Genomic DNA, 56702 nt, shown 5'->3' on the forward strand with positions numbered 1-56702 from the left:
GTTTTAGATGGATTTATATTTCTCTTTATTTTCACTATCGCTACTCCTATTTTCGTTGTAATTTCCGCAATCCTATTTTAAACGCGGATTGATTTAAATTTATCTCATATCTTACCACATGCTAACTAGAATTATGCGAATAATTTTACTTTAACTGCATATGATTATATCAATCATTTGGGTATTGACAATAACTTCAAATATCATATATTATACATGACAGATTGATTTACGAAGAAAAAGGCAGCGACTTACAAGTTCCCTATAACTACTCTTTAAAGGTGGCTAACATGAGACAAACAAACAACCGATATACCGTAAATGCTGTTGGTACAGAAGGACAAATTTACCTAACGAACTGCAAGGATAAACATGAATTAAAACAATGGTTAGCCAAACATGAACACCATATCATTAAAGAAGAATTACAAATTATTGATAAAAAGAGATTACAATTATTTAAAATGTTCTCTTTTAAAAAATAAGACAGCTACCATTCCTATTAATATAAAAAGACGATTTTTTTGCCTCCATGATCACAAAAAAATCGTCTTTTCACTTTTTACATATAAATCTCTGTTGCATGCGTTACCATATTGCGCCCTTTCTCTTTTGATGCGTAAAGCGCTTCATCTGCACGCGCTTGAATTGATTGCTCAGTAACGTCCATTGTCGCCGTCGCTACTCCTATACTGATCGTGACGGTAGGAATCGTCCATAATGAACCAGCCACATATTCGCGTAGACCCTCTGCTACCTCTAAAGCCTCTCTCTGATTGGCCTCTCCCAAAATTACAGCAAATTCCTCTCCGCCGATTCTAGCCGCAACATCTTCGCCGCCTATCTTCTCTTGAATCATTTGGGAAATTGTTTTTAACACCTGGTCACCTATCGGATGGCCAAATGTATCATTCACTTTCTTGAAATGATCAATATCGATAATTAATAGAGAAAAAGGGTTGCCTGTTTTGTTAAATTGGCTGATACATTCTACCATCTTCTCTGAATAACCCCTTCGGTTATGCAAACCTGTAAGCTCGTCTGTCATCGCCAGCTCTTGAAGCATGGTGTTCATACCGATTAACTCCTGTTGCTTATTCTCCAGTTCCTTGCGTAATCCGTTTAGTTCCTGGATAGCCTTTTTCTTAGCGATATTTCTTTCCTCAGCTTCCTTCTTAGCTGCTAATAGCACTTTTTCGTATTCACGCCTTTTTTTTATTGCTATCATGGCACACGAAATTGTTATTCCCCCATCATTTAACTGCTTTATTGCATTCATAATAACAGGGACTTCTCTGCCTGTTTTTGACTTTAAAGATATGTACACTTCTTCTACGCTTTCTTCCATTTCGACGATTGGCAATACAAATAATTGATAGAATGTTTGGCTTGGAACCGTCAAAAGGGACTGAATGGACTTTCCTTTGAGTTCAGACATTTCAAATTCAAGCAATTGAAGTAGCATAAAATTAGCATCCAAAATTCGCCCATTTTCTGCAAGCAGTAAATAACTACAAGGGGCATAATTTAATTGTTCATTCATACTTAATCATCTACCTCTTAAATATTCGCTAGACATGTGAAAATTAACTGCGTTGTTTCTTCCGGCTGACTTACATGTGGACAATGTCCAGTTGCCTCCATAAAAAAGATAGCGCTTTCTTTTATATGTTCATTCATATAAATACCTACCTCTTTCGGTGCTATTGAATCGTCTTCACACTGTAAAATACACGTTGAAACAGTTACTTGTTGAAGCACATGGCGATAATCAGATAAAAAAGTAGCCCTTGCAAACTCTTTTGCACACAGTGGATCTGTGGAACAAAAGCTTCCCTCCAATTCAGCAGCAAGCTCTGGTCTGTCCAAATTTTTCATGACTACTTTAGAAAGATAGTTAGCCCAGCCAATGTAGTTTAGCTCCATCATTTCAAAAAGCCCATCTAAATCCTCTCGTTCAAATCCACCTTTATAGGAAGGTAAATCATTTATATAGCAAGGGGATGGCCCAAGCATGATTAGCTGCTTAAAAAGCGCCGGGTCTTGTAGTGATGCAAGCATACCTATCGTAGCGCCGACAGAATGTCCAACAAAAATAACTTCCTTCAGATTTAGCTCCTTGCACATTTCCACTACATCCTGCGCATAGCCTTCTAAGGTTTTATATTTTTCAGATTGATATGCAGAGTAATCAGATTTTCCCGCTCCTACATAATCAAATAAAATGACGCGGTATTCTTTTTCAAATTGCGGTGCAACATAGCGCCACATAGTTTGATCACAGCCAAAACCCGCGGCAAAAATGATAGCTTGTTCTCCTTCACCATTTATTTTTACATTATTCTTTTTTATAAAATCTAGCATACTGTCATCACCTTTTATTTCACCATTAATATAGTACTTATTGATTTTATTTTTAATAAATTATACCATAACGTAATTCCTATTACACTCTTATGGCAAATAAATAATGTAGTATTATATACCCATTATATCTTTTAGCGCTTCTTCTGCCGTTGGGTATTTATAATTAAACCCTGAATCTAACAACGCTTGAGGGAGCACGTTTTGGCCTTCAAGTACTATTGTACTTTTTTCGCCCAGCAATAGCTTCATCATAAAGCTTGGAACAGGAAGAAAATGAGGCCGCCTTAAAACTTCACCAATTGCACGACCAAAATCTTTCATTCTAAGGGGGTTGGGTGCTGTAACATTAATTGGCCCATTTAAAGATGAAGTGATAATTGCATATAAGATAGCACGAGCAACATCGTCTACATGAACCCAGGAAACCCATTGTCTTCCGCTTCCTACAGTACCGCCTACAAATAACTTATAAGGCAATGTCATAAGCGGTAATGCGCCCTCATCCCCAAGAATCACGCCAAATCTGGCTAGGACTGTCCTTACGCCTGCCTCTTCTGCCCTATTCGCCATACCTTCCCATTTTTGAACTGTTTCACCTAAAAAATCTGTTGCCTTTTCTGTAGATGTTTCGGTATAACTAGCTGTCGTAGAAGCTGGATAGATGCCAATCGCACTTGCGTTAACAAGTACAGTCGGTTTATATGAGACTGCTTTGATAATGCGGATCAATTCCTCCGTGGCTAACATACGGCTATCTACTACTTCTTTTTTATGCGTTTCTGACCAACGTCCATCATTAATCGATTTTCCGGCCAAGTTAACCCATGCATCGATTGAATCTAATTCCTTTTCAGGAGCATCATCTTCACCAAGCCACTTCACATAGGTCATTCCATTTTCTTTTTTTGCATGCCCTCTTGTTAAGATATAGACTTCATGGCCATTTTCCAGTAGCAGCTCTGCTAGCTTTTTCCCTACAAATCCGGACCCGCCCGTTATGCCCACTTTCATATAGTTATAACCCCCAAATTCTTATCATAGCTCTTTCTCAAACATCACCATGTCCAGCGCTCTAATCCCGTTTTCATAAATAGGGGTAGGATAAGCAGCAAAAAAGCCTTTTTTCACCCCAGATAAACGAAAGCCACATTTTTGGTAAAAAGCAATGTTATCAATACTAGAATTAGCCGTTCCCACAATCATTTTTTTAAAACCAGCTTTTGTGAACAGCAACGTACATTCAGCTATAATTTCTTTACCTACCCCTTTCCCTCTCCAAGCCTTTTCTAATGCCAAATTTTTTAATTCAATCGTATGCTCATCTATTTCTATAAATAATGCCACTCCAATAGTCTCCTCATTGCTACATATGGCATAAAGTACACCTTTATTTAAATAAGTACGTACTATTGCTTCCTCATCGGCTAGCATCAAATAGGATACATACTTAGCGCGCTCATTCTCTTGTATTCTTTGAAAATCCAGCTTATTGGACTGATGATTCTTCATATGTTTCTCCCTCTTTAACCTCTAACTTCATCCGGACCGTTTGTAATTGATGCCCGTCGAAATCTTCTTCAAATTCCTCTATTACTTTAAATCCTTTTGCCTTATAAAAGTTCATACCGATTGTATTATCTTTTTCTACATTTATGCATACATACGCTGGCTTCAAATCTTCAATGCCTTTTTGTAAAAGAGCAGTCCCTATCCCCTGCTTCTGATATTCAGGATGAAGATAGATGGCAGCCAATTCAACCCATTGGCCAGACTGTATATTCGAGTAATTGGCAAAGCCTACGATTACACCCTCTTGTTCTGCCACATAAAAAGGTGACCCTGAATATCTTTTTTCTAACATGTCTGGGTTGTATGCTTGCGCAAGAAAGCGATTCTGCACATCGCTTGGAATGATTCCATCATATGTTGAATGCCAACTCGTCTGCGCGATTTCTTGTACCTCTTGAATATCTGGATAACTCATTTTCCGAATTACTAACTTCATGTTTTTGAACTCCCTTCTATATATAATTCTTTCTAGTTAACTTCTATCCACCACATACTATTTCCTGCATCTGTTGTTAAATCTAACTTATACGTTTCACTTTTAAAGAAAAAGGAAATACTATTGTTTAGGGAGTGAAGTCAATTGAACAATAATATGAAGAAGTATCTACCAAAAGCATCACTATTTCTGGCAGCAGGGGTTATCTTAGCAGGGTGCGGCAATGATACCAAAAACACAAGCCCTCAAAAAGACAGTTCTCAGCCTAAACAAACTGAGAACAGTAATACAAGTACAAGCCCTAATGAAAGTGCCGAATTAAAAACTCTAAAGAACCTTTCAAAGGATCCAGATAAAAATGATTCATCAGAAGGTGACTTTGATCTAGTAGGCAAATATGTGAAAGAAAATGACGATGAGATCACCCTAGAGATTCACGGAAAACAAGTAGCCATTCAAAAGAATTCATCCTTTGAAAGCGACAAAAAAGGTATGAAAGGTGATTTGCAAGATAAACAAGTCGTTGTGGAAGTATCCACGGATAAAGCCGTTGCAGAAAGTGTTAAGCCAACAGACAAAACCCTCGCAGATCAGGATGGTGTATATGATAGAGATGGTGTTGAAAAAGAGATCATTGGTAAACTCATTAAGAATGATTCAAATGAAATAACTCTTCAAACGCCAAATGGCAATAATACATTCCAGAAAACGCATGACTTTGAATTGGATGATGAAGCGAGATCTCAAACCAAATTGGAAGGCAAAATGGTTCGGATTGAAACAGACGATCAAGGGAAAGCAGAGGAACTAAGCTATAGCTGGATTGATCAAGAGGAAACGAAATAATATACAATCTAAAAAAGCTGCATGAAGTTGTCATTAAGACAGTTCATGCAGCTTTTATTATGCTTCAAAAATAGATTGAAAAGATCTTACCACAGGCCTGCAATCTTCGCTTTGACATATCGCTGAAATGATTGCGACACCGTTCGCTCCGCTCTTTTTTAACGGCTGTGCATTATGAGCGGTAATACCACCAATAGCCACAATAGGGAGGTTTGGATACAACATTCTAGCCTGTTGTAAAAATGTTACTCCTGCAGGCTTTTTGGCATCTTGTTTGGACTTCGTTTCATAAATAGGTCCTATTCCAACATAATCTGCACCTTGTTTCACAGCCTGCACCAATTCTTCTTTTGTGTGTACGGAAACGCCAATTACCTTCCCTTTAAATTTCGTCCGTACTTTTTCTAGAGCCATATCATCCTGTCCTATGTGTACACCATCCGCTTCTATCTTCAAAGCCAAATCGATATGATCATTCACAATAAATGGGACCTCATATTGTTTACATAGCTTCTGGCACTCACTCGCGAACATTTCAAGTTCTTTGCCAGTTAATGCCCCTTCACCCTTTTCACGCAACTGAAACATTGTGATACCAGCCTGTAATGCTTGTTCGAGCACTTCGAGGGGTGGTTCAATGCAGTTTTGCGTGCCCATAATTAGATAAACTGCTAAATTCTCTTTCCTCACTAATTGTCACCTCACAGTTGCCGCTTAATTTTTTATACGCAAAATGGTTTGTAGGGCCATGTCCATTCCCTATATTTAATGGATGTTGAATAGCTAAATGGACAAATTTTTTCGCTTCTATTATGGCACTTTTTAAAGAGAAGCCCTGTGCCAAAAAAGCGGTTAGCGCTGCTGAGAATGTACATCCTGTACCGTGTGTTTGAACAGTGGAAATTCGCTTCGTTTGCATTGAAAAGAACGAATCATCTTGAAAATATACAGTATCTACTGCATCCTTACCTTCTAAATGACCGCCTTTTATAATGACGCATGAAACACCCATTGCAAGCATTGCGTTTGCAGCCTTTTCTAAGTCTTTTGGGCTTTTTATCTCGATTCCGCTTATTACCTCTGCTTCTGGTATGTTTGGTGTAAGAACAGTTGCACGCGGCAATAGGGTTTTTTTCAGCGCAGTCACTGCCTCATGTTGCAACAAAGATGCTCCACCTTTCGCAATCATCACTGGGTCTACTACCAATTGTGTCTCTTTATCTCGCAAACTATGTGTTACAGCTTCAATAATCTCGGCAGAAAACAACATGCCCGTTTTCACCGCTTTTACCGGCATATCCTTCATCACTACTTCGATTTGCTGCTGAACAAATGAGGGATCGGCAGAGAATATGCCCTCAACACCTAGCGTATTTTGCGCAGTCAATGCTGTAATAGCCGATGTGCCAAAAACGCCAAGCTCCTGGAAAGTCTTTAGATCTGCTTGAATACCTGCTCCTCCACCGCTGTCAGAACCGGCAATAGTCATGGCAATATTCATTATGCTCGCCCTCCTGCAATCTGGTGCAATTGATTGAGCACCTCTTGTTGAACAGTGCCTAACCATTCCTTCTGGCGAGCCTTCTCCGCAACCTTTTTATAGTCTTTCAGAACGTCGACTAAGATAGAAAGATCATTTCTTTCTACTGCTAAGGCTGCTGTACAGATGGCGCTAAGCAAACAACCTGTTCCTGTTATCTTTGTCATGAGCTCATGGCCGCCTGCTATATAATCAATACTTTCACCGTTTGTGGCAATATCCACCTCGCCCGTGACAATGACAAAGCAGTTGTACTGTTTCGCTATAGCCTTTGCTGTCTGCTCGATATCCATCTCTCCTACACCGCTGTCTACTCCCTTTGAGTCCCAATTGACACCTGCGATAGCTGCAAGTTCTCCAGTATTGCAGCGAATAAGATCAAATTTGATTTCTCTCAATAGATTCTTCACCGTCTCGCGGCGAAAGGCAGTGGCACCTACACCTACCGGATCAAGGACCACAGGAATTCCCACTTCATTCGCTTTGCGCCCAGCTACAATCATTGCTTCTTTTGTTCGGCCATTAATGGTACCAATATTAACAAGTAAACCACTTGCAACAGAAACCATATCTCCAACCTCTGCAATTTCATCTGCCATAACTGGCGATGCCCCAATCGCGAGCAGTCCGTTTGCTGTAAAATTTGCTACTACATAATTTGTTATACAGTGGATTAAAGGATTTTCCTGATTTATTTTAAGCAAGCTCATAAGGTGAAAGGTCCTTCCAATTTTCTAAAGACCAGGCCATATCCCAAAACTTGCATTCATAATAGGCACTCATTTGGAAAAATGCTTTCATCTTTTGATGGTCAGCTGGGTTTTCTTTCGCATACTTATTGAGCATCTGCTTTTGGATACCCAGTTGATCTTTAAACTCTTTACCGCTATACAATTCAATCCAATCTCTGTATAACTTCTGTGTCGGTTTTTCATCTTTATACTCTTCACCAATACTTTGGTATAACCAAGGACATGGCAGCAACGCGGCAAATGCAACTGGCAGGCTTTCGTTTAGAACGGCGTTATACATATGGTTAATATAATTATTGTTGGCTGGCGCAGGAATAAGCTCCGCTTGTTCCTGTTCTCCAATATGAAGTTCTTTGAAAACAGTCCGGTGGAGCTCAAGTTCTGCTTCATTTATACTTCTAGCTGATTCAAGATAATAGGCCATTTCCTGGTTCGTCTCTGATTTGGATGCTGCTATTGCCAATATTTTTGAGTAATGCTTTAAATAAATGGCATCCTGCATCATATAAAATTTAAAGTTCTCCATTGGCAGTGTGCCCTGTACTAACCCTTTCACGAATGGGTGTACCATGCTATCATCCCAATATGCATCTGCTTCTTCTCTAACAACTTCATCAAATCTCACTGTTCGTCCTCCTTTAAAGTGGACGTAGACGCAAAAAATCCCTATGAGTAGACATAGAGATTTCATACCTTCATCTGCTCCCTACGTCAGTATTAACTGTCAGGTTCTAAGGGTCAGGTTTTAACCTTCTCAACACTTTCGTGTCCCCCCGCACTAAAATATTTGGTTGGGTACAAAAAAACTCTCCCATAAACGGAGAGCTGCTGTACAAAACGATCATATGTACTTTGCTCCCTACGCCAGTATTAACTGACAGGTTCTAAGGGTCAGGCTTAAACCTTCTCAACACTTTCGTGTCCCCCTGCAAATATTTAAGTTATATTCATCGTACCATTCAACTGGATGCCATTCAAGGATAAAACAAGCATAGCTTTTTACAACATATTAGAATTCTTTCTTAAACACATAGCTTACCTTGTCGTACCCCATCTTTTCTTCATAAAAACGGTGTGCCTTCGTACGTTGCAACCCAGAAGATAAGGCCACACACTCATACTTATATTCTTTAGCCCATTCTTCTACAAATACAAGCAACTCTTCTCCATAACCGAACGAGCGCTTAGATGCATCTGTCACTAAATCACATACCCATATATATCTTCCATAATAAAGTGTAATCATTGGCTGGAATCCGACCACCGCAACTATTTCATCAGAGTCAACGAGTGCATAGAGCTTATACTGTTCCTTTTCCATCGCTTCCATCACTAATTCTACATATGTGTTTATATCTAAATGTGTTCTGAGTTGGCTCATGACCGGAAAGGCATCCATAATTTCATCTTTTGAGTTTAAATTTTTTATCATTTTCATAAAAACACCTCCTAGATTATCGATACTCATTCATAAAGATCACGACTTCCCTTTTCAAAACGTTCTGGAAAGCGTAAAATGATATCCCCGGTTGAAAAGCTTTCTCCATTATTAGTAAAATCAATCGGCTCTTTTACACCAGGCTTGGCATTCGGTCTCCATCCAAAATTAAGCGAATCTCCATCCTCCTCATTTGAGAAGAGCCAATCCATTTGAACAGGTCTAGCATAATCGATGATCGTAGCCCAATCTTCTGGAATAGGGAAAACCCCATATGTCTTATTATGCAATCGCACGTTCTCCGTCATTTGAACTGGTGGAATATAAAGGCCTTTCCTATCCCAGGTGATATAATCCCGCTGTCTCGTTAGATAAAATGTAAATGAATCAACCTTATTTTTATGAAAAATATTCCACACATATACATACTTTGGCCGTTTTCCCTCTTCTATCTTCCATATCATCGGTTCTTCGCGATTATCCACTTCAGCGACTCGCCATTTATTCTTCTTCCAAATCCAATAGCTAAGTCCATAGTCTTTATTCAAAGAAATAAAAGGAACCACTTTATGGCGTTCATCAACATGGATTATGTCTTGTATTATTTTTACGCTAGCCTCAGGGAAGGTCTGATTTATATCCTTTTTCAGCGCTTCCTCTGTTGGAAAAGGCGCTGGTTTTGAATAAGAATAATAGAAGAATAGACCTATAATACCAATAACCACCACTAAAAGAGCAAACATTCCTTTTCTTTTCTTCATACTAATGCTCCTCCCTTAGCACTGAATCATTTAAACGGTAGTAAAGCTGATGCTGAGACGTAGTTATCAGAATTCCTTTTCCGCCTTTTTCTATGTACAGAACCGGTGAGGGAAGCCCACTTCCCCATTTCGGCTTTACTCCTACAAGTTGATAAGGAAAATGTTCTTCTTTTTTGTTAATTTCTGAGGGACTCATCTCATAAAGGCTTGAAAACCACTTATCACTATAGATTTCCCGCTGTTTCAAGTGTGTGAATTTCCCTGCTAGCTTCTTTCTATCTAACACTATATTCTTTTTTGCTGAAGGATGAATAGTGATTAATTTTGCATTTTCTAAATTTGCCATAAAGGTAGTTGGATTTTTGTCTGGAAAAATCCAATGTTGAAAGGGTATTGTTACAAGTGAAGCTACTAGAAAAATAAAATTGAAGCCAAATCCCATCCAAGCAAAAGAGCGATACGATTGCCAACGATTTTTGCCTTTCAACACAAAATATAAAATCCATACCCCTAAAGGCAAAATGGATAGTTTTAGCGCTGTGTTCCAGATGTTCAAGTTGATAGAAAAAGAAAAAAGGCCAATAAATAGGACAAGTGCAGCCTTCCAAATTTTAATGACGCCTCCATGTTTTTTATAGTTACGGTAGAAAAGGTAACCACAGATACACCATGCTAAAATTAGAGTTATGACAGGTATAATAGCAATAGATGAATAATCAATTGTAACCACACTCTCTCCCCTTTCTGCTTGTCATTTTTGGATGATGTCCCTGCTTCCTATATACATCATTATGTCATAAGGAATTCAACCAATATAGCATAATTTTACCTTTTTGGTAAATGTATTTAACAAACCAATAAGCTTTTATTATATGATAGACAGTATATTAAGAGAGCTAAAGAGGTGACCTATGTCAAAATTTAAGCGATTCATGCGTTTAGAGTGGCAAAATTTTAAAGAAGAATTTAAAGAGGACATTCACTATGAATGGGAAACAGACTATAAGGGACATATAATTAAAGTCGTTATGGATATTCATGCAAAACAATTATTTGTAGATCAAACATTAGTGAAACAAGTTCAATATCCAAGCTTTGTTTCCCACTTCTATACATTCAAGAAACTAAAAGAGAAAGTTGAAATAGATGGTGAAACTTATATCATTGACGCGGACATCGGAGGCATTAAATCCTATGTTTGTACTATAAAAGTGGATGGCACAACTATTTTTAAAGAAAAAGAAGTATTAGACTTCAATCCATCAGAATATCGACAAGCTATCCTCCCCTTTATCATTGATCAGATGAAAGTAAACGGTAAAGTTGTGAATGAAACATTGCCGGATGAATCTTATTATTTTTTAGAAGACGATGATATTCGTTTTGCTCCTGGCGCAGCCGATCAGCTGATAGATGATACATACGGCTTTTCCTCTGACGCAAAATCATTATTGAAATTACTGTTAAAACAATTAAATACACCTAACCATAAAACCCGCAGAGCTATTTATGAAAAAGTAAGAGATAAGGAATTTGCTGAATATGTTGGAATCTTTCGGGAGTTATTAAAACAAGAAGAAGGGATAGATCGAGAAGCATTGCACAATGAAGCACTTTGGTTTATTCACCACTCGTCACATCGGTATGCCATGCAATTTGGTATTATGATTCTTGGTTTTTCAAATTGTGAAGAAGATTTGACACTTTTACACACAATAGGATTGCATGAAGAGTTTACATTATATGTAGCAGATGCTTTTTTGCAGGGTACAAAGAATCCACATGAAAATTTATATTTGCTAGCAAAAGAAGTAAATGGTTGGGGCAAGATTGCTTGTGTGGAGCGTTTGGAGCCTGTAACAGACGAAATAAAAGAATGGCTTTTAACAAAGGGCTGTGAAAATTCAATTATGAATCACTATCTAGCCTATAGCTGCGCTATGAAAGGCGAGCTAGATATGGCATTGGCACAGCCTACGATATCCGAATCCTTGTACAACGGAGCAGGCCAAATAATAGAAGGTCTTATAGAAGAAGGGCCATCCTATACAATTGAAGAATATCCTCATGCTAGGGATGTTCTAAATTCTTATGTTCAGCATGCAAAAAAACATGCCACTACCCTTAAAAAACTGTACCCCGTTGCCGTCATCCAATGCTTTATCACGGGTGTGGTAGAGGGGGATTACGTAGAATATAACGGAACACTGGCAGAAAAACTTTCACTTGAAAATGAGATTAAATCCATCCTTGAAAATTCTAAATGGAAACCACTTATAGTACAGTCTTTAGATGTAGAGCCTGACCTTTATATTCCTATACGCGTTGCACAGGCAATACAATTTGATTTATCTCATATTTTTTTGGAGAAGATCATGCATGGGAACTATGATAAATCGCTCTACATATACATCATGCAATCTCATAATCGGCAGGTAGTAGAAAAGCTTATCCAATTTATTCAGCAAGCAATTGATTTACAACACATGACGCCTGAACAAGAAGAATGCATTGATATAGCGATTTCTTATATAAGTGATTATGAAGGAATAGGCCTTTCTTTTATAGAAAAATGTATGCAATTAAATAATAGAAGATTTGAATACATGGCTTTAAACGCCTTTTGTGAATGGGATACAGATTACTGGAATACTCCTACAATTCTTTCCCACATCAAACGAGTGGCTAAAGAATCTAAAGATAGAGAAAATCGCAAAATAGCTAAAAGTCTTCTAAAATAAATACTAAAAAAGCGAAAGCAACTGCTTTCGCTTTATTTCATTTTTAATTATCCCTTTTCCCAATTCCTCCATTTAAGATCGATTGCAAATTATAAAGTTAAAAGTTAATTTTATTAATAAAGTAATTGATATTAGTTAAATTTTTATCTATAAAAATTAAAATTATAACTTTAAACATTCTAATCCTTGTTATATAATCAAATCAATCAAAGAAAGGAATTTCATTATGGCCTATAAAGTAATCACAAATTGCCCTGTTTGCAACAATACAATGAAAATCACAAAATTACATTGCTCTCACTGCCAAACGACGATTGAAAATGAGTTTGAATTATCAAAGCTGGCATCGTTATCTAAAGAGCAGCTAGAATTTGTAGAAGTTTTTTTGACATGCCGAGGAAATATTAAAGAAGTTGAAAAAGAACTGGGCATTTCGTATCCGACAGTTCGAGGCAAGCTATCGGACATCATCGCATCCCTTGGATATGAACAGAAGAAGAAAAATGAAGTAGACGAAAAGAAAATTGTTACCATGTTAGAAAACGGTGAAATTACACCAGAAGAAGCCATTAAGCTTTTAAAAGAGTAGAGAGGAGCATTCCACATGAAAGAAGAAATTGCTAGAGTCATCACGATGATTCAAGAAGGAAAGATTGATGCTGATAAAGGAGCCGAATTGATCCACATCTTAAAAGAGAAAGAAGAACCAAATAATCAGGTTACTGAAAAACCAACAACCTATTTAGATAAAACGTTAAAGGTTCGTGTGGTATCAACTGAAAGTGATAATGTGACAGTCAATGTGCCGATTAAGCTTGTCAAAGTTGTATTGATGGCTGGATATAGCATCGCAGCAAGTATTCCTCAATCAGAGAAATACATGAAGGATATAGACATAAACCTGATTATTGAAGCAATCGAAAATGAACTAGATGGCCAAATTGTTGATATCAAATCAGCAAACGGTGATACCGTTTCGGTCATCATTGATTAGTAATTTCTTATGATATACGTAAAAATAAAAACAAAAGGCTTCCGATTTATCATCCCAGTTCCTTATGTATTTTTAAATATTGCTATTACCGTTGTTTCATCTAATCTTTTTCATAAGAATCTAAATAAATGGACAAAAAATCATTTTGAACGAAAAGAAATAGACTTTATCTTTCCTCTTATCGATAAAAAAACCTTGAAGCCAATCCTCAAAGAACTGAAGAATTATAAGGGGATTCAACTAGTAGAGGTGAAAGCAAAAGATGGTACAGAGGTGAAGGTGAAACTTTAAGAACCCTGATCGATGATTAGGGTTCTTTTTTTAAAAGGCTATATATTAGAAACTGACAGACTCTATGTGTTTTAGCTTTATTGTATGCACCTCTGATTCAAGCTCACCAAACGTTAAATTTGTCACAACGATGATTTCCATACTTATATGGACCATAAGACTAGCATTTTCTATAACTTTTCCATTTTTCATATAAATGGTGAAATTCTGCTCTTCCTCTAGATCTTTAATAAAAGGATATTTTTTATTGAATTTCTCTTCTTTTCGTTCATCCTTTAATGGGCTCAACTTCTCGTTTATATAAAAACATCCTATTGCAAATAAAGCCGTATATAAAGCAGCATATAACCACCCCTTATGCCGCCATGCATCAAACCATTCGCGAAACATTATAAACCATCCGGCTTCTATCACTAGAAAAATACCAATCTTCCAATTCCTTACTCTACTTTGATACTTTCTCTCTTTTCTTCCACTCACTTATAAATTCTCATCCTCATTGGTACATAATCATTTTTCGCAATCTATTATACTCTATTTTCTCAAAAAAATAGGCTGAATCCAATAAGGATCCAGCCTATTAAACAGTTTAATCTTTTGTATTTGGTTTAGCTCTTTTAATAAAGAAAGCTAAAACTAAAGCAACTGCCGCAATGCCTGTCGCAATAATAAAGGCATCGTTGATTCCGCTGACTGTCGCGTGTTTGACAGCTTGCCCGTAAATTGAACTTGTCGCCAACACTTGGCCTCCTTGTGCAGGAAGTCCAGCCATCGCTGAGAATGTACTACCTAAACTGTGCAACTGATTTGTTAAATATGGATTGTCGCTTGAGATGACATTTCCGTAATTTGCTGTATGGAAATTACTTCTCGTTGTCATGACTGTGATTAAAAAGGCGGTACCGATACTTCCCGCAACGGTTCTAGCTGTATTGGAAGCAGATGTCCCGTGGCCCACCAAATGTTGAGGTAGCTGGTTCATCCCTTCTGTTGATACAGTCATGGACAAGAACGACATACCAAACATACGCATTACATAAAGTAGCATGATATAGCTATAGGAAGTAGTCATTGATAGTTTAGAGAATTGATAAGTAGTGACTACTGTTATAACCAATCCAATGACTGCCAACCATCTTGCTCCCATTTTATCGAATAGTTTCCCTGAGATTGGTAGCATAATCGCCATGACAATCGCGCCAGGCAGCATGAGCAAGCCAGAATCCAGCGCTGAGAAACCGCGAATATTTTGCAAATAAATAGGTAGCAAGAGCATGGCTGCGAACATTGCCATATTTATAATCATACTAATAATTGTAGTTAGCGTGAAAATATCATATTTAAATACTCGTAAATCTAGCATTGGCTGTTCTACTGTTAATTCACGCCAAGCAAAAGCAATTAAACCGATGATACCAATGGCTAATGAAATCAATACAACTTTACTGTCCCAGCCATTGTTACCTGCTTCACTAAAGCCATAAAGCAGGAAGCCAAAACCGATAGTTGAAAAGATAAAACCGAATGTATCAAATTTTGGTTTGGTGATTTCTACAACATCAACCATCCATTTAAGTGCCATTAGAATTGCAACTATACCGACTGGAATAACGATATCAAATAGTACGCGCCAAGAATAATGGCCAATTAACCAACCGGATAATGTTGGCCCAATTGCTGGTGCGAATAGAATTGCAACACCGAATAGTCCCATCGCCGCTCCACGTTTTTCAGGCGGGAAGATGGTAAGGAATACGGTCATAAGCAAAGGCATGATAACGCCGGCGCCCGCCGCTTGCACAACCCTTCCGAGCATTAATAGTGAAAATGTGGTGGAAAGCGAGCAAATAATCGAGCCGATTGTAAATGACGTAATGGCCGATATAAATAGTTTTCTGGTCCCGAGCCTTGTGATTAGGAACGCAGTAATCGGAATGAAAACTCCATTCGTCAGCATGTAGCCTGTTGATAACCATTGCACAGTACTTGCAGATACACTTAAATCATTCATAATGTGCGGGATAGCTACATTCAATAATGTTTGGTTCAATATGGCAACGAATGCACCAATCATCATCGTAACGAGTAATTTACCCTTATTGTCTATGACTTTAGCAGGCGGTGTTTTAGCCTCTTCTTTTACAGGTGGCACTTCCTCCGTAGCCTCTTCTTTTTTAGGTTCTTGTATTTCTTCTGCATGCTCTTCCTCCTGTACTGGCTGAGGAGCAGCATTGTTAAACTCTTCTACTTCTACTGGCTTTTTAGAATCCATCTCTTGATTCTTGTTAGCCATTGTTCCTTGCGTCACTTTTTCATCTTTTGTGTTACTATTCTTTTGTCTTCTTACCATAAAGTTCACAACAATCAGCAGAATGACGGATATGAGAATATAACCAATGATATAAATTGACATGCTATCACCTACTTATGAATTCGCACGGTTACATTCATTCCAGGAACTAATTTTACTCCGTAACTATCGATTGAGATTTTCACAGGAATTACTTGTGTTTCTTTTGTGTAATTGCCTGATGAATTGTTTGAAGGCAGCAATGAGAATGTGCCGGCTGTTGCTAAACCGATTTTTTGTACTTTACCGCTTAATGTTGTGTTAGGGAATGCGTCGACTGTAATGTCTACATCTTGGCCTTTTTTAATATTATCTAAATCTGTTTCTTCAATGTTTGCAGTAACCCATAAATGATCTAAATCATAGCTGATAGCAAGAGGTGTGCCAGCAGCAACCATTGCATTTTCTACAGCATTGCTTTGCACGACTGTGCCATCTTGTGGTGCTTTGATTGGCATGTTAACAGATTTCCCATCAGTACCCTGCATATCAACTGTACCGATTGTATCGTTTTTGCTAAATGTATCTCCAACCTTGCCATCCCATCTTACCAATTTGCCATTGCCTGGTGCTCCGATATTTACTTGTTGACCTGCGATTTGTGCATTATCTGTAGAGATATAGTTCATAGATTGATTGAAATAATAATAGCCTATAAACCCACCTCCAACTAAGACTATAAGCAAAATCACATTTAATAAAATCATGCGTTTGGCCTTCATAAAAAAACTTCCTCCTTCATTAATCCTTTAAAATACTTAATATCTTTTGGTGAATTTCTAACAAACGTTTTATATCCTCCGCGGGCAAATCGTTAATTCTTTGAAGCTTTTGAACCGTCTCCGATTTACTCTCCTGAAATTCTCTCAATTTTTCCTCACCCTTTAAAGTAAGGCAAATGGTTATAGCCCGGCGGTCGTTCTCGGATGTTTTCCGTTCTACAAGCTCCTTATCCACTAACCGATCAATCACACTACTAATCGTACTATTCGTCGATTTCATTCGCTCGGCAAGTTCTGCCAATCGCACATTCGGACGAACGGATATTTTATAAAGAGCTCTCAACTGGACAACAGTCAGACCCACTCTCTCTGCGTCACTTTGCAGAATTTTTCTTTCCTGCATGTAGATACTATAGAAAGAATTGATGATCTCATTATTAAAGACGTTCTTCATTTCTTCCCCCTTGCTTACATTTAATTCGCTTCCGTATATTTCGTATACGAAATAAGACTATACATTTATAACACCGTACATAAATTATGTCAACAATAAATCTTTATCATAAAAGTAAAAAACCGCTTCCAACGTCTTCCCTTTAAAACCAAATAAAAAACACGGTATGCTGCAAATTCTCCAGCCATACACGTGTTTTACTTATTTTATTTTTGACGTGCTGTTTGTAAAAAGATTTTATCTTCTTTGTTGCCCACTTCATTCATTAGCTCGCTTGCATCTTTGAAGCCAAGACTTTTTACCGTACGGGCCTGTTTATAGTAATCAGAATCTGTCATAATGCCAGACAATGTCATAATGGAATTTGCAACAGGCGTCGGAACACCAAGCTCTCTACCAAGCGAATAAAGTAAGCCAAGACCCATTGGTACATCCTCCGTAATATACCGGTTTTCAACTTTATCCGTATGCAAATCGCTTACGCTGTCTGCATAGATTGAGAACGCTTCTTTTTCAGAGTATTTATCTGGATCTGTAAAAGTACGCACTTTAAATTCATCGATATAAGAAAGAGGAGATGAACCGATTTTTCTCAAAACCGCCATTTTTTCGCGATCCAATTCATTAGCCACTTTCCAAATAGATGGGGTAAAACCTTCTGTATACATAGAGAAAGTTCCATTTGAATTTTCAATATATGCAGCATTCATTGCAATCCCTACAGTATGCATGATGAGATTCGGATTGTGGAGAGCGACTTCTACTATATGGTCGCGTGGTATAGGGTTGTCCAGTACTGGTTCTAATATTCTGCATGCCTCTTCGATACGGTTCGCTGGCAATGCTGCTATTGGGTGTCCATAGTTCTTAGAATATATAGTGACTGCACCCGGGGATGTAATACGGCAGCTATACGGAAGTGTTTCACCTTCTACAAATAGTGGGGCTTCTTGAATTCGTCCGATTCGTTCCATTTCTTTCTTAAAGAGTAAACTGCCCAAATACCCTGGGCAAATATAAACCGTTTGCTTAGCTTGGAGATAGGGGGCAAGCGCCTTAGCTAAATTTTCGTGGTAATTCGAAACGTAATAAATTAAAATGATATCCGCTTCTGGAATAGCGGCTACAGGGTTATTTGTTACATTCGCTAGCTGATATGTACCATTGCCTTCGATGCCTTCCAACTTGATTTCTTTTGTTTCTTTTAGCTTTTCAAAATGCTGATCTGGTCGGTTGCTTAGCTTTAGCATGCTGACCTCATGTCCTTCCTGTGCCATCGCTGCTGCTGCAGCAGATCCTCCATGCCCAGAACCAACGATTGTAATTTTCATAAATACCAGTCTCCCTTTCTATGATAGCGTTTTCATGTTTTTTCTATTTAAAATTGTTCATGATATTTTTTCATCTTCATAATTCTATTCCCGTACTTCCCTCACATTAAACATCCTGATTTTTTCCAATAAAATAAGAGGCTTAGCTAAAATGCTAAGCCTCTTACCATTTACAATTGCTTATTCTTCAATCAAACTATTTAAATTAGCCATTTCAATCGCAGAAACAGCTGCATCATATCCTTTATTTCCTGATTTAGTGCCAGAACGTTCGATTGCTTGTTCGATGTTTTCCGTTGTAACAATACCAAAGATAACCGGCACTCCAGTAGTTAATCCAACATTTGCAATTCCTTTAGCCGCTTCATTGCAAACATAATCATAATGAGATGTGGAGCCACGAATCACCGTACCTAGACCAATGATGGCGTCATATTTCTTCGTATCTGCCAATTTCTTTGCAATAAATGGCACCTCGAATGCTCCCGGCACCCAAGCTACATCTATATCATCTTCAGATACGCCATGGCGTTTTAAACCATCCATTGCTCCGCCTAGCAATTTGGCATTTATAAATTCATTAAATCTACCTACAACAATCCCTATTTTTAAATCTGTTCCTATTAATTGTGCTTCTAATACTTGTCCCATGTGTTTTAACACTCCCTATGCAAGAATATGATTCATTTTTATTTTTTTCGTTTGTAAATAATATTGATTTTCAGCAACAGCCTCAGTTTCAAGCGCTATTCGTTCTACTATCTCAATTCCATACTTCCTTAGCCCTTCCACTTTCTCTGGGTTGTTCGTCATTAATCGAACCCTAGTTACACCCAAGTCGCGGAGCATTTGGGCACAAAGACCATAATCACGCATCTCAGCTGGAAAGCCCAATTGTTCATTTGCTTCCACTGTATCCAAGCCCTGTTCTTGAAGCTCATAGGCTTTAAGTTTATTTAACAGCCCAATCCCTCTGCCTTCTTGATGCATGTAAAGAATGACACCTGTACCAGCAGCTTCAATCTTTTCTATCGCCTTCTCCAATTGCGGTCCGCAATCGCACCGTTTTGAATGAAATACGTCTCCCGTCAAGCATTCCGAGTGAATACGCACTAACGGAGCATCTTCCTCCCGCAACTCCCCTTTTATCAAAGCTATATGCTCTTTGCTATCTACTTTGTTTGAATAGCCAACCATCTGGAATTCACCAAGTGTTGTAGGCATTTTCACAGATGCTTCGCGTTTTGCTAGTTTTTCATGGATATAACGATAGCGAATGAGGTCTGCAATAGTAACGATTTTTAAATCATATTTTTCAGCTAACACTAGTAGTTCCGGTACTCTAGACATTTCACCATTATCGCTCATAATCTCGCAGATAACGGCTGCTGGTTCACTGCCGCAAATTCTTGCAAAATCAATTGCTGCTTCAGTATGCCCTTGGCGTTCGAGAACTCCATTCTCTTTAGCAATGAGCGGAAAAACATGTCCCGGTCGCCGAAAGTCAGCCTCACCTGCATCTTTGTTTAATAGCTGCATAATGGTTTCCGAACGTTCAAATGCACTAATGCCTGTGGTTGTATCCTTATAGTCAATGCTCACTGTAAAGGCTGTTTGGTGATTGTCTGTATTGTTGTGAACCATTGGATAAAGTTCAAGGTGTTCCGCCAGCTTCTGTGAAACTGGCGTACAAATTAATCCTTTTCCATGGGTTGCCATGAAATTGATGTTTTCTGGTGTTGCATACTCCGCAAGGACGAGTAAATCTCCTTCGTTTTCACGATTTTCATCATCCACTACAATAATCATTTTTCCTTTTTTCAAATCTTGTATTGCCTCTTCTATTGAATGAAACATATTAAACACCGCCTCTTTTTAAAATCCATTTTGCATTAAAAAATCCATCGTCATTGGCGTTTCTTTTTGTTGCCTCTCAGCATGCTGAATCACGTATTTGCAAAGCAAATCATTTTCAATATTGACTAGATCCCGTTCCTTTTTTATACCTAACACTGTCTCACTTAAAGTATGTGGAATGATTGAAACTGTGAGCTGACGTGGCTGAATATCGAAAATAGTTAGACTGATGCCATCAATAGCTACCGAGCCTTTTAAAATACAATATTTACTGAGCTCCTCTGCAATGCCAATATCAATATATATCGCATTCTCCACTTTGCGCTTGCGCAAAATAATACCTGTACCATCCACATGTCCAGATACAAAATGCCCGCCAAAACGGCCATTTGCTGGCATTGCTCGTTCTAAATTGACACTATGACCCAATTGCAATGATTGAATACTCGTCCCTTTCACTGTCTCCGGCATTACATCAACCGTAAAGGCACTTCCCGAAAAAGAAGTAACCGTTAAACAAACCCCATTAATGGAAATGCTGTCACCTAAATGAATGTCATCTGTTATCTTTCGAGAGTCTATTGTTAATTGCATACTTTGACCGCCACGTTTGATTGCTTTGACCTTACCTATATCTTCTACTATTCCAGTAAAAATGGATTCCACCTCATTTCAATACAGATACTATTTTCAAATCTTCACCGATTTTGTTGATTTCCTGCAATCTGAGTTCAAAAGCATTCTCCATTTGTTTCACTCCTAAGTCAGAAAACATTGAAATAGCGTTTGTCCCACCGACAATTTTAGGCGCTATATATGTGATTAATTGATTTACTGAACCGGATTTCAAAAAACTTGCATTGACCGTTTGGCCGCCTTCTACATACAGCTTCATAATTTGGCGTTTTCCCAGCTCTAGTAATAATTCTTCTATATCAATTAAAGGATTTGAAAGCTGCAGAATCTCCACATGTGATATCTGGCTTAACTGTGCAATCTTTTCTGCTGAAGCTTTTGAACCCGTTACAATCCACGTTGGCGCGGAACTATCCATTATCACCAATCTATCTGGCGTAATCCTTAAATGCGTGTCTAAAATTATTCGAATCGGTTGCTTCTTTGTATTTCCAAGTCGATTGGTAAGGCGTGGATTGTCTGAACATACCGTGCCGATTCCTACTAAGATGGCATCATGATTTTCGCGATCCTTATGAACATCCACCTGTGATTCCTTACTTGTAATTTGCTCCCCGATTCCTCTTTTTGCTGCTATTTTACCGTCTAATGTGATGGCCTGTTTTAAAGTAACAAACGGTTTTCGTTGTTGAATATAAGCAAAGAATTCTTTATTTAATGCCTGCGCTCTTGCTAGCAAAATATCTGTCGTTACTTCAATCCCAGCATCTCTTAAAAGCTGCAATCCTTTGCCCGCAACTAATGAATTGGGATCCTGTGCAGCGATGACTACACGACTTACACCTGCTTCAATTAATGCGTTAGCACAAGGAGGTGTTTTTCCGTAATGGCTGCAAGGTTCTAGCGTTACATAAACAGTGCTTCCTTTCGCTTGTGATCCCGCCATTCGTAGGGCATGAATTTCAGCATGCGGGCTCCCCGCCTTTAAATGTGCGCCAAGGCCTACTATTTCGCCATTTGAAACAATAACGGCTCCTACTGCTGGATTTGGCGACGTTTGCTGCTTAGTAGTTCCTGCTAAATCTAAAGCAAGGCTCATATAAAATTCATCCGTCATTTCTTTCCTCCCTATCTGCTGTAGTTCATTACAAATAGAAAACCCCTTAGCTATTGTCAACTAAGGAGTTTAGGAGATTGTATGTAAAAATGGGTGCACTAAATAAACCTAGGAAGGTGTATTTTTCTTCCAAAGGCTGGTACCACTCACCATACGTCCTTCTCCCATCCAGACTATACTGTCGGCTTTGGATTCTCACCAAATCCTGCCTTAAAAAGGCTCACGGGCTTAGAATTACTTCATCACCGTCGATTGGGAATTTCACCCGACCCCGAAGGACAAACCATATAAAATTGTGTATGAGCTTTAGAAAAAAGAAAAACCCATAGATTTCTCTACGGGGTACATTGTGGAATGATTTAGCTGCAAAGACATCACCAAATAAACCTATTGAAGTATTTTTTTCTTCATAAGGCATTAAGCTTGCTCTACATCCTTCTCCCATCCAGACTATACTGTCGGCTTTGGATTCTCACCAAAATCCTGCCTTTAAAAAAGGCTCACGGGCTTAGAATTGCTTCATCACCGTCGATTGGGAATTTCACCCGACCCCGAAGGACAACCATATAAAATTGTGTATGAGTTTCAGAAAAAAGAAAAACCCATAGATTTCTCTACGGGGTTGTGTTGGAATTCATATGTAAAAGTCATCACTAAATAAGCCTATTGAAGTATATTTTTCTTCACAAGGCATTAAGCTTGCTCTACATCCTTCTCCCATCCAGACTATACTGTCGGCTTTGGATTCTCACCAAAATCCTGCCTTTAAAAAAGGCTCACGGGCTTAGAATTGCTTCATCACCGTCGATTGGGAATTTCACCCGACCCCGAAGGAATATTCTTTTATTCGAAATCATTATAAACTTAGTAAAACAAAAAAGAAAGCTATTAATCTTAGTCACTTTAAAAAGAGTGCCTTAGAAGCATTTCTTCTAAGGCACTCTTTTTTATTTTCTTTTATATACTACGTCGGTCACCTTCGTGCTGTTCCAGAGAATAGGCGAACAATAAAGACAATCAGCGCTATGACAAGAAGGATATGAATTAATCCTCCGCCAATATGGAATATAAGGCCTAATACCCAGAAAAGAACTAGGAGTCCTATTAGCGTCCAAAGCATCGCAAACATCCTTTCTGCAGATAATTTAAATTTATTTACATATATTTATTACCCCGCAGAACAATTTACTAAACAATCGCTTGCCAAATTATCTTACTCGCATTGATTCTGCTACTAATTCCTAAAATCGCCTATTCACCATATTGAATTCTATTCATTATGAATTAACTTCAACCGCTTTTTTCTTTACTTTTTCCGGCACTACTATTTCTTTAATTTGGTTGTATTTTTCATACTTGCTCATGATTTCTTGCTCTATCTTTACCGGTTGACCTTGAGCATTCAATGACATTTCCATGTTGAGATTCAACATAGTTGGGTAAAACGTCTTTTTATCGATATGAATCTCATAATCTACTTTGTTGATTTTCATATCTTTCAACAATTCAGCAGAACTAGCCATTCCAGCTGGCAATGTTTTTTGAACTTTTTCTTGAATGAAATGAGTGAACTTTTCACCTGAAGCATTTAATAATAGGATATAGTTTTTATCATTTTGTTTAAATTTAAAGTCCTTGACGAATTTCTTCAGTTGTTTAATCTCCGCCATAGGATCTGTTTGTTGGTTGGAAGCTTGCGCTAATTGATCCGCCATTTCTGAAGGGAACTTCATCCATTTTTTTGAATTTGGATCATACGTAAACATACCGTCCTTTGTAAAATAGCTTTTTGTTTGAATCATTTTGTCAGACTCTGGAGCCTTCATCATTAACTTTTGATAGAAAGACATAGGATTTTGAACTACATCCATAATGATGCCTGTATCTGTCTCTACATTATTTTGTCCAGAATTAATATTTTGTATAACTTCCATTTTTGTTCTGTAACTTTTTAAGTTTTTAGAGGCTTCAGTAGATTTTTTAAATACTTGTTCTAATGATAAACCTGAATCAGCTTTGGCAGTAGAACCATTTTGTTTGTTTTCAGGCTCTGCCTTTGAGTTACATGCTCCTAGCATAAATACCAAAAGTAATCCCATTGTAAGGGAAAGGATTTTTTTCAACACTTCCACTTCCTTCTTTTATATTTCGTCCTACAATTTAGTATAAAGGAAGCACTAAAAAATGCAGTCAACCATATTTACTATTTTTAAATTATTTGTATTTCAATGGAATAAAAGGAAGGTGACATATGTATTATTACCAATTTCTCACACTGAGTATTATGTCTTCTTGCGTTTGTTTCCATTGAACTAATGTGATATTGCCTTTTCCCACTATTTATCAGAAGTTAACACTTCTTAATAAAAACAAAAAAGCTGGTTTCCATATAGGAAATCAGCTTCTTCTCTTTGCATTATGCTTCCACATCATAGCCTTGTTCTTCAATCGCTTCTTTCATAGCAGCAAGCGTTACTTTTGAATCATCATAAGCTACAGCTACATTACCAGCTTCTAAATTCACTTCAGCTGATGATACGCCATCCAATTGATTCAAAGCACCTTCTACTGAAGATTTGCAATGACCGCAAGACATACCTTGTACGGCTAATGTTTTCGTTTCCATTCTGTATTCACCTCCTTCAAAGTGTACCGCTTATAATTTTATCCGTTTCAATCGAAGCGAGTTTGCCACAACACTGACTGAGCTTAATGCCATAGCAGCACCTGCTATCCATGGAGCTAGTAATCCGATGGCTGCTACCGGAATGCCAGCTGTATTATAGCCGAATGCCCAAAATAGGTTTTGGCGGATATTGCGAATGGTTGCATGACTGATTTTGATCGCCTTTGGTATAAGCAGCAGCTCGCCACCTAGGATAGTCACATCGGCTGCTTCAATAGCCACTTCTGTACCTGTTCCAATCGCAATCCCGATATCCGCTGTCACAAGGGCAGGGGCATCGTTAACACCATCGCCAACCATTGCTACTTTTTTGCCCTGTGCTTGGATTTCTTTGACTTTATCTGCTTTTTCTTCAGGCAGTACTTGCGCGATAACATGATCAATGCCCACTTGTTTCGCAATAGCCTCTGCTGTTCTTTCATTATCGCCTGTCAGCATAATAACTTCCAGACCTTGTTCCTTTAGCTCTTTAATAGCTTGTGGAGCTGTTTCCTTAATTGTATCCGCCACTGCTACAATACCGCGATACATTCCGTCTATCGCCAAAAGCATCGCTGTTTTGCCTTCTGTTTCGAATTCGGTTAATTTTTCATCCTTGCCTTCAATATCAACTTGATGATCAGTCATTAATTTTCGATTTCCGACTAGTACTTGTTTTCCCGCTATCTCTGCTTGTATCCCATGACCAGGAATTGCGTTAAATGCATCTACATCTACAAAGTCAATATCATTCTCTGTCGCATAGGCTACAATAGCGCCTGCAAGCGGGTGTTCTGAACCCTTTTCTGCACTTGCTAACAGCTGCAATGCTTCTGTGTCACCATAGAAGTCAGTTACTTCAGGTTTCCCTTTTGTAATGGTTCCTGTTTTATCTAGGACGATCGCTTGCAATTGATGGGTTCTTTCTAAATGCTCTCCACCTTTAAAAAGAATTCCACTTTCGGCAGCTCTTCCTGTCCCTACCATGATAGAAGTTGGTGTTGCGAGTCCCAATGCACATGGACAAGCAATAACAAGTACAGCAATCGCTGCGACTAATGCCGGTTCAAATTGGCCAGGTTCTACAAATAGAATCCAGATCGCAAAGGTCACCACCGCAATACCAATAACAATAGGTACGAAGTATCCTGATATTACATCCGCTAAACGTTGAATTGGCGCTTTTGATCCTTGCGCTTCTTCAACCACTTTTACGATAGATGCAAGTGCTGTATCTTTGCCTACTTTGATTGCTTCCATTTCAATCGAACCATTCTTATTGATTGTCGAACCTATCAGTTTGGCCCCCGGGTCTTTTTCAATCGGGATAGATTCACCTGTTAGCATCGATTCATCAACAGATGTTTTACCTTTCACGACTATACCGTCTACCGGTATTTTTTCTCCTGGTTTGACAATTAGATGATCTCCAACTTTTACTTCCTCTACTGGAATCATCACTTCGTTTCCATCTTTGACCACGCGAGCCTCTTTTGCTTGTAAATTGAGCAATTCTGAAATTGCGTTAGTAGTTTGAGTTTTAGCCTTTGCTTCTAAATATTTACCAAACAAAATTAAAGTGATAAGAACTGCGCTTGTTTCAAAATACAAATGCGGCATATAGGCTGGATGGCCAATAGTTTTGACTGCTTCGTACAAACTATAGAAATAAGCTGCGCTTGTTCCTAAAGCGACGAGTACATCCATATTGGCCCCGCCATTGCGAAGGTTTTTATAGGCTCCTACATAGAATTGCCATCCGATTATGAATTGAACTGGTGTTGCTAGCGCAAACTGAAACCATGGATTCATAAATATACCTGGGATGCTTATATGGAATAAATGAACTAACATCGTAACTAAAAGTGGAGCGGAAAGAATGGCTGAAACAATTAATTTCAATTTCTTGCCTTGGAGTTCTTTTTCCTTATGGGTTTGCTTTTCCTCCGCTTCTGCTTTTGGTTTTGCATCATAGCCGGTATTTTTAATCTTTTCAATCAAAGAATCTACATCAACCATTCCCGGATTGTATTCAATCATTGCGCTTTCTGTCGTTAAATTGACAGTAGCATTAGATACGCCTGCTTGTTTATTCAATACCTTTTCTATACGGTTCGAGCATGCTGCACAGGTCATGCCAAATACATCAAGGTCCACTTTCTCTGTTAAAACACCATATCCGATGTTCTCAATTTTTTTAGATATATCATCAAGAGATGTTTTGCCTGGATCAAAATCAATGGATGCCTTTTCTGTTGTTAGGTTTACTTGAGCATCTACACCATCCATTTTATTCAATGTTTTTTCAATTCTATTTGAACATGCTGCACAGGTCATGCCTGTTATGCCTAATGTGGCATGGTTTGTTTCGCTCATCATACATCCTCCTTACTTAGAAAATTGTTTTAATACATTCATCAGCTCTGTAATCATATCCTTACCTTCACCTTGTTCAATTGCGTGTGTGACACAATGGTTCATATGCCGTTCGGTTACTGTAAAACCTACATTTTTTAATGCGGCTTGGATGGCACTAATCTGTACGAGTATGTCAACACAGTAGCGGTCCTCTTCTACCATCTTCTGAATTCCTCGCACCTGTCCTTCAATTCTCTTTAATCGGTTAATCACCGCTTGTTTCTCATCTTTTGATCTTGGATGGCTTGGTTTATCGTGCAAGAATTTATCCAAATGAACCACTTCCTTATATTCTGTTTTTCTATACTATACCCCCCTATAGTATTTAATGTCAATGAAATTGTTTGGGCATATTTAAAAAATCTGCGTATTTTTTTATTACGCTTCCGTAGAAATTCGACATAAAAAATAGCCAGCAACCGCAAACAGCTACTGACAAGTTATTCAGGCTAACATTAAAATCAATTACTATTTCTTCTCTTCTCCATCAAATCTGCCATTTGTATGGAGCTTTTCTGTTGTTCATCCCGTAGATTTTCAACAATTCGATTATAATCTTCCTCATTGCGGTTTTGGCTTAATTTATAAGCAGCTTGCACTTCTTTTACTTCAATTTTAAATCCAACAATTCCTTTAATCTGCTTTTTCGCTTGAGGAGAAAGATTCTCCCATAACACAGGATTTTGGCGATGGTTTTCGTATTTTTGTAATAAGAGAATAAGATCCTCTTCTAATTCTTGTTGGGTCATCAGGCTGGCAGAGCCATATACATGGACTGCTTGATAATTCCAAGTTGGAACATTTTCATGCTTATACCAAGAAGAAGAAATGTAAGCATCTGGTCCTTGATACATAACAAGTATTGAATCATCTTCATTCTCAAACGTTCTCCATTGAGAATTGCCATATGCCATATGCCCGGTTATGTAATATTTATTATCCTCTTTATGTAGCTCCAATGGTAAATGGGTGGCAATGGGTTTTCCTTGTTCTGTTGATACGACCGTCCCAAAAGAATTCCCTTGAATAAATTCTTTAATTTCTTCCATATTCGTTTCCTTATAATACTTTGGGATATACATATTCATCTCACCCTTCGAATGAATTGGTTAAACTTTTCACCATGATTAAGTCAATTTGTTCTTCAACACCCATATAGAATGAGTGGGAACCTGATTGTTCAAAACCCATCTTTTTATAAAATGCTATAGCATTTTCATTCTTTTCCCATACGCCAAGCCATATTTTCTTTTTGCCCCATTCATTCGCACATGCAATAGCCTTTTGGTATAGGGATTTGCCAAGACCATGCTTTTGAAATGATGATCTAATATAAATCCGTTCAATTTCGAGTGAATCATCACCCATTTTTTCAGATTGCGCATCCAGAATGTTGATCTTTAAATAACCTGCAATTTCATCATTCAAATAAATAAAAAAGAATTGAGATGCTGCTGTAGCTAATTCATCTTTAAGTTGTTCTAGATTAAAAGCTTTTTCTAAATACGTTGCCATATTCTCAGGTGAGTTTTGGTCCTTGAATGTATCATTGAATGTTTCTATACTTATTTCTTGAAGTGTTTTAATATCACTAAGATTGCACTGTCTTATTTTTTGAGTCATTATCCATACGCCCCTTTGTATTAATAATTACGCTTATTACCCTTCTTCACATAATCCCAGTTCTTCTCGATGTTCATTCTTACCTTTTGCAAAAGCTGTAATGCCCGCTCCGCTTCCTCTTCAGAAAAGCCATCCAATGCCACTTTATTGGAATGATTGTTTTCCCGAATGATAAATGGATAAACACTTTGCCCTTTCTCTGTCGGGTAAAGTCTTTTGATTTTTTTATTATGCTGATCTCCCTTCTTCTCAATAAAGCCATTCATATCTAATTTCTTTACGGCTCTGGATGCAGTCGTTCGATCTACCTTTATCATTTCTGCTAACTTTTCGAGAATGATGCCCGGATTTTCACATATTCGGACGAGGTACAAATATTGTCCCTTCGTAAGATCATGTTCTTTAAACTCGATATTGCTAATCGAATCTAAAGCCCTTGCTATCATTCCAATTTCTCGAAGAATGTCTTTCATTATAAACACCTCATTTACCTCATATTGTTGCAAATACAACAAAAATTAAGTTAAATTAAATGTAGCGTAATTTTGTTGCATTTGCAATAAAAAATCGAAATTATTGGGGTCTTACTTTCCTTCATGCCAAATAAGCTGCATCTACTTTTATGTGTAGATGCAGCTTATTTGAGTGTATTCAAGTGGGGGGTATACCCTCCCGCCCTATTTTTCAGCTGTATATTTTTTAATAGCAGGAAGAATTTCTGTACCTATCAATTCAATATTTTTCATGATTTTATTAAACGGTACTCCACCGAACTCTAACTGTCCCATATATCGTTGGTGGCTAAATTGTTCATGTTGATATAACATCTTTTCAATGATTTCTTGCGGGCTGCCGACAAGCATCACACTATCACGCTCTGCACCTTGTTCAAATAATTGACGTGAGAAACCAGATCCATTTGTTCGTTTCATTCCTTCATTGATGTGCGGATAATATTCCGCTAGTGCTTGCTGAGTCGTCTCTGCCGCATAGAAAAAGCCTGTCGTTGCAACTGGAAAATCAGCTGGTTGGTGCCCTGCTTGCATTAATCCTTGGCGATACGCATCGATAGACATTTTAAAATGGGAAACTGGACCGCCGAGCGTTGCTAAAGCCATCGGTACGCCTTGAAGACCCGCCTTAACCGCACTAGTTGGAGTACCGCCGACAGCTCGCCAAATCGGTAAAGAACCGTTCTTAGGACGTGGTAGCACGACAGCATTTCTTAAAGGAGCTCTGAAGTCTCCGCTCCAATTCACCACTTCATTTTCATTAATTTGAAGCAGCAATTCGAACTTTTCCTCAAAGAGCTCTGCGTAATCCTGAACATTATAGCCCAACAATTCGAAGAGCCCAATCCTTGAAGCACGGCCGGCAATAATCTCTGCACGTCCATCAGATATCAAATCAATCGTGGCAAAATCCTCATACACGCGAACAGGATCAGAAGTAGAAATAATCGTAGAAGAGCTGCCGATTTTTATCTTTTCCGTTGCTTGTGCAATCGCTGATAATATCACTGCATGTGCTTGCGAAGCGAAATATTCTTGATGGCTTTCTCCTACACTAAAGAAATCAATTCCTGCTTGCTCCGCTAACTTTGCTGCTTCAATGATTTCTTGAACACGTTGTTTGGCTGAAATGCGTTCACCTGTATGCGGGTTGGCTAAATGATCGCCCAACGTATATATCCCGAACTCCATTCCCTTACTTTCATCAATACGGTATTTTTCCATACCCATTTTTATTCAACACCTTTTCTTAATTTAACGTTTCACAATTTATTCTCTCACCTTACACATCAATTTTTCCCTATGAATCTTTTTGTGTTAACCAAGGGAATTATCTCTTTGTGTCGAAAATTCATGTTAGCATCATGAATTAGCTGGGAAAGGAATGAATCAATATTTTCAATTAGTGTATTTAATGATTGTAAGACAAAGCCGTTTTCCATTTGTGCTAATGGTTGCGGTAGTTCATCTTCATCCAGTATAAAGTACTCCCCATTCGGAAAAATGACAACATCAATAATCAAATCCTCAAAGAATAGGACATTATCTTTGAAACCTGTATTTTTAACGATATTAAAATAAGCGCCTAAATAGTTTTCGTTCTCATCTCTCCAAATATATAAATTAAACGGCTGATCCCTCCAGTAGTATGCTACTGTATAACTGCCTTCCGGGATGGTTAATTCATTTTGTTCAGCTACCATTGTAAAGGAGGTAGCTACTTTATGAAAAAGGACTATAGATTGACTATCCGCTTCCAACACAAGGCAATGATGATTCACTATTGTTGAATCATAGCGGATTTTTCTTTCGATTACTTTATCAAAACTTTGAATACTTGATATATCCCATTCTGCCATTACTATTCATTTCAACTCCTATCATAGGTTCTGCAATAGCCTAAAACCAATAGCAGGAGATTCAAAAGTTCTCCTGCTGTTTACTTATTTAGAGTTACTTAACAGAGCATTCTTTTGCAAGTATTCTTTCGCTACTTCTGTCGGACTTTTCCCTTTTACATTCACTTCGTAATTCATAGCCCGCATTTCATCATCGGTTATTTTTCCGGCCAATTTATTTAATGCCTTGAGCATTTCAGGATATTTTTTGGCAGTTGCCTCTTTCATTAAAGGCGCTCCCTGATAAGGTGGGAATAAATGTTGGTCATCTTCCAGTACCTTTAGTTTATATTGTCTTAATTCACTATCTGTAGAATAAGCATCAACTAAATTAATTTCACCCGATTTGACAGCGTTATAGCGCAATTTCGGCTCCATTGTTACAAGTGAAGAAAAATGAATGCCATACAATGATTGAATTCCCTTATATCCATCTTCCCTATCGGAAAATTCCAGTGTGAATCCTGCGTGAACTTTATCTTGTATTCCTTTTAAATCAGAAATGGACTTGACTCCATATTGATTTGCAAAATGGTTTGACACAGCCAGTGCATAAGTATTGTTATACTGCATGGGCTTCAGCAGTACCATTTCATACTTGTTCAATAATCCATTTTTGGCTTGTTGGTACACTTCTTTCCGATCGGTACTCTTTGCGGTTTCTTTTAGAAATTCAGAAATAGCTGTACCTGTAAACTCTGGATATACATCCACACTGCCAGATTTGAGGGCATTAAACACGAATGAAGTTTTACCAAGTCCCGGCTTTAATTCCACCTGTAAATCTGTCTCATCCTCAATTAATAGCTTGTACATATTAATTAAAATCTCCGGTTCTGAACCAAGCTTCCCAGCAATCACAATTTTCTGGTCTTGCTGTCCAATGAAAGGCGCCAATATAATAGCCACCGCCAAAACACCGATAGAGCCAATGGCTAGGAAAGCTTTTTTGAAGGATAAGCTTTCAAGCTTTTTAAGCAGGTAATCAAATAGAATCGCTAGTAAAGCGGCAGGAATGGCACCTAGAAGGATTAAATTCGTATTGTTTCGGTCAATTCCCAGAAGAATAATGTCACCAAGCCCACCTGCACCAATCAATGCAGCAAGAGTGGCCGTTCCTATAATTAACACGGTAGCTGTTCGGATGCCCGCCATGATAACCGGCATAGCAAGCGGAATTTCAACCTTCAGCAATCGTTTTCTGAAGTTCATTCCCATGGCTCTAGCCGCCTCAATTAATGCGGGATTCACTTCATTTATTCCTGTAAACGTATTGCGTACGATTGGAAGCAATGCATAGGCAACTAACGCAATAATGGCCGGTATTCGACCAATCCCGAATAATGGAATTAAAATACCTAATAACGCTAGAGAAGGTATCGTCTGAATCACAGAAGTGATACCAATTATTCCTTCTGCTATTCTTTTATGTTTTGTGAGATAAATACCTAGAGGGATGGCAATGATGACTGCAAGAATAAGGGAAATCAGTGAAATCTGAATGTGTTCTAGCAGTGCAGCGAATAACTCGCCTCTTCTTTCTTGAAACACATGCAAAAATTCAGTCATTGCTCAGACCCCCTTCATTCCATTCTTCAGATAACAATTGGATAATGGACTTTCGATTAATTCTGCCAATCCATTCACCATCTCTTTCCACAATGAGTTGTTCATGTTGGGACAAATTATCCAATACTTGTTTCAAAGAGGAAGATACAGATATAACAGCGGGATTTTCTAACATTTCACCCTGTCCAAGTGGTTGGATGATTCGCTCTAAATCAACATCAGCCATCCAAGGACTGTGGGCTTGATCACCGATGAATTTCTTTACAAAATCATTGGCGGGATTCATCACAAGTTCACGAGGTGTTCCGATTTGAACAATTTTCCCTTTTTCCATAATACAAATTCGGTCTGCCAGTTTTAATGCCTCTTGCATATCATGCGTGACAAAAACAGTTGTTTTTTTTAGATTCTTCTTTAAATCCAACATATCATCTTGAAGACTCTCTCGACTAATGGGATCTAATGCACTGAAAGGCTCGTCCATTAAGATTATTTCTGGATCTGCTGCCAATGCCCGTATCACACCGACTCGTTGCTGCTCACCACCCGATAATTCCTTAGGTTTCCGATTTGCATACATTTTAGGATCCAACCCCACCATGTCCATCAGTTCATATGCTCGTTCTTTCATCTTTTCTTTTGACCATTTTTTCATTTCAGGAACAACAGTGATATTTTCTTCGATAGTCATATGGGGAAACAGTGCTATCTGCTGAAGTACGTAGCCAATATTCCACCTTAATTCATGGATGTCATACTCACTAATTTTCTGTTCATCAAAAAATATGGTTCCATCGGACAGTGGAATCAATCGATTAATCATTTTTAGGGTTGTTGTCTTGCCACAACCACTAGGCCCAATAAGAACAAAGAATTCTCCCTTCTTTATCTCCAGGTTCAATGAATCGACTGCAATGGTTCCATCTTGGTATCTCTTTGATACATTTTCAAATTTAATCATCATAGTGACCCCTTATATTTTCGTTTCCGTACGTTAACTAATCATTCCCTAGTTTTATACCTTAATCCTTTATTTGTTAAAACTATGATCGTTCTCTGGGATTTTGGTCTTTCAATGATTCTTAGTTGCTGGAATCTAATTTCTAATGAGGTTTGTCTGAGTAAAGGATATCACTCCACCTAGGAAGTTTAAAGTTAAGTGATGTAATATCGTTGCTTAGCATCAATCTGCAGTTATTTATATCGGAAATGATATCCCAATCATTTCGCCCACTGATTCAATCCCATTCTTACTAATATTTCCCTTTAAATACCTTGCAATACGATGTAAGTAGTGTTACGATGCTTTTAAGAATAATTGGAAGGTGAGCAAATGGATAAAGAAATAATGAAAGGTAGTATTGATATACTACTCCTCTCACTTATACATGCCAAAGATATGTATGGCTATGAAATAGTAAAAACTTTAAAGGAAAACAGCAATGAACTTTACAGCATGAGCGAAGGAACGTTATACTCTGCTCTCAAAAGATTAGAGAAAAAGGAATGGATTGAATCATACTGGGTTCAATCTGAGTCTAGCGCCAGAAGAAAATATTATCGCATCACTGATGACGGCTCAAAAGTTGTAAAACGGAAATTACAGGAATGGGAAAAAGTAAACAATTTGATAAATGTATGTGCGGAGGGAATGACATGGATAAAAGATTCGACAACTATATCAGCCAAATTGTCAGCGGACTAAAGTGCAGCAAAGAAGAAAAAAATGACATCAAGGAAGAAATCAAAGATCATCTGACTTTATTAAAAACGGAATATTTAGAAGAAGGTTACTCTGAGGATGTAGCAATACAAAAAGCGCTATATAGTTTTGGAGATGGGAACCATATTCAAGAGGGACTACAGCATTCTTTGTTCCCTTACTACCGATTAATTAAAATCAGCAAATGGATTCTATTTGGTTTGTACTCATTTGTCTTACTTTGGAACTTATTATTGATACGAATGCTAGATCGAATCATCAATTATAAATATTTTAATACATACTTTTGGTATCCTGAAAACACACATAGTTTCTTTGATCTTAAAGTATGGAAACTTAATTCTAATATCATTCCATTTCATAATGTCTATGAATATATAACGGGCACAAATAGATTTAATGTAGATATCATTATTCACAATACAATAGGAAACATTTTAATTTTTATTCCCTTAGGCTTCTTTTTGCCCATCTTGTTCAACAAATATAATTCCTTATCCAAAGTTTTCATCGTCAGCCTTCTGCTTACATGTATCATTGAGCTACTACAATTCTTCCTACAACTTGGCCAGTTTGATATAGATGATATTATTTTAAATACAATTGGAGGTATTGCTGGATACCTTATAATTAAACTTTTAATGAAAGCTTCCCTTTATACTAAAAGGAAGACTAGTCAGAAACAACAAGTAATCTAATAAATCTGAGCAGCATGTATAAAAATTAGCCCTCTACACAATGGACAACCATCTAACCGCATCCATTTGTAAAGGGCATTTATTTTTTTGATTATAATGTTCTCATTCGGTTTGAAGCATGTTTATTCTTTGATGAATTCTTTTGTACTTCTCACTGTATCAATTGGGCGAACCAATTTTTCTATTTTTTCGCGTTTAGGCTCTAAAAACGGTGGCAAAGATAACTTTTCACCAAGTGTTTCGTACGGTTCATCACCCATGAATCCTGGACCATCTGTGGCAAACTCGAATAAAATTTGTGGTGCCACTCTTGCGTAAAGTGATTCAAAGAAGTGACGATTCACATAACCAGAAGTATGGAAGCCGAAGCTATCCATCCGTTGCGTCCACTCATCTAGTACAGCTCGGTCTTCTACTCGGAAAGCCGCATGGTGTACTGTACCGAATCCTTGTCGGGCATCTGGCAGAATAGAGTTGTGCTCAACAACTACAGATGCACCATTCCCCCCTTCACCTACTTCGAATAAGTGAAATGATCCTTCTTTCCCAATCTCTTTAAATAATAGAACTTTCTCCATCATTTCTTTAAAGTAATCAAAGTTTGCAATACGAACAAAGACAGGTCCTAAGCCAGTAATCGCATACTCAAGTGGGATAGGTCCTTGTTGCCAAGGTGTTCCTGATTCCACTCCTGTATTGTTTTCATCTGAAATCAATTGATATTGTTGATCGTCAAAATCAATAAAAGAGAGCGTATTCTTGCCAAATTGGTTCACAATACCAGTATGCTTAACTTCTAATCGATCAAAGCGTTTTTCCCAATAGGCTAATGCTGCATCACTTGGCACACGGAAAGATGTTTTTGATATCTCGTTTGTTCCATGAATACCCTTCGGAATACCAGGGAAGTCAAAGAAAGTCATGTCTGTTCCCGCACTACCTTTATCATCGGCAAAGAATAAATGATATGTTTGGATATCATCTTGATTGACTGTTTTTTTCACTAATCGCATACCTAATACATAAGTGAAAAATTCATAGTTCTTTTCTGCACTGCTCGTAATCGCTGTTACATGGTGTATTCCTTTAAGATGGTTCATTTTTTATTCCTCCTAGAATATAGTTTTAATTTATATATTTGATCTATACGTTCTGCTATTCATTTTCTTCAATCGGAGATAAATGTGCTTCAATCTCTGCTCTGCGTTCCTCTAAAAACGGTGGCAAATCAAGTTTTTCGCCTAAGTGTTCCACATCCCCATCTATTGCAAAACCTGGTCCATCTGTTGCTATTTCAAATAAAATTCCATTTGATTCTCTGAAGTACAAGCTTTTAAAGTAAAAGCGATCAATGATGCCAGAGGTGTGGAAGCCGCGTGCCCGTACTTTCTCCTCCCAAAAAGCAAGCTCTTCTTCATCTTTTGCTCGGATGGCTAAATGATGTATACTGCCACGTCCCGGTCTTTCAGTAGGACCATCTAAGTATTTCACGATTATTTCACCAAAAGGCTCTCCCTTGATGGATTGGAAGATCGCTTCATCCTCTGAATAACGCACAGTAGTATAACCAAAAACATCCGTAAGAGTATTTGCTAACTTTTCGAGTCTTCTCACTGTAATTTCTACAGGACCCATCCCTTGTATTTGATGTTCAGCTGGCACCTCAGATTTCAACCATGTTTCCCAGTGTGCTACTTTTTCACCGTTTGCAGCAAGCAACACTAGGCGAAGGCCTTCGGGATCTTCAAATTTCAAGGCAGGACGGCCAGCGTAAGTGACCACCCCACTATGAGCCACGCCATTTTCATCTAAGCGTGATTGCCAGTAATGCAGGCTGTCTTCTGATGGAACAAGCAATCCAATTCTTGTGATGGCATTTGTACCGCGATGTGTTTTTCCTGCGGGTGGAATTTCAAAGAATGATAATTCAGTGCCTGGACTACCTGTCTTATCTCCGAAAAACAGGTGATACATTGATGCATCATCTTGATTCACCGTTAGCTTTACACGGCGTAATCCCAGAACATGCCGATAAAAATGATTATTCTTGTTTGCACTTTTGGTGATCATGGAAATATGGTGATGTCCTGCTATTTTATACATAAATAAATCCCCCTTTTACTTAACACGTTAAGTGATAATCAAAAATGATAGCGCAGATCCATGCGCATTTAGTTCTCTAATTTGTTTTCAGTATGTTTTTGTAGCTTATTCATCAACATATATAGTGTTTTCTGTTCTTCCTCTGTCAAACACTCGTCAAGAATAGCCGTTTGAAAAGCAAGCTGATGATCAAAAACTTCCTCTATTTTGCGCTCCCCTTGTGGAGTAAGGACAATCCATTTTATTTTCCAGTCTTTCTTTCGTTGGATATATCCCTCTTTTTCTAGCCGTGTGAGCATACGTGAAATACCGCCCTCTGACAACGTTGCTTTTTCAGCGAGCTGACTTTGTGTGATAGGTTGATAAATCGAAACCTGATTTAATACATCAAACTTTGCAACCGTAATATCAAATTGTTTTAAAAAGTCATTTGATAATAAATTACTTTGATGCGTGAAACGAGCAATGCGAAGCCAGATTAATGAACCTAAAGTATTCTTCTTCAATACGACTCACTTCCTTTTGTTACTATCACTTTACACCTCAAGTGAAGAAATTACAAGAAAAATATCTCGAATTAAAGATATTTTTTTATTTCCCTTTAAAATGTGTTCTCACCTTCTTAATAAGATACCCAAAAAAGCCCTTTAGAACGGATAGCCGAGGCTATAACCATTCATAAAGAGCTTTTCCATAATCTAGTTGAAATTTACTTTTATACTGCTAATACAATACGATTGCCAGAAGGATCAACAGTCACATACTGATTTTCTTCTTCAAGAATCTTTGCACCAATTTTCTCTAAGTTCATTACTGCTTGTTTACGTACCTCATCGTTATCGAATAGAAGCGTAAATGATTCGAGACCAACGCTGTTCTCGGCTGGTGCTGGAATTCCTACACCATTCCATGTGTTGACACCTAGATGATGATGGTATTTTCCGTAAGAAAGGAACAATGCTTGATCTCCAAAACGATTCACGACTTCCATTCCCAAGCCTTTCACATAAAACTCTTCCGTTTTGATAAGCTCTGACACATGTAAATGAACATGCCCCATTACACTATCTTTCGGCATACGATCCCAAGGCTGATCTGGAGTGGCATGCTTTAACAAAGTGTCGAAGTCTAACGGATCAACCGCCATGTCAACTTCATTATCGCTCCATTTCCATTCAGAGGGAACTCGATCGCGATAGATTTCAATCTGGTTTCCATCTGGGTCATTCAAGTAGAGCGCTTCGCTAACGAGATGATCTGAAGAACCAAAACGAACACCGTTTTGCACTAAATGAACAACAATATTAGCCAAGTCCTTCTGTTCCGGCAATAAGATGGCAAAATGATATAAGCCGGTTGTTCTTTCTTGTTTAGGAATTACGTTTTCAGGTTGTTCAAGCGATAGAAAGCTCGTGTTTCCATCTGTGGTTAGTTTTGCTGCAGAAGCTGTTTGCTCTAAAATATCAATACCAAGTATATCCTTATAAAACTGTAAAGAACGATTCAAGTTTTGTACTCTTATTTTGACATGCCCCACAAATGTAGTGGGCTTAGTATGAAATATCATTATTGTAGTCCTCCTTATATTAAGCACGATTGTTTTTTATTCATTAAGTTACTTTATGTAAGTTAGTTTATTTATATTATTAAATTTTGTCAAGTTATTAAGTTTAATATTATAACTGAAATTCATTTTGTGGTAAAATCAATTATAAGAGAGGTGCACTTAAAAGATGAAACTACCTACAATTTGCCCTAAATTTGAAAAAGCTATTTCATTGTTAAGCCAGAGGTGGACCGCATTAATTATTTATCAATTACTGACGGGTCCCCAACGATTCAATGAAATTCAAACTTCGATTGGCATAAGCGGAAAGGTATTATCAGATCGATTGAAGGATTTAGAGTCACAACATATTATCAAGCGCGAAGTTATTCCAGAAACTCCCGTTATCATTGAATACTCACTAACAGAAAAAGGACAATCCATGGAATCTATTTTAAGAGAAATCGAAAATTGGTCCCAAGCTTGGATAAAACCGGATGCTGAGTTCCTTGAAGATTAATGTTGGATTGGCTATCAATAAAAAAGGGTTATCTGCCATTCATTGATTTGGCGAGATAACCCTTTTAATTTAAGTAAATATGAAAAAAACTTTTTACACACTAATTTCCTTAAAGTTTTACATACATTTTTGAACGGTGTTTATAAACGCTCTCACTACAGGAGGTAGCGTTTTATGAGGTTTCGTAATTAACACAATTTCACGGGAAGGCTCAGGCACCAAAGGTTTTATCATTAAATCGATAGAGTCATTGGCCAAAGCCAATTCAGGTATGATTGTAAGACCTAAACCCTCACGAACCATTGCAATAATTGTTTGATTATCTACTGCACTCAACTGTACTTGGGGAGAGACGCCTTGTTCTTTTAAATATGCCTGTATGCTAATTTCACACCCTGACCTAGGCATGATAAAGTCTTCCTCTCCAATTTCCTCTACTTTAACCTGTTCATACTCTCTTAAACGATGATAATTAGGTATGATGAGTACAAACCTATCTTTTATTAAAGGAATACAGTCTAAGCCGACCGTACTTCTGTTTAATGATGTAAAACCTATGTCGACCTTACCATCCTCAACCCAACGTAAAATTTGTTCATAACTGCCCTCATAAAATTCTATTTCTATACCCTTGAATTCTTTTCTAAAGCTCGACATTATTGTAGGTATCATTTTAGAGGAGAAGCTTGAAAAACTGCCTATTCTAATCTTCCCTTTTTTAATACCTAAAATGGAAGCAGTTTCTTGTTTAATACTTTCTGCTTCAGTTAATATATTTCTCATATTTCTAATGATACGTTCTCCGCTATCCGTTAATGAAATGCCATTTCTACCTCTATTTAAAAGAATAATACCCAGCTCTGATTCTAAAGAAGAAATATTATGGCTGATGCCAGACTGTGTCATTCCTAACAATTCGCCTGCTTTAGTAAAATTTCCAATGTCTACTACTTTAATAAAGATTTCTATTTGAAAAAGATTCATATAGTTCCACCCTACATCAATGCATTAATTTTCTTCATGCTTTATATTCAAAACATTAATTTTACTAATCTATTCTATCATAATACAATAATGAAGAAATCAAGGAGGAATCTCAATGACGAAAAATATAAAGGTTTTTTATGTAGATGCTTTTACTTCGAAAACTTTCGGAGGAAACCCTGCTGGGGTGATACCTCATGCGGAGAACTTAACAGATATGGAAATGCAACAAATCGCTAATGAGTTAAACCTCTCCGAAACAGCTTTTCTCATTCCTTCTCCTAAAACGGATGTAGATTATCGGATTAGATATTTCACACCAACAGAAGAGGTTGATTTCTGCGGTCACGCTACTTTAGGCACTGCATGGTTAATGGCTACAACATACGATTGGATACACAAAAAAGAACATATTATGTTGGAATCTAATATAGGTAAGATCCCAGTAAAATGGATGATGGAAAACAATCAATTAAAAGCCGTATCCATGACACAAGTTACTCCTCAAGTAAACGACATAGATATTAACCCTAAACTAGTTGCAGAACTTGTAGGTATTGACGAATCGGACATTGATTCGAAGTATCCAGTAAAAATAGGAAGCACTGGGGTACCACATCTTCTCATACCTGTTAAAACACGTGAAGCCATTGATCGTGCAGAACCGAATTTCAAAGAACTAAAGAAATTGAATAACGACCATCATATATCCACTACACATCTCTTCACCTTTGATACCAATGGCGAATTCGATATCTACACAAGAGACTTTTGCCCGAACATAGGGATCGAGGAAGATCCTGTTACAGGAGCTGCAAACGGCGCATTAGCTGGCTATTTATATTTAGAAAATATCCTATCTCATAATAAGCCACATCAATTAACAATTGGCCAAGGCCATGCTATCAATAGACCTGGAATTCTCTATATAACGGTTACGTCTAATAAGGGAACTCCCGTTATTGAAGTAGCTGGACCAGCAGTCGTATCCATGTCCGGCAACATTATGATGTAAATAAAACTATTATCACAAACCTAAATGCAGATAATTTATTTATGATTGTGAGGATCTTAACAAAGGGGAAATCAGAAATGCCAAAAACAAAAAGCTGGAAGACATACTATTATGAGATTGTGAAAGCTCTAATAGTATATAAGTAAGATAAATAAACTAAAATTAAATTAAACTGAATATTCTATAATTATTATTTATTTTTGACATCATTATAGCCCTTTTATTTAGAAATAAGATGACTCATCAAATATAAGGGCTTCATTCAGCAACTAACTTTAGTTTTCAAAAGAATAGTCACTTTCAACCTTGCAAATACGTACATTATAATTCTTATACCATTCTGATTTTCCTTTTATTTGAGCATCTATATGAGCAGAATTTGCTTTCCACCTTTTTATATCCGTTAAAGATTCCCAATATGAAATAGTAATTCCAAACCCGTTCTCCCTTACACTTTCAACTCCTAAGAATCCTTGTTGTCTTGAAGCTAATTCTTCCATCACATGAGCCATTTTTCCATAACCATTTTCACTTTCTACTCTTAGCGAAGAAAATATTACCGCATAATAAGGGTGATTAAATTCTTTTGTATTAACAAACATCCCCTGTCCCCTCCATTTGTTTTTCTTAGATTGAGATATAACCTAAAAAGACAAGTATTTATACAACAATAATGTTTTATTAATTCATTAAAATAATCTTTTCAGGTTTTATCTCCCACCTTTTATCGCTCCTTAATTTACTCTTGTTAGATTCTCAATCTATCTTTGGATAACTAGTATCAAATGTTGTTTTCTTCTTGAAATTATTGTTTACAAGATAAATGCCTATTAAAATGAAAGTGCCTCCCGCTATAAGCGAATAGGAAATATGTTCGTTTAGCAAAACGTTCCCAGTTAGAACACCAAAAAAAGGGGCTAAAAATAGATATGAACTCGTTTTACCTGGATCACCCTTTTGTAAAAGGAAGTACCACACTGCAAATTGAACAATTGAAGACATTATGCTTAACCATAAGAGAATAAATAATGAATATTTATTAATATGAAAGAATGGCTCTTCAAGTAGTAAACTTAAAATTATAAGAATGCCTCCACCGAATAACATTTGATAGGCGGAAAGTACCCAAGTATTAAAATCAGCACCCCATCTACTAACTAATAATGTAGAAAGAGCCCAAAATATAGCGGCGAATGCTCCAAAGACTAACCCAATCCTAAAATCATTAATGCCTCCTAAGGTAATTCCAACTCCTAAAAACCCTAGAATGACTCCACTCCATTGATACCATTTGTAACGGTTGCCCATAAAAATAGTCCCGAAAATAATAACTAGAAGAGGATTCATAAAAGTTAAAATAGACGACTCACTGGCAGATATAGTTCTTAAGCTTATAAATATGCATCCCATTACTCCGGCAGTTTGTAGAGAACCAATAATTATTACTCTTCCCCAATCCTTTATCGCAATAGGATGTGGCCTTTTTTGTACCAATACAATAACACTCATAATACATCCAGCTAGAAAGAAACGTAGTCCAGCCAATAACAAGGGAGATGAGTAGCTCAATCCGATTTTCCCTACGGCAAAAGATGAACCCATTAAGATAGTAGTCAAGATGATTAATGTAAAAAAGCTATATTTTTTCATTTATACTGAACCTCCAATTCAATTTCATTGTGAATAAAAAAACCCCTACCTTCCTTGTAGATCAGGTTCCTTAGTATTATTATAAAAGTTAGATAATACGATATTCATCGAAATATGGAATGCAGAGGTGATCAATTTGAGTATACATCCGGATATCACGGCACTAACTGCTTTACTTACAGAGAAATCGCGGGCAACTATACTGGCGGCTTTAATGGATGGAAAATTTCATACAGCAAGCGAGCTAGCTTACATGGCCTCAATAAAACCTCAGACAGCCAGCTTTCACCTTTCAAAATTAGAAGAAAATAGTCTTGTAATTTGTGAAAAGCATGGGCGTTTCCGTTACTTTCGATTAGCCAATGAAGAGGTAGCTAATACTCTTGAGGTATTTATGTCTATATCCTCCCCACCCGAGGTTCGTTCTTTAAAACAATCAAGCCAATTAAAAAGATTAGAAAATGCTAGAACCTGTTACGACCATTTAGCAGGGCGCATAAGTGTTAAATTAACAACTATAATGCTAGATAATGGATACATAGAAAAAAGTAATAAACAATTTATCGTAACAGTAAAAGGAGAAGAGTTTTTTAATAGCCTAGGAGTAGATATAGTTGGTTTATCTAAAAAGCGGCGTTCCTTTTCTCATGCATGCCTCGATTGGAGTGAACGCACTCATCATTTGGGAGGGGCTTTAGGAAATGGATTATTTGAGAGGTATATAGAACTGGGATGGATAGAGGCTAAATTGAATTCACGTGAAATTGTAATTACAGACAAAGGGAAGATAGGTTTTAAGGAATATTTTGGACTAGAAGTTTCAATATAGCTTTTAAAAGTATGTTTTATGTATTATATTCTTTTCTGTTCAAACTATTAAAAGGGTTATCCGCCATTTTGGTGAGACAACCCTTTATTTTTTCGTTACTGCTATTTACTTTTCTCTAAGACATCAATAAGTATTTCTTCAATTTCTTTCGCAATGCCAACTAGCTCGTCATCGTTTAATAAACCAATCATTGCTGTAGGCTTAGGCAACCCTATTTTTGTTTGCCCTTCCTCTTCGTACACTGCAATTTTGCATGGCAAAAAGTAACCGACTAATGGATTATGCGCTAGTACACGGGCCGCTTCTACAGGATTGCAAACCTCAAGTATTCTGTAAGGTTTTTGATAACTGTTGACACCTTTTTTCTGTAAAGTTTCCGTTAAGTTAAGTTGCCAAAGTACCCCGAATTTATTATCTTTTAGGTTTTTTTCAATAGATTCAATTGATTCATCTATTGTTTTAGTTGTTAGCACTGTATAGTGAAAATCCATACGATCAAGCCCCCCATTATTTTATAAGATATCTACCCATATTTTTATGGCTGTTCCCAATATTAAAACGGCTAAGATTCCTTGCAAGACTTTTGTGTTTATTTTTTTGCTTATTTTTGCGCCAATAGGAGCTGCAATCAAACCAGCAATAATTACAATCATCGCTGTTTTGTATTCAATTTGCCCAGTTGAGATTTTACCGATTGATCCTGCAATAGATGAGATAAATGTGATGGCTAAGCTGGATGCAATGGTCATTCGTGTCGGAATGCGAAGTATCAACAACATGATAGGTATTAGTAGGAAGCCTCCACCTGCACCTACAATGCCGGAGCCAATTCCTACAATGAACGCTAAGCCAGCTGCTAGCGGTTTATTGAACGTCACTTCAGCTAAGGAAAGATCGTCCTTCGCCTTTTTTGGAATAATCATCATAATAGCTGCTAACAATGCTAAAATACCATACACAATGTTGACTTGTTCCTCAGTTAAACTCTGCGAACCAAAGCTGCCGATAAATGTTCCTACTAGAACTGATAACCCCATCACGGTAATTAACGATTTATTTAAATAGCCCCCTTTACGAAAACCTATAACACCTGCGATCGATACAACTAATACATCAAGCGCGCTAATGCCAGAAACTTCGTGGGCCGTTAAAGCCTGAAAGCTAAATAGAGGCGGAATCATGAGGAGCATCGGATATTTAACAATGGCACCACCTATTCCAAGCATGCCCGAAAGAAATGAACCGATAAAACCGATAGCAAAAAGAAGCAGCACATAATATATATCCATATTGTTTCCTTCTTTCTAACGACTAAACCTGAAGCATTGAAATCCTTCTGGTTAAAAAGAAAAGTGAGTCGTACCACAACTCACTTTTATCATTAAGATTTTTTAATATAGAACGTTAATACATCTGCTTCTTCTTTATGATCTAAAAGTGTATGGCCTGCTGCAGCTGACCAAGCTGTTAAATCGGCTAATGCCCCTTTATCCGTTACTTGCACTTCTAAGATTTGCCCTGATTCTAGTGTATCCATTGCTTTTTTTGTTCGTACAATTGGCATTGGACATGATAATCCTTTTGCATCTAACACTTTGTTTATTTCCATTCCATTAATCTCCTTTAACTTATAAATTTTGTGGACAAGAGAGGATCACCTTTCGTTCCTGCCCTGCTTTTTTCCTTTCAGATTTCCCTAACGTACTGCACAGCGATTTGGGCCAATCTCCATTTCTATTTGTTCATCTTGATCAGGAGTGACTTTCCCCATATTTACTTGACGAATTTGCTGATACGCGTTTGGTTGTGGCGGTAAATTATCCGTAACTATATGGCGGAATTCATCTTCACTTTCAATATTTAGACCGTGGTTTTGTGCAAACAAATCACCTAGGCGTTTTGCTACAGTTCCGTCTTCATTTAATTCTTGGATGATCATAAAGTGTGCTGGTAAAACAATTAGGTCCTCTGCCAACTCGCGGTAACGATGATATAAAGTCTCACGTAAATCACCTACCCAATCTTCTGCAAGGCCCGCTAAGTCAGGACGTCCGATAGAGTCAATAAATAAAATATCGCCTGTTAATAAATACTTGCTATCAACGATGAAAGATGTAGATCCTATCGTATGGCCAGGTGAGTAAAGAGCACCTACTTCAATTTGAGAGGCACCAACTTTTACTGTCACTCCGTCCTCTAGAGGCATGTATTCAAATACTACTTCATCTGCATCTTTTGGCGGTAAGTAGTATGTTGCACCAGTTGCCTCTGCAATGTGCCGTCCTCCTGAAATATGGTCAGCGTGTAAATGTGTATCAAAAACATATTTAATCTCAGCATTTTTCTCTTTTGCAAAGTTTGTAAATATGTCAGTGAAACGAACTGCATCTATAACAGCTGCTTCCCCGTCAGAAATGACCATGTAAGAAAGGCAGCCTTTTCCTAGACGGACAAATTGATAAAGTTCTCCGCCCCCAGTTAAATCTCCCACTTTAATAGGTTCAAGATAAGAACTCCAAGACTTCATGCCACCTTCAAGATAGAATACATCTCTTCCGGCATCTGAAAGCATTTCAGCGATCATTTTCGAAGAACCTTCTTTTGCACAGACCACTAATACATCCTGATTTGATGGTAGCTTTGGTAAGATTTCATCTACTCCATCTAATAATTCGAAATAAGGAATATTTATATACTCAAAGTTTTGGCCTTCAATTTTCCAATCTTCATAAGCATCTGTGTTACGCACATCTAAAATAAATAACGGCTGTTTTTCAATTACCTTACGAGCAACCTGTGCTGCTGTCATTTTATTGATTGTCATATCACACTACCCCCATAGGTATTTATTTTGGTTTTTTATAGTGGAAGGGATGACCCTTCCACTCGTTTTCTCATATTTATTTCTATTCTACTAGAATGTTAAAGATGGTGATGCATCTTTCGCGAATTCAAGGAACGTAACAGCTCCACCTACTTCAATACCATCAATGAAGTCTTCTTTTGTTAATCCCATTACATCCATCGTCATTTGGCAACCGATAAACTTCACGCCCAACTCCTGCGCCATTTCTACAAGTTCTGGGATGCTTGGTACATTTGCTTTTTTAAATCCTTCTGCAAAATGTTCGCGTCCTTCTGGCATTGGCAATTGTTGCATTGCTTGTTTATGAATTAAGTTTAGGCCTTCAAATGTGAAGAAGATAGCTACCTCTTTTTCTGTTGCTGCTGCTGCAGTTGCGATATTAAATACCTTATAAGCGTCAAATAAACCACCATTACTTGCGATAATTGCTACTTTGTTAGACATAATAAAATTCCTCCAATAAATTTTTATTTGATATTGCTCCACCTCAATTAAGGTGGGCTCTTACTACCCGTCTATGCGGGATATTTCCCCTTGCCAAGAAGCCATTCCAGGTAGGACATTATAGACTTTTGTAAAACCTTTGTCAGAAAGTTTACTTGCTGCTAAATCACTGCGTGTACCTGTACGACAAATGACATAAATCTCTTGATCTTTATTTAGTTCATCTAAACGGTCTTCTAATTCTCCCATCGGTATGGATTTAGAACCTTCAATATGGCCAAATGCATATTCTGCTTCTTCGCGCACATCCAAAATTATGCCGCCTTTACTAGCTCGATCAATTACTTCATCATTCGTAATGGTATTTTCAAATTTCTTTTCTTCTCCAGTGTCATGAGAACTTTTACGGATGTAATGTAGTATTACTCCATTTTCTTGTATTGTCCCAAGATACTGATGGCCAACACCTTCACTCCATGCTTTTAAATCTGCAATAGAACCTTTGTCTGTAGCCTGAACTTCTAAGACTTGACCATCTTCTACTTCATTCATTGCCCTTTTTGTTTTGACAATTGGCATAGGACAAGCAAGTCCCTTACAATCTAGCTGTTGATCTGCTTTTATTTGCATTTTACAAACCTCCTATTACCTCATGGGGTATATTTTAAATTAAAAAATTACTCAACTTTACCTTCCCAGGAAAGCATACCACCAGCCATATTTGTTACATCAAACCCATAGCCTTGTAAATATTGTGTTGCTTGGCCGCTACGTCCACCAGAACGACAAACCATAATATACGGTTTTGCTTTATCTAACTCATGCATACGAAATTCAAGCAAACCTAGTGGAATATGCATGATATCAGGAATATGGCCAGCTTGTACTTCATCTACCTCCCGAACATCAATTAGGTTTAACTTTTCACCATTTTCTATACGTTGTTGGACTTCTTTTGCAGTAATTTCTTTCAATGTTTACCCTCCTACAATACTTATTAACCTCTCCAAGCACTCATGCCCCCACGAACATTTGTAATGTTTTCATAGCCTAGTTTTTTTAATTGTTTGCAGGCTTGAGCGCTACGCATTCCGCTTTGACAAATCACAACAATCTCTTTGTCTTTCGGAAGTTTCGAAAAGTCCGTTCCTAATGGAATATTTTTAAACTGACGAATATGCCGAGTTTTATATTCACCAGGTGTTCTTACATCCACAAATACTTTATCTTTATCATCTATTATCCTGTTTAATGCAACTGTAGTTATTGTTTTAATTCCTTTAACAGGCCTTAACCGCCAAAGGAAAAACAGAATCACAATAGCAATAATAATCCAGATGCTCATAGAAAATCACCTCGCATACCATGTAGGGTATAATTTTATTAAAAATAAAAATCGTATTTTAACGACTTTTAACTAACAAATCCACTGCTTCTTGCACCGAATCATTCGCAGCATCTTGACTTGCTGCTTCCAATAGGCACTCTTGTAAGTTTTGGCTCACAATAATTCCTATTGTACGGTCAACACCAGAGCGCACAGCTGATAATTGAGTGACGACAGCCTTACAGTCTTTACCTTCGTCCATCATTTTTAAGATTCCCCTGAGTTGGCCCTCGATTCGTTTCATCCGATTTTTGACTTTATCGTCATAGGAATTCATTCATACCCCCTCCTCATCTCTTTGTTCTCTTGTTCATAAAGCAATAATATACCCCGCGTGGTATATTGTCAACAAAAGAAAATCAACATTCTTTAAATTAGTTTAAATAAGATTTCGCGATCTGACTGTAGTAAAAAAATCCGTCTGCTAATGATAAGCAAACGGATTAAATAAACTCTTATATTATAAAGTTAAACCGCCATCGACAAGAACAACTGAACCTGTCATATAGCTTGCTTTATCTGAAGCTAAGTAAGCAACCATTTCAGCAAGCTCTGCTGGGTCAGCATAACGTCCCATTCTCATGTTGGAAACCTCTTCAGGAACATAGCCACCTTCTGCAAATTGAGCTTCAACATTAGTTGTTAAGGTTGTTTTGACCCCACCTGGACAAAGTGCATTGATGCGAATTCCTTTTTTCGCATATTCAAGTGCTGCACCTTTTGTTAAACCTATAACCGCATGTTTACTTGCAGAATATACAGCTACACTATGTTCAGGACGTACTCCTGCAGTAGAAGCTGTATTAATGATAGAACCACTTCCTTGCTCTTCCATCACTTTCAGCACATATTTCATTCCAAGGAAGACACCTTTTACATTTATAGACATAATACGATCGAATTCAGATTCTTCTACTGCAGTAAAAGGTGCGAATCGTTGAATAACACCTGCGTTATTGAAAAATATATCAATGCGGCCGTATGTGTCGATTGCGCTTTTTACGTAATTTTGTACATCTTCAGTTTTTGAAACATCAGCCTTTACGAAGATACCTTCTCCGCCTTGTTCTTTTACAAGATTTAATGTTTCTTCCCCTGTTTCTTGATTAAAGTCGACCAACACCACTGTTGCACCGTTACCTGCTAGTTTTAGACTGCTTGCTCTTCCAATTCCGCTTCCTGCTCCAGTTATGACAGCTACTTTACCTGCTAATTCCATGTTCATTTCCTCCCTTTTATTAGCTTACATCCATGATTTTATTACTTGTTTAAAAATTAATATTGTATTATCTTACGATTAATAGTTCTTATCTACGCTCCATAAAAATTTAAAAGGAAGTATATTCTATATGGAAATAGCTATACAGGATTTACATTATATATGTGAGATGATTTATAAAGTTCATGATATACCTGTTTTTTACCTCAATCAGTTTGGTGAAATAGAACATGAATTTTCAGGGAGAAACCTAAGGGATATCCCATACTATAATCAAATCAAAAAGCAGATCAGCGTCTACACTTATGAAGAAAGCCCACATGACTTTCCTATCTTTTTTTCAAATTCTAAATTGAATTTTTTCTTTATTAACCTGAAGAATACAAATTCATTTTGGGGCACCATTATTTTAGGACCGACCCTTGTATCCGAAGTAACGGATGAGGATGTGAATAAAATTTTTGATTCTTTTAAAGGAAAGCTTCATAAAAGAAAACTCATCGAATATTATCAATCCATTCCCATTATCGACAGTGAGCACTTTCTAACGATTAGTCTCTTGGTTTATTATTTGGTGTACCAAAAAAAGCTAGATCAATCGATGGTAATACATAATAATAAAGCATTAGCCTTAGACATCATCGAAACTGAAAATCCAGAACTTGAACTGTCAAAAGGAAGGCGAAATTTCATCTTTCATTCTAATCTTTCCTATGAACAAATATTGCTTGATTATGTCAAAAACGGACGAATTGATAAATTACAGGATATTTTTGATTACTCTATTATCGGTGAGGCAGAATTAGGATTGTTATCGAAACGAAATCGCCTTAGAAGTGAAAAAAACTTAATGATAACGGGAATAGCTCTTGTTTGTAGAGCGGCTATCGAAGGGGGATTAAACGATGAAACTGCCTTCACTTTAAGTGATTTCTATATCCAACGTATTGAGGAATTAGGCACCTTAAAGACCATTTTAAAATTAACGGAAGAAGCGATAAAGGATTTTACCAATCGGGTGAACCAAATAAAAACTGAAAAATATTCTCCCACAATAACTACTTGTCATCACTATATTTATGATCATCTTTACGAGGAAATCACTCTCGATCAGCTTGCAGAAGTATGTCATTTAAGTCCAAATTACTTATCATCATTATTCAAAAAAGAAGTTGGAATACCAATAAGTGAATACATGCAAAGGCAACGTGTTGAAGAAGCAAAGAAACTATTACTTTTAACAAATTACTCTATTTCAGATATTGGTACCTGGCTAAACTTCCATGATCAAAGTTATTTTATAAAAACCTTTAAAAAATACACGAGCTTAACTCCCCGGCAGTTTAGAAATGCTCATTTTTCTGATCATCAGTCTAGTGAAACCTAAAAACACGCAGGCCTCTCACTGAGAGGATCTGCGTTTTAAATTAATCTATTTCGTCGACTGAACTTCCACTTTGTCTAAAATGGCATGCCCTTTTCGGACTTTAATAGTTGCTATGGCAGAAGTCTTATTTGCCGGCTGACTAATAGCATTCTCTAAGCCCTTCCCTGTATTTTCGGGGACAAAGAATTTATCTAATTGATAATTAATTTCTACAACTTGATTATCAGGTTCATTGCTTGAGTTCAAAGGAAAATAATTGATTTCCCCTTTTAAATAAATACCTTCTTCAGGTTGATCCTTTACTACCTTCTTCACAATATCGATACCATTTTCATTTTTCTCTAAGACTGAATAGACAACTACTGGCTTATCATAAAAAGAAGAATTATTCACTTTAAAATAATCTTTTAATTCCTTGTCTAATTTTGAAATATTTACCTCTTCTGCTTTGTAGTTTAACCTAACATAATCCCCTCTGAACAAATCAGTGGGATCCACCGGTCTTGTTTCTAGCTTTATCGTGTTTCCTGTAGTTATCGTTAGAAATGGGGGAATAGACATTCCTATCAATATAAGAATAGGTAGTGAAAAGGCAATTAACTTCTTCCAGTTATTCTTCAGCAAATGACTTTCCCCCTTTCTTTCTTTGCTTATCTATATAAATACCGAAGCCAATGAATATGGCTCCCCCTATGACAAATACCAATGATTTTGGTAAAAAGTCATAAGAAATATCTATATAAAAACGAAGGATTAACACGCACAAAATCATAATATTCAGCAGGCTACCTCTCTTAATAAAGAAGAGCACTAGTACTAAATACGCCAAACTGAACACAATATAAAATGATTCCCCAAACAATGAATTTCTCCAGAAGTAGCCAAATGTTAGGATGATCCCACTGACACCGTGAATTAGGTGTCCTTGAATTTCAAATATGCCCTTCAGCTTCTCCCTTACAGGAATAAACAGCATAGCGATACCAATTAAAAATATAAATAAAATAGCAAGAACGGCTATTGGACTATCATAGTCTATAAAAGTAAATGCCAGTAAAATAGCAAATTGAATCGTTAATATATTCATAAAGAATATATAAGGAACTGGATAGTGGATATGCTTACTGATAAGATACATAATAGGCAGGATAACTAGCATAATATATGGCAGAGAAGTCTCACCATCGAACATGTAATTCATTTGATAGATAAATAGTAAAGCTGTTATGAATATGAGTAGCAACTTATCTTTCAAGACATATGCAAAAGGTAGCCCTCCTAAAGCCCATACCAAAAATGCATTTCGGAAAGAGCCTCCCAAGTTAAACATTTGCCCTATCAGGAAGATACCAGCACCATAAAACAAAAAGCCTATATAAAACAAGGTTCTGGCCATTTTTGGATTATGGTTTTCTATTTTGAGTCCGACACCATTGACTCCAATCACTGAAATAATTATGAGCAAAAACTTTACCGTTTTACTCATATACATCCAATTACTTGCTATAAAGCTCAACATACCGATCCCAATCAAAAATGCACCCACTGTAAGAAGGATACGAATAAAATTCGGATCACCCGTTATCTTGTAGTGCCCTAAAAGTTCCTCTTTTTGTGCAGCCTGAATGGAACCTTCTTTCTCAAAAAAGTCCAATTCCTTCTTCAACCATTGATATTCCGACTTCTTAATAGGCCTTTTCATATTGCTGTCCCCCTTTCGATCTTTCACCAATTTCTCTTTATTTCCCACTATGTTATAGTACGTAAATTCAAAAATAATTATGATACATACCTATAATACCGTAAAAATCCGTTACTCTTTTGTAAAAGTATTACAAACCTGGACGCTTTATTTTTGAAAACAGTTCCCTCTTCTTATAATTAAAAATTTTATACACCCTTGAAGGATATTAAAGCAAAATGGGCGTATATAGATTAAAAGAATCTTTAACCTTCAACACAAAATTTATAATTGGAGAGGTTGTTAAAAATGGGAATACAATTAAACCCTTATCTAATGTCTACAGATGCAAAAGGACAGGCGAACTTTTATGTAGAGGCACTCGGTGGGGAAATTCTAACACTTAAAACATACGGTGAAACACCAGGAACTCCGGAAGCAATAAAGGATAAGGTGATGCATCTAGCAGTGAAGGTGGCTGGAGGGAATATCCTCATGATGTCAGATACCTTAGAACAGGCACCTCTTAATACCACCATCAGTCTTGCATTAACATATGATAGTGAGGATGAAGCTAAAGAGGTATATGCAAAGCTTGGCGAAGGCGGCGAATTTAAGCATCCCTTTGAAAAACAAGTTTGGGGCGAATACTATGGAGACCTTGTAGATAAATACGGGGTTACCTGGATGGTAACTGCCCCATAAAGCCGTCTAAATATCCATTAAAAAAGAAAGAACTGATACGCTCTACTTCAGTTCTTTTCTTTTTCTCTAGGTTAATGATTTGGTACAGATCTTCACCAGTAACAAATTGAATTCAACTCTTCATTTCAGTTCGATTGATTGCTTCTCTAAAATGCGATGCTGTGCTTTCTCCATACAACTGGGGGTTTCCTTTAAAAAATTGCTCGCTCATATATTGTTCTGCTTCTTTTAAAGGAATTTGTCTCGACTTCATCACTAACTCTAGATATTGAATAAAATATTCTACTGATAACGTACTTGCATGATTAACAATCATTTATAATCTCCTAACATTCATTTAAAATAATTCTCTAAATTACATAAGCAATTTCTTATATTTAAATTAAAAACAAAACCTAGAAGCTCTAGGTATTTGTTTTTAAAATTATATATTTTTATGTTTAAGACCCTTCTATCAGCACTTAAAATATCTGTCTTTCCACTTCAACGAAACACCTACTAACGCTATGAGAACAGGCACTTCTACTAACGGTCCGATAACTGCGGCGAATGCCTCACCACTATTTATACCAAATACAGCTACAGCCACTGCAATAGCTAACTCAAAGTTGTTGCTTGCAGCTGTAAAGGAGAGAGCTGATGTCACTGGATAACTTGCTCCAGCCTTCCTAGAAGCAAAGAATGACACTACAAACATAATTAAGAAGTAAATCAATAATGGTACTGCAATACGTAACACATCGAATGGTAAGGCAACAATCTTGTCCCCTTTTAATGAAAACATCATGATGATTGTAAACAACAAAGCAATTAATGTAAGAGGTGAAATCTTAGGGATAAATTTCTCTTGATACCACTCTTTCCCCTTCAATCTAATACCGATAAGTCGCGTTAAAATGCCGGCAGCAAATGGAATACCTAGATAAGTTAGGACACTTTTAGTGATGTCCCACATGGAGATTGTTAGCGATAAATTTTCCATACCAAACCAACCAGGCATAACATTTAAGAAGAAATAAGCAAAAGTTGAGTAGAACAGTATTTGGAATACAGAATTAAATGCTACTAAACCAGCTACGTATTCACTGTCCCCTCTTGCTAAATCATTCCATACTATAACCATAGCAATGCACCGTGCAATGCCAATCATAATCAATCCAGCCATATACTCTGGATAGTCATGTAAAAATATGATCGCTAAGAAGAACATTAAAAATGGACCTAAAAGCCAATTTTGCAACAAGGACAGGACTAATACTTTCCAATCCTTAAATACTCTCCACATTTCCTCATATTTTACTTTTGCCAGTGGAGGATACAGCATCACTATAAGGCCTATGGCAATCGGAATAGATGTTGTACCGACAGACAATTTATCTAATGTATCCTTAAACGAAGGAGCAATCATGCTCAGCACAATCCCTAAACCCATCGCTACGAAAATCCATACTGTTAAATAACGATCGAGAAATGATAATTGTTTTGTTAATGGCTTTCTCACATTTATGCCTCCCCTTCGTTAATCGAGCAAAGGCAATTTTTCAATGGGATAGGCGCCAATTCATCAATGATGGCTTGGATATAAGGCGTTTGACTATCATTTAATCTATAGTGCTTCCATGTCCCTTTTTTTCTTTCTAGAATAATATCAGCTTCTTTTAATTTACGTAGCTGCTGGCTTACAGCTGGTTGTGAAACTTGCAATATATCAACCAAATCACATACACAAACCTCACCATTCTTCAAACTGGCTAACAACTTTAATCGATTAGAATCACTCACCGCTTTGAGCTGCTTCTCCATCAATTGTAAATCCATACTCATCACCTCGTTTATATATAAGCATTACCTTATATAACCGTACGCTTATTTATTAAAATATGCAAGAGTATAAAATACGTGACACTCAGCTTACTATTTAATTACTTATAATTAAAAGATGACGCAATTTTTCGATTTGTTAATATATAGTTTTTTTATATAATTAAGTATACTGACTTTTATCTTTCGAAAGGAGGCTTCCGATGGGTTATAAGATTGTATTTTTTGATGTGGATGGAACTTTGACAGACCATAGAGACGGCAGTATCTCAGAGAGCACTAAAGAGGCCATCTTAGCTTTAAAAAGAAAGGGTTTAAAGGTTGTCGTCGCAACAGGTAGACCCTTATCCATGTGTCACGAGTTAAGGGCGTTAGGCATTGATACCTTTATAACTGCTAATGGTGGATATGTGAAACATAAAGAACATGTTGTTCATAAAGTACCTATGGATCAAGACATTTTGCGCTCTTTTATTGAATTTGCCGCTACTGAAAATCATGCCCTATCATTCTATACGGAGGATTTCAGTATGAATGGCGTAAAGAATGAAAACATATTAAAGGCCTTAAAGGAAACTTTAACATTGAGTGATTATCCTGCTTCAAACCCACATATACATAATCTTGAAGTGTACTTAATGTGCCTTTTCGCAGACGATGACATGATGAATAGCTATAAATTAAAATTCCCAAATCTACTATTGAAAAGATGGCATCCTTTTATATTGAATGTTTTACAAGAAGACATTTCCAAATCATTAGCGATTAATAAAGTTTTAAATTATTTTGGTTTTGATAAGTCAGAAGCCATTGCATTCGGTGACGGAGAGAATGATATTGATATGTTGGAATTAGTAGCACTAGGTATTGCCATGGAGAATGGCAATGAGGAATTGAAAAGGGTTGCAGATTTTGTGACTAAAAAGTCTAGCGAAGATGGTATATCTTTTGCTTTAAAAAAATTCGGGATTATATAGCTCCCGATAGTTTAATTAAAAGGAGATATAAATGGAACTACAAACTGAAAGACTTATAATCACACCGTGCACTAAAGAGGCATTACAGGAGTTTTCCAAAACCGAAGAATATGTAATCAATCTACATGTAGATATGTATTTGTTAGCATTAAAAGATGACCCTTCTCTTTCAGGATGGGGTGTATGGCTTGTGATCAATAAAGAAGATCATACGATTATTGGCGATATGGGATTTAAAGGAAAACCCGATTCACAAAAAA

Annotated in this window: 71 protein-coding genes and 5 riboswitches (2 of these 76 cut by a window edge); of the genes, 15 read left to right on the plus strand and 56 right to left on the minus strand. The window is 37.2% G+C overall.

The features are described 5' to 3' along the window. Window positions 1-38 carry the 5' portion of a TrkH family potassium uptake protein gene (locus F0527_RS15285; RefSeq protein ID WP_190323513.1) on the minus strand. 1300 nt of this gene lie to the left of the window's left edge, so the window shows 38 of its 1338 coding nt (coding positions 1-38); the start codon lies at window positions 36-38; its stop codon lies beyond the left edge, outside the window. A gap of 252 nt (window positions 39-290) precedes the next feature. On the opposite strand from F0527_RS15285, the gene F0527_RS15290 reads away from it, so the two are divergent. Then, window positions 291-485, plus strand: coding sequence for a hypothetical protein (locus F0527_RS15290; protein ID WP_066790465.1), 195 nt, complete (start codon window positions 291-293; stop codon window positions 483-485). A gap of 77 nt (window positions 486-562) precedes the next feature. Here F0527_RS15290 and F0527_RS15295 read toward each other — a convergent pair whose 3' ends face one another. The 5 genes from F0527_RS15295 to F0527_RS15315 all read right to left on the minus strand — a co-directional run bounded on the left by F0527_RS15295 (window position 563) and on the right by F0527_RS15315 (window position 4372). After that, a complete protein-coding gene (locus F0527_RS15295) occupies window positions 563-1543 on the minus strand; it encodes a sensor domain-containing diguanylate cyclase (protein WP_150285472.1) in 981 nt (326 codons plus the stop codon). Window positions 1544-1560: 17 nt separating this feature from the next. After that, window positions 1561-2364: an alpha/beta fold hydrolase gene (locus F0527_RS15300; RefSeq protein ID WP_150285473.1), complete on the minus strand. Its 804-nt coding sequence runs from the start codon at window positions 2362-2364 to the stop codon at window positions 1561-1563. A 114-nt stretch (window positions 2365-2478) separates the two neighbouring features. Beyond that, entirely contained in the window at window positions 2479-3378 is a 900-nt protein-coding gene (locus F0527_RS15305) for a TIGR01777 family oxidoreductase (RefSeq protein WP_150285474.1), read from the minus strand. Between the two features lie 24 nt (window positions 3379-3402). Further along, window positions 3403-3876, minus strand: coding sequence for a GNAT family N-acetyltransferase (locus F0527_RS15310; protein WP_150285475.1), 474 nt, complete (start codon window positions 3874-3876; stop codon window positions 3403-3405). Further along, window positions 3854-4372, minus strand: coding sequence for a GNAT family N-acetyltransferase (locus F0527_RS15315; RefSeq protein WP_150285476.1), 519 nt, complete (start codon window positions 4370-4372; stop codon window positions 3854-3856). The genes F0527_RS15310 and F0527_RS15315 overlap by 23 nt, the downstream gene beginning before the upstream one ends. 144 nt (window positions 4373-4516) lie before the next feature. Here F0527_RS15315 and F0527_RS15320 point away from each other — a divergent pair, with 144 nt between their 5' ends. Continuing rightward, the gene (locus F0527_RS15320) at window positions 4517-5218 is read left to right on the plus strand and encodes a hypothetical protein (RefSeq protein WP_150285477.1); all 702 of its coding nucleotides are present in this window, start codon (window positions 4517-4519) and stop codon (window positions 5216-5218) included. A gap of 57 nt (window positions 5219-5275) precedes the next feature. On the opposite strand, the gene thiE is transcribed toward F0527_RS15320, so the two are convergent. From thiE to F0527_RS15355, 7 genes are all read right to left on the minus strand, one after another. Then, on the minus strand, window positions 5276-5908 hold the full coding sequence (gene thiE / locus F0527_RS15325; RefSeq protein ID WP_150285478.1) for a thiamine phosphate synthase: 633 nt from the start codon (window positions 5906-5908) through the stop codon (window positions 5276-5278). Then, window positions 5853-6719 carry a bifunctional hydroxymethylpyrimidine kinase/phosphomethylpyrimidine kinase gene (gene thiD / locus F0527_RS15330; RefSeq protein ID WP_150285479.1) on the minus strand — a complete coding sequence of 289 codons (867 nt, stop codon included), beginning with the start codon at window positions 6717-6719 and terminating at the stop codon, window positions 5853-5855. The genes thiE and thiD overlap by 56 nt, the downstream gene beginning before the upstream one ends. Further along, window positions 6719-7468: a hydroxyethylthiazole kinase gene (thiM, locus tag F0527_RS15335; RefSeq protein ID WP_150285480.1), complete on the minus strand. Its 750-nt coding sequence runs from the start codon at window positions 7466-7468 to the stop codon at window positions 6719-6721. The genes thiD and thiM overlap by 1 nt, the downstream gene beginning before the upstream one ends. Then, window positions 7455-8135: a thiaminase II gene (gene tenA, locus F0527_RS15340; protein ID WP_150285481.1), complete on the minus strand. Its 681-nt coding sequence runs from the start codon at window positions 8133-8135 to the stop codon at window positions 7455-7457. The genes thiM and tenA overlap by 14 nt, the downstream gene beginning before the upstream one ends. 61 nt (window positions 8136-8196) lie before the next feature. Then, a riboswitch (TPP riboswitch) is annotated at window positions 8197-8295 on the minus strand. A 54-nt stretch (window positions 8296-8349) separates the two neighbouring features. Next, window positions 8350-8448, minus strand: a riboswitch (TPP riboswitch). 71 nt (window positions 8449-8519) lie between these two features. After that, a complete protein-coding gene (locus tag F0527_RS15345) occupies window positions 8520-8948 on the minus strand; it encodes a GNAT family N-acetyltransferase (protein WP_150285482.1) in 429 nt (142 codons plus the stop codon). Between the two features lie 26 nt (window positions 8949-8974). Beyond that, complete coding sequence (locus tag F0527_RS15350; RefSeq protein WP_150285483.1) at window positions 8975-9709, minus strand: hypothetical protein; 735 nt, start codon at window positions 9707-9709, stop codon at window positions 8975-8977. A 1-nt stretch (window position 9710) separates the two neighbouring features. After that, window positions 9711-10439, minus strand: coding sequence for a hypothetical protein (locus F0527_RS15355; RefSeq protein ID WP_150285484.1), 729 nt, complete (start codon window positions 10437-10439; stop codon window positions 9711-9713). Window positions 10440-10620: 181 nt separating this feature from the next. On the opposite strand from F0527_RS15355, the gene F0527_RS15360 reads away from it, so the two are divergent. The 4 genes from F0527_RS15360 to F0527_RS15375 all read left to right on the plus strand — a co-directional run bounded on the left by F0527_RS15360 (window position 10621) and on the right by F0527_RS15375 (window position 13735). After that, window positions 10621-12450 (plus strand): hypothetical protein, encoded by a 1830-nt coding sequence (locus tag F0527_RS15360; protein ID WP_150285485.1) that lies wholly within the window; start codon window positions 10621-10623, stop codon window positions 12448-12450. Window positions 12451-12676: 226 nt separating this feature from the next. Continuing rightward, on the plus strand, window positions 12677-13039 hold the full coding sequence (locus F0527_RS15365; protein ID WP_150285486.1) for a DUF2089 domain-containing protein: 363 nt from the start codon (window positions 12677-12679) through the stop codon (window positions 13037-13039). Window positions 13040-13054: 15 nt separating this feature from the next. Then, complete coding sequence (locus F0527_RS15370; RefSeq protein ID WP_150285487.1) at window positions 13055-13444, plus strand: SHOCT-like domain-containing protein; 390 nt, start codon at window positions 13055-13057, stop codon at window positions 13442-13444. Window positions 13445-13453: 9 nt separating this feature from the next. After that, window positions 13454-13735 (plus strand): hypothetical protein, encoded by a 282-nt coding sequence (locus tag F0527_RS15375; RefSeq protein WP_150285488.1) that lies wholly within the window; start codon window positions 13454-13456, stop codon window positions 13733-13735. Between the two features lie 45 nt (window positions 13736-13780). Here F0527_RS15375 and F0527_RS15380 read toward each other — a convergent pair whose 3' ends face one another. The 21 genes from F0527_RS15380 to F0527_RS15480 form a co-directional block, all read right to left on the minus strand. After that, window positions 13781-14215: a hypothetical protein gene (locus F0527_RS15380; RefSeq protein ID WP_150285489.1), complete on the minus strand. Its 435-nt coding sequence runs from the start codon at window positions 14213-14215 to the stop codon at window positions 13781-13783. Between the two features lie 109 nt (window positions 14216-14324). Then, on the minus strand, window positions 14325-16148 hold the full coding sequence (locus F0527_RS15385; RefSeq protein WP_150285490.1) for a DHA2 family efflux MFS transporter permease subunit: 1824 nt from the start codon (window positions 16146-16148) through the stop codon (window positions 14325-14327). An 8-nt stretch (window positions 16149-16156) separates the two neighbouring features. Beyond that, window positions 16157-16807, minus strand: a complete 651-nt coding sequence (locus tag F0527_RS15390) for a beta-barrel domain-containing protein (RefSeq protein WP_066790502.1) — start codon at window positions 16805-16807, stop codon at window positions 16157-16159. A gap of 19 nt (window positions 16808-16826) precedes the next feature. Continuing rightward, the gene (locus tag F0527_RS15395) at window positions 16827-17261 is read right to left on the minus strand and encodes a MarR family winged helix-turn-helix transcriptional regulator (protein ID WP_066790504.1); all 435 of its coding nucleotides are present in this window, start codon (window positions 17259-17261) and stop codon (window positions 16827-16829) included. Between the two features lie 206 nt (window positions 17262-17467). After that, entirely contained in the window at window positions 17468-18592 is a 1125-nt protein-coding gene (locus F0527_RS15400) for an NAD/NADP octopine/nopaline dehydrogenase family protein (RefSeq protein ID WP_150285491.1), read from the minus strand. A 180-nt stretch (window positions 18593-18772) separates the two neighbouring features. After that, complete coding sequence (gene ribH, locus F0527_RS15405) at window positions 18773-19243, minus strand: 6,7-dimethyl-8-ribityllumazine synthase (protein WP_066790508.1); 471 nt, start codon at window positions 19241-19243, stop codon at window positions 18773-18775. A gap of 15 nt (window positions 19244-19258) precedes the next feature. Further along, entirely contained in the window at window positions 19259-20449 is a 1191-nt protein-coding gene (locus tag F0527_RS15410; protein ID WP_066790509.1) for a bifunctional 3,4-dihydroxy-2-butanone-4-phosphate synthase/GTP cyclohydrolase II, read from the minus strand. 18 nt (window positions 20450-20467) lie between these two features. After that, window positions 20468-21106: a riboflavin synthase gene (gene ribE / locus F0527_RS15415; protein WP_150285546.1), complete on the minus strand. Its 639-nt coding sequence runs from the start codon at window positions 21104-21106 to the stop codon at window positions 20468-20470. A gap of 10 nt (window positions 21107-21116) precedes the next feature. Further along, on the minus strand, window positions 21117-22202 hold the full coding sequence (gene ribD, locus F0527_RS15420) for a bifunctional diaminohydroxyphosphoribosylaminopyrimidine deaminase/5-amino-6-(5-phosphoribosylamino)uracil reductase RibD (RefSeq protein ID WP_150285492.1): 1086 nt from the start codon (window positions 22200-22202) through the stop codon (window positions 21117-21119). 152 nt (window positions 22203-22354) lie between these two features. Continuing rightward, window positions 22355-22485, minus strand: a riboswitch (FMN riboswitch). Between the two features lie 146 nt (window positions 22486-22631). After that, window positions 22632-22765, minus strand: a riboswitch (FMN riboswitch). Window positions 22766-22907: 142 nt separating this feature from the next. After that, window positions 22908-23041: riboswitch (FMN riboswitch) on the minus strand. A gap of 134 nt (window positions 23042-23175) precedes the next feature. Continuing rightward, window positions 23176-23322: a lmo0937 family membrane protein gene (locus tag F0527_RS15425; RefSeq protein WP_149032026.1), complete on the minus strand. Its 147-nt coding sequence runs from the start codon at window positions 23320-23322 to the stop codon at window positions 23176-23178. A 157-nt stretch (window positions 23323-23479) separates the two neighbouring features. Continuing rightward, window positions 23480-24328 (minus strand): DUF6612 family protein, encoded by an 849-nt coding sequence (locus F0527_RS15430; RefSeq protein WP_150285493.1) that lies wholly within the window; start codon window positions 24326-24328, stop codon window positions 23480-23482. A 290-nt stretch (window positions 24329-24618) separates the two neighbouring features. Continuing rightward, window positions 24619-24828, minus strand: coding sequence for a copper chaperone CopZ (gene copZ / locus F0527_RS15435; protein WP_147198042.1), 210 nt, complete (start codon window positions 24826-24828; stop codon window positions 24619-24621). Between the two features lie 30 nt (window positions 24829-24858). Continuing rightward, window positions 24859-27243: a heavy metal translocating P-type ATPase gene (locus tag F0527_RS15440; protein ID WP_150285494.1), complete on the minus strand. Its 2385-nt coding sequence runs from the start codon at window positions 27241-27243 to the stop codon at window positions 24859-24861. A gap of 12 nt (window positions 27244-27255) precedes the next feature. Further along, window positions 27256-27558: a metal-sensing transcriptional repressor gene (locus F0527_RS15445; RefSeq protein WP_066790524.1), complete on the minus strand. Its 303-nt coding sequence runs from the start codon at window positions 27556-27558 to the stop codon at window positions 27256-27258. A 188-nt stretch (window positions 27559-27746) separates the two neighbouring features. Then, complete coding sequence (locus F0527_RS15450) at window positions 27747-28367, minus strand: FMN-binding negative transcriptional regulator (protein ID WP_150285495.1); 621 nt, start codon at window positions 28365-28367, stop codon at window positions 27747-27749. 7 nt (window positions 28368-28374) lie between these two features. Continuing rightward, window positions 28375-28908 (minus strand): spermidine/spermine N(1)-acetyltransferase, encoded by a 534-nt coding sequence (gene paiA / locus F0527_RS15455; RefSeq protein WP_150285496.1) that lies wholly within the window; start codon window positions 28906-28908, stop codon window positions 28375-28377. 20 nt (window positions 28909-28928) lie between these two features. Further along, complete coding sequence (locus tag F0527_RS15460; protein WP_066790530.1) at window positions 28929-29381, minus strand: MarR family winged helix-turn-helix transcriptional regulator; 453 nt, start codon at window positions 29379-29381, stop codon at window positions 28929-28931. A 204-nt stretch (window positions 29382-29585) separates the two neighbouring features. Further along, a complete protein-coding gene (locus tag F0527_RS15465) occupies window positions 29586-30644 on the minus strand; it encodes an LLM class flavin-dependent oxidoreductase (RefSeq protein WP_150285547.1) in 1059 nt (352 codons plus the stop codon). Window positions 30645-30709: 65 nt separating this feature from the next. Continuing rightward, on the minus strand, window positions 30710-31279 hold the full coding sequence (locus F0527_RS15470) for a ribonuclease FAU-1 family protein (protein WP_150285497.1): 570 nt from the start codon (window positions 31277-31279) through the stop codon (window positions 30710-30712). Window positions 31280-31363: 84 nt separating this feature from the next. Then, on the minus strand, window positions 31364-32887 hold the full coding sequence (locus F0527_RS15475) for an ABC transporter permease/substrate-binding protein (RefSeq protein WP_150285498.1): 1524 nt from the start codon (window positions 32885-32887) through the stop codon (window positions 31364-31366). Then, a complete protein-coding gene (locus tag F0527_RS15480; protein ID WP_150285499.1) occupies window positions 32880-33848 on the minus strand; it encodes an ABC transporter ATP-binding protein in 969 nt (322 codons plus the stop codon). The genes F0527_RS15475 and F0527_RS15480 overlap by 8 nt, the downstream gene beginning before the upstream one ends. A gap of 372 nt (window positions 33849-34220) precedes the next feature. Between F0527_RS15480 and F0527_RS15485 the strand changes: the two genes are divergently transcribed. After that, complete coding sequence (locus F0527_RS15485) at window positions 34221-34592, plus strand: PadR family transcriptional regulator (protein ID WP_150285500.1); 372 nt, start codon at window positions 34221-34223, stop codon at window positions 34590-34592. After that, window positions 34544-35308, plus strand: coding sequence for a VanZ family protein (locus F0527_RS15490; RefSeq protein ID WP_150285501.1), 765 nt, complete (start codon window positions 34544-34546; stop codon window positions 35306-35308). The genes F0527_RS15485 and F0527_RS15490 overlap by 49 nt, the downstream gene beginning before the upstream one ends. Window positions 35309-35430: 122 nt before the next feature. On the opposite strand, the gene F0527_RS15495 is transcribed toward F0527_RS15490, so the two are convergent. The 4 genes from F0527_RS15495 to F0527_RS15510 form a co-directional block, all read right to left on the minus strand. Further along, window positions 35431-36408: a ring-cleaving dioxygenase gene (locus F0527_RS15495; protein ID WP_150285502.1), complete on the minus strand. Its 978-nt coding sequence runs from the start codon at window positions 36406-36408 to the stop codon at window positions 35431-35433. Between the two features lie 55 nt (window positions 36409-36463). Then, complete coding sequence (locus F0527_RS15500; RefSeq protein ID WP_150285503.1) at window positions 36464-37411, minus strand: ring-cleaving dioxygenase; 948 nt, start codon at window positions 37409-37411, stop codon at window positions 36464-36466. A gap of 68 nt (window positions 37412-37479) precedes the next feature. Beyond that, window positions 37480-37917, minus strand: a complete 438-nt coding sequence (locus F0527_RS15505) for a MarR family winged helix-turn-helix transcriptional regulator (protein ID WP_150285504.1) — start codon at window positions 37915-37917, stop codon at window positions 37480-37482. A gap of 209 nt (window positions 37918-38126) precedes the next feature. Then, entirely contained in the window at window positions 38127-38978 is an 852-nt protein-coding gene (locus tag F0527_RS15510; protein ID WP_150285505.1) for a VOC family protein, read from the minus strand. A gap of 166 nt (window positions 38979-39144) precedes the next feature. Here F0527_RS15510 and F0527_RS15515 point away from each other — a divergent pair, with 166 nt between their 5' ends. After that, window positions 39145-39477, plus strand: a complete 333-nt coding sequence (locus F0527_RS15515; protein WP_150285506.1) for a winged helix-turn-helix transcriptional regulator — start codon at window positions 39145-39147, stop codon at window positions 39475-39477. Window positions 39478-39594: 117 nt separating this feature from the next. On the opposite strand, the gene F0527_RS15520 is transcribed toward F0527_RS15515, so the two are convergent. After that, complete coding sequence (locus F0527_RS15520) at window positions 39595-40461, minus strand: LysR family transcriptional regulator (RefSeq protein ID WP_150285507.1); 867 nt, start codon at window positions 40459-40461, stop codon at window positions 39595-39597. A 115-nt stretch (window positions 40462-40576) separates the two neighbouring features. Between F0527_RS15520 and F0527_RS15525 the strand changes: the two genes are divergently transcribed. Next, a complete protein-coding gene (locus F0527_RS15525; protein WP_150285508.1) occupies window positions 40577-41476 on the plus strand; it encodes a PhzF family phenazine biosynthesis protein in 900 nt (299 codons plus the stop codon). Between the two features lie 275 nt (window positions 41477-41751). Here the strand turns inward: F0527_RS15525 and F0527_RS15530 are convergent, their stop codons facing one another. Beyond that, a complete protein-coding gene (locus F0527_RS15530; protein WP_150285509.1) occupies window positions 41752-42078 on the minus strand; it encodes an antibiotic biosynthesis monooxygenase family protein in 327 nt (108 codons plus the stop codon). Between the two features lie 154 nt (window positions 42079-42232). Further along, window positions 42233-43126, minus strand: coding sequence for a DMT family transporter (locus tag F0527_RS15535; protein WP_150285510.1), 894 nt, complete (start codon window positions 43124-43126; stop codon window positions 42233-42235). A 136-nt stretch (window positions 43127-43262) separates the two neighbouring features. On the opposite strand from F0527_RS15535, the gene F0527_RS15540 reads away from it, so the two are divergent. Beyond that, window positions 43263-43955 (plus strand): ArsR/SmtB family transcription factor, encoded by a 693-nt coding sequence (locus F0527_RS15540; RefSeq protein WP_150285511.1) that lies wholly within the window; start codon window positions 43263-43265, stop codon window positions 43953-43955. 101 nt (window positions 43956-44056) lie between these two features. Here F0527_RS15540 and F0527_RS15545 read toward each other — a convergent pair whose 3' ends face one another. The 10 genes from F0527_RS15545 to F0527_RS15590 form a co-directional block, all read right to left on the minus strand. After that, on the minus strand, window positions 44057-44446 hold the full coding sequence (locus F0527_RS15545) for a DUF302 domain-containing protein (protein WP_150285512.1): 390 nt from the start codon (window positions 44444-44446) through the stop codon (window positions 44057-44059). Between the two features lie 21 nt (window positions 44447-44467). Then, a complete protein-coding gene (locus tag F0527_RS15550; RefSeq protein WP_150285513.1) occupies window positions 44468-45244 on the minus strand; it encodes a sulfite exporter TauE/SafE family protein in 777 nt (258 codons plus the stop codon). A gap of 92 nt (window positions 45245-45336) precedes the next feature. Next, complete coding sequence (locus tag F0527_RS15555; protein ID WP_150285514.1) at window positions 45337-45564, minus strand: sulfurtransferase TusA family protein; 228 nt, start codon at window positions 45562-45564, stop codon at window positions 45337-45339. Between the two features lie 87 nt (window positions 45565-45651). Continuing rightward, window positions 45652-46779 carry an MBL fold metallo-hydrolase gene (locus F0527_RS15560; RefSeq protein ID WP_150285515.1) on the minus strand — a complete coding sequence of 376 codons (1128 nt, stop codon included), beginning with the start codon at window positions 46777-46779 and terminating at the stop codon, window positions 45652-45654. Window positions 46780-46869: 90 nt separating this feature from the next. After that, window positions 46870-47265 carry a DsrE/DsrF/DrsH-like family protein gene (locus F0527_RS15565; RefSeq protein WP_066790556.1) on the minus strand — a complete coding sequence of 132 codons (396 nt, stop codon included), beginning with the start codon at window positions 47263-47265 and terminating at the stop codon, window positions 46870-46872. Window positions 47266-47328: 63 nt separating this feature from the next. After that, entirely contained in the window at window positions 47329-47895 is a 567-nt protein-coding gene (locus F0527_RS15570) for a sulfurtransferase TusA family protein (RefSeq protein WP_150285516.1), read from the minus strand. Between the two features lie 47 nt (window positions 47896-47942). Next, window positions 47943-48239, minus strand: a complete 297-nt coding sequence (locus tag F0527_RS15575) for a rhodanese-like domain-containing protein (protein ID WP_150285517.1) — start codon at window positions 48237-48239, stop codon at window positions 47943-47945. A 23-nt stretch (window positions 48240-48262) separates the two neighbouring features. Continuing rightward, the gene (locus F0527_RS15580; RefSeq protein ID WP_150285518.1) at window positions 48263-48610 is read right to left on the minus strand and encodes a rhodanese-like domain-containing protein; all 348 of its coding nucleotides are present in this window, start codon (window positions 48608-48610) and stop codon (window positions 48263-48265) included. 58 nt (window positions 48611-48668) lie between these two features. After that, window positions 48669-48929 (minus strand): metal-sensitive transcriptional regulator, encoded by a 261-nt coding sequence (locus F0527_RS15585; RefSeq protein ID WP_150285519.1) that lies wholly within the window; start codon window positions 48927-48929, stop codon window positions 48669-48671. A gap of 183 nt (window positions 48930-49112) precedes the next feature. Then, window positions 49113-49871 (minus strand): SDR family NAD(P)-dependent oxidoreductase, encoded by a 759-nt coding sequence (locus F0527_RS15590; RefSeq protein WP_150285520.1) that lies wholly within the window; start codon window positions 49869-49871, stop codon window positions 49113-49115. Between the two features lie 130 nt (window positions 49872-50001). Here F0527_RS15590 and F0527_RS15595 point away from each other — a divergent pair, with 130 nt between their 5' ends. Then, a complete protein-coding gene (locus F0527_RS15595; protein WP_150285521.1) occupies window positions 50002-51258 on the plus strand; it encodes a helix-turn-helix domain-containing protein in 1257 nt (418 codons plus the stop codon). Between the two features lie 45 nt (window positions 51259-51303). On the opposite strand, the gene F0527_RS15600 is transcribed toward F0527_RS15595, so the two are convergent. Beyond that, a complete protein-coding gene (locus F0527_RS15600; RefSeq protein WP_150285522.1) occupies window positions 51304-51882 on the minus strand; it encodes a GDYXXLXY domain-containing protein in 579 nt (192 codons plus the stop codon). After that, on the minus strand, window positions 51869-52960 hold the full coding sequence (locus F0527_RS15605; RefSeq protein ID WP_150285523.1) for a DUF2157 domain-containing protein: 1092 nt from the start codon (window positions 52958-52960) through the stop codon (window positions 51869-51871). The genes F0527_RS15600 and F0527_RS15605 overlap by 14 nt, the downstream gene beginning before the upstream one ends. Before the next feature lie 288 nt (window positions 52961-53248). Between F0527_RS15605 and F0527_RS15610 the strand changes: the two genes are divergently transcribed. Further along, the gene (locus tag F0527_RS15610; RefSeq protein ID WP_150285524.1) at window positions 53249-53644 is read left to right on the plus strand and encodes a VOC family protein; all 396 of its coding nucleotides are present in this window, start codon (window positions 53249-53251) and stop codon (window positions 53642-53644) included. Between the two features lie 112 nt (window positions 53645-53756). Here the strand turns inward: F0527_RS15610 and F0527_RS15615 are convergent, their stop codons facing one another. From F0527_RS15615 to F0527_RS15625, 3 genes are all read right to left on the minus strand, one after another. Further along, a complete protein-coding gene (locus F0527_RS15615) occupies window positions 53757-53960 on the minus strand; it encodes a hypothetical protein (RefSeq protein WP_150285525.1) in 204 nt (67 codons plus the stop codon). A gap of 138 nt (window positions 53961-54098) precedes the next feature. Then, window positions 54099-55145 (minus strand): ACR3 family arsenite efflux transporter, encoded by a 1047-nt coding sequence (gene arsB, locus F0527_RS15620; RefSeq protein WP_223823629.1) that lies wholly within the window; start codon window positions 55143-55145, stop codon window positions 54099-54101. Between the two features lie 2 nt (window positions 55146-55147). Next, entirely contained in the window at window positions 55148-55462 is a 315-nt protein-coding gene (locus F0527_RS15625) for an ArsR/SmtB family transcription factor (protein WP_150285527.1), read from the minus strand. A 206-nt stretch (window positions 55463-55668) separates the two neighbouring features. Here F0527_RS15625 and F0527_RS15630 point away from each other — a divergent pair, with 206 nt between their 5' ends. Both F0527_RS15630 and F0527_RS15635 read left to right on the plus strand, forming a co-directional pair. After that, window positions 55669-56442 (plus strand): Cof-type HAD-IIB family hydrolase, encoded by a 774-nt coding sequence (locus F0527_RS15630; protein ID WP_150285528.1) that lies wholly within the window; start codon window positions 55669-55671, stop codon window positions 56440-56442. A 31-nt stretch (window positions 56443-56473) separates the two neighbouring features. Next, window positions 56474-56702, plus strand: partial view of a GNAT family N-acetyltransferase gene (locus tag F0527_RS15635; RefSeq protein ID WP_150285529.1) — the 5' portion only. It continues 224 nt past the right edge of the window; only the first 229 of its 453 coding nucleotides appear in the window; it begins with the start codon at window positions 56474-56476; its stop codon lies beyond the right edge, outside the window.

Origin of the sequence: Rummeliibacillus sp. TYF-LIM-RU47, from assembly GCF_008638315.1 — a bacterium.
In the GTDB taxonomy this organism is placed as follows: Bacteria; Bacillota; Bacilli; order Bacillales_A; family Planococcaceae; genus Rummeliibacillus; species Rummeliibacillus stabekisii.

Bases quoted from the DNA above. Each gene is read 5' to 3' on its own strand.
- F0527_RS15290 (WP_066790465.1), top strand. From the start codon at position 291: ATGAGACAAACAAACAACCGATATACCGTAAATGCTGTTGGTACAGAA.
- F0527_RS15295 (WP_150285472.1), bottom strand. From the start codon at position 1,543: ATGAATGAACAATTAAATTATGCCCCTTGTAGTTATTTACTGCTTGCA.
- F0527_RS15300 (WP_150285473.1), bottom strand. From the start codon at position 2,364: ATGCTAGATTTTATAAAAAAGAATAATGTAAAAATAAATGGTGAAGGA.
- F0527_RS15305 (WP_150285474.1), bottom strand. From the start codon at position 3,378: ATGAAAGTGGGCATAACGGGCGGGTCCGGATTTGTAGGGAAAAAGCTA.
- F0527_RS15310 (WP_150285475.1), bottom strand. From the start codon at position 3,876: ATGAAGAATCATCAGTCCAATAAGCTGGATTTTCAAAGAATACAAGAG.
- F0527_RS15315 (WP_150285476.1), bottom strand. From the start codon at position 4,372: ATGAAGTTAGTAATTCGGAAAATGAGTTATCCAGATATTCAAGAGGTA.
- thiD (WP_150285479.1), bottom strand. From the start codon at position 6,719: ATGAATATTGCCATGACTATTGCCGGTTCTGACAGCGGTGGAGGAGCA.
- thiM (WP_150285480.1), bottom strand. From the start codon at position 7,468: ATGAGCTTGCTTAAAATAAATCAGGAAAATCCTTTAATCCACTGTATA.
- F0527_RS15345 (WP_150285482.1), bottom strand. From the start codon at position 8,948: ATGAAAATGATAAAAAATTTAAACTCAAAAGATGAAATTATGGATGCC.
- F0527_RS15350 (WP_150285483.1), bottom strand. From the start codon at position 9,709: ATGAAGAAAAGAAAAGGAATGTTTGCTCTTTTAGTGGTGGTTATTGGT.
- F0527_RS15360 (WP_150285485.1), top strand. From the start codon at position 10,621: ATGTCAAAATTTAAGCGATTCATGCGTTTAGAGTGGCAAAATTTTAAA.
- F0527_RS15365 (WP_150285486.1), top strand. From the start codon at position 12,677: ATGGCCTATAAAGTAATCACAAATTGCCCTGTTTGCAACAATACAATG.
- F0527_RS15370 (WP_150285487.1), top strand. From the start codon at position 13,055: ATGAAAGAAGAAATTGCTAGAGTCATCACGATGATTCAAGAAGGAAAG.
- F0527_RS15375 (WP_150285488.1), top strand. From the start codon at position 13,454: ATGATATACGTAAAAATAAAAACAAAAGGCTTCCGATTTATCATCCCA.
- F0527_RS15385 (WP_150285490.1), bottom strand. From the start codon at position 16,148: ATGTCAATTTATATCATTGGTTATATTCTCATATCCGTCATTCTGCTG.
- F0527_RS15390 (WP_066790502.1), bottom strand. From the start codon at position 16,807: ATGAAGGCCAAACGCATGATTTTATTAAATGTGATTTTGCTTATAGTC.
- F0527_RS15395 (WP_066790504.1), bottom strand. From the start codon at position 17,261: ATGAAGAACGTCTTTAATAATGAGATCATCAATTCTTTCTATAGTATC.
- F0527_RS15400 (WP_150285491.1), bottom strand. From the start codon at position 18,592: ATGAAAATTACAATCGTTGGTTCTGGGCATGGAGGATCTGCTGCAGCA.
- ribH (WP_066790508.1), bottom strand. From the start codon at position 19,243: ATGGGACAAGTATTAGAAGCACAATTAATAGGAACAGATTTAAAAATA.
- F0527_RS15410 (WP_066790509.1), bottom strand. From the start codon at position 20,449: ATGTTTCATTCAATAGAAGAGGCAATACAAGATTTGAAAAAAGGAAAA.
- ribD (WP_150285492.1), bottom strand. From the start codon at position 22,202: ATGACGGATGAATTTTATATGAGCCTTGCTTTAGATTTAGCAGGAACT.
- F0527_RS15425 (WP_149032026.1), bottom strand. From the start codon at position 23,322: ATGCTTTGGACGCTAATAGGACTCCTAGTTCTTTTCTGGGTATTAGGC.
- copZ (WP_147198042.1), bottom strand. From the start codon at position 24,828: ATGGAAACGAAAACATTAGCCGTACAAGGTATGTCTTGCGGTCATTGC.
- F0527_RS15440 (WP_150285494.1), bottom strand. From the start codon at position 27,243: ATGAGCGAAACAAACCATGCCACATTAGGCATAACAGGCATGACCTGT.
- F0527_RS15450 (WP_150285495.1), bottom strand. From the start codon at position 28,367: ATGTATATCCCAAAGTATTATAAGGAAACGAATATGGAAGAAATTAAA.
- paiA (WP_150285496.1), bottom strand. From the start codon at position 28,908: ATGACTCAAAAAATAAGACAGTGCAATCTTAGTGATATTAAAACACTT.
- F0527_RS15460 (WP_066790530.1), bottom strand. From the start codon at position 29,381: ATGAAAGACATTCTTCGAGAAATTGGAATGATAGCAAGGGCTTTAGAT.
- F0527_RS15465 (WP_150285547.1), bottom strand. From the start codon at position 30,644: ATGGAAAAATACCGTATTGATGAAAGTAAGGGAATGGAGTTCGGGATA.
- F0527_RS15470 (WP_150285497.1), bottom strand. From the start codon at position 31,279: ATGGCAGAATGGGATATATCAAGTATTCAAAGTTTTGATAAAGTAATC.
- F0527_RS15475 (WP_150285498.1), bottom strand. From the start codon at position 32,887: ATGACTGAATTTTTGCATGTGTTTCAAGAAAGAAGAGGCGAGTTATTC.
- F0527_RS15480 (WP_150285499.1), bottom strand. From the start codon at position 33,848: ATGATTAAATTTGAAAATGTATCAAAGAGATACCAAGATGGAACCATT.
- F0527_RS15485 (WP_150285500.1), top strand. From the start codon at position 34,221: ATGGATAAAGAAATAATGAAAGGTAGTATTGATATACTACTCCTCTCA.
- F0527_RS15490 (WP_150285501.1), top strand. From the start codon at position 34,544: ATGGATAAAAGATTCGACAACTATATCAGCCAAATTGTCAGCGGACTA.
- F0527_RS15495 (WP_150285502.1), bottom strand. From the start codon at position 36,408: ATGAACCATCTTAAAGGAATACACCATGTAACAGCGATTACGAGCAGT.
- F0527_RS15500 (WP_150285503.1), bottom strand. From the start codon at position 37,411: ATGTATAAAATAGCAGGACATCACCATATTTCCATGATCACCAAAAGT.
- F0527_RS15510 (WP_150285505.1), bottom strand. From the start codon at position 38,978: ATGATATTTCATACTAAGCCCACTACATTTGTGGGGCATGTCAAAATA.
- F0527_RS15515 (WP_150285506.1), top strand. From the start codon at position 39,145: ATGAAACTACCTACAATTTGCCCTAAATTTGAAAAAGCTATTTCATTG.
- F0527_RS15520 (WP_150285507.1), bottom strand. From the start codon at position 40,461: ATGAATCTTTTTCAAATAGAAATCTTTATTAAAGTAGTAGACATTGGA.
- F0527_RS15525 (WP_150285508.1), top strand. From the start codon at position 40,577: ATGACGAAAAATATAAAGGTTTTTTATGTAGATGCTTTTACTTCGAAA.
- F0527_RS15530 (WP_150285509.1), bottom strand. From the start codon at position 42,078: ATGTTTGTTAATACAAAAGAATTTAATCACCCTTATTATGCGGTAATA.
- F0527_RS15535 (WP_150285510.1), bottom strand. From the start codon at position 43,126: ATGAAAAAATATAGCTTTTTTACATTAATCATCTTGACTACTATCTTA.
- F0527_RS15545 (WP_150285512.1), bottom strand. From the start codon at position 44,446: ATGGATTTTCACTATACAGTGCTAACAACTAAAACAATAGATGAATCA.
- F0527_RS15550 (WP_150285513.1), bottom strand. From the start codon at position 45,244: ATGGATATATATTATGTGCTGCTTCTTTTTGCTATCGGTTTTATCGGT.
- F0527_RS15555 (WP_150285514.1), bottom strand. From the start codon at position 45,564: ATGGAAATAAACAAAGTGTTAGATGCAAAAGGATTATCATGTCCAATG.
- F0527_RS15560 (WP_150285515.1), bottom strand. From the start codon at position 46,779: ATGACAATCAATAAAATGACAGCAGCACAGGTTGCTCGTAAGGTAATT.
- F0527_RS15565 (WP_066790556.1), bottom strand. From the start codon at position 47,265: ATGTCTAACAAAGTAGCAATTATCGCAAGTAATGGTGGTTTATTTGAC.
- F0527_RS15570 (WP_150285516.1), bottom strand. From the start codon at position 47,895: ATGCAAATAAAAGCAGATCAACAGCTAGATTGTAAGGGACTTGCTTGT.
- F0527_RS15580 (WP_150285518.1), bottom strand. From the start codon at position 48,610: ATGAGCATCTGGATTATTATTGCTATTGTGATTCTGTTTTTCCTTTGG.
- F0527_RS15585 (WP_150285519.1), bottom strand. From the start codon at position 48,929: ATGAATTCCTATGACGATAAAGTCAAAAATCGGATGAAACGAATCGAG.
- F0527_RS15590 (WP_150285520.1), bottom strand. From the start codon at position 49,871: ATGGAATTAGCAGGTAAAGTAGCTGTCATAACTGGAGCAGGAAGCGGA.
- F0527_RS15595 (WP_150285521.1), top strand. From the start codon at position 50,002: ATGGAAATAGCTATACAGGATTTACATTATATATGTGAGATGATTTAT.
- F0527_RS15605 (WP_150285523.1), bottom strand. From the start codon at position 52,960: ATGAAAAGGCCTATTAAGAAGTCGGAATATCAATGGTTGAAGAAGGAA.
- F0527_RS15610 (WP_150285524.1), top strand. From the start codon at position 53,249: ATGGGAATACAATTAAACCCTTATCTAATGTCTACAGATGCAAAAGGA.
- F0527_RS15615 (WP_150285525.1), bottom strand. From the start codon at position 53,960: ATGATTGTTAATCATGCAAGTACGTTATCAGTAGAATATTTTATTCAA.
- F0527_RS15625 (WP_150285527.1), bottom strand. From the start codon at position 55,462: ATGGATTTACAATTGATGGAGAAGCAGCTCAAAGCGGTGAGTGATTCT.
- F0527_RS15630 (WP_150285528.1), top strand. From the start codon at position 55,669: ATGGGTTATAAGATTGTATTTTTTGATGTGGATGGAACTTTGACAGAC.